General features: G+C 31.1%; 39 protein-coding genes and 1 pseudogene (1 of these 40 running past the window's edge). 31 read left to right on the top strand and 9 right to left on the bottom strand.

Translation table 11 applies throughout. The annotated features are described in order from the left end of the window. The 4 genes in view from ilvB to ilvA are tightly spaced (at most 24 nt apart) and all read left to right on the top strand, a layout consistent with a single transcriptional unit that may run on beyond the window. Positions 1-323, top strand: the end of a protein-coding gene (gene ilvB, locus C7448_RS14735) for a biosynthetic-type acetolactate synthase large subunit (protein WP_115902174.1). It extends 1,417 nt beyond the left edge of the window; only the last 323 of its 1,740 coding nucleotides appear in the window; its start codon lies beyond the left edge, outside the window; its stop codon occupies positions 321-323. Between the two features lie 6 nt (positions 324-329). Beyond that, positions 330-857, top strand: coding sequence for an acetolactate synthase small subunit (ilvN, locus tag C7448_RS14730; RefSeq protein WP_115902173.1), 528 nt, complete (start codon positions 330-332; stop codon positions 855-857). Positions 858-881: 24 nt separating this feature from the next. Next, entirely contained in the window at positions 882-2,384 is a 1,503-nt protein-coding gene (gene ilvC / locus C7448_RS14725) for a ketol-acid reductoisomerase (RefSeq protein WP_115902172.1), read from the top strand. Positions 2,385-2,390: 6 nt separating this feature from the next. Further along, the gene (ilvA, locus tag C7448_RS14720; RefSeq protein ID WP_115902171.1) at positions 2,391-3,656 is read left to right on the top strand and encodes a threonine ammonia-lyase IlvA; all 1,266 of its coding nucleotides are present in this window, start codon (positions 2,391-2,393) and stop codon (positions 3,654-3,656) included. A 165-nt stretch (positions 3,657-3,821) separates the two neighbouring features. Here the strand turns inward: ilvA and C7448_RS14715 are convergent, their stop codons facing one another. Continuing rightward, complete coding sequence (locus tag C7448_RS14715; protein ID WP_115902170.1) at positions 3,822-4,187, bottom strand: YchJ family protein; 366 nt, start codon at positions 4,185-4,187, stop codon at positions 3,822-3,824. 160 nt (positions 4,188-4,347) lie between these two features. On the opposite strand from C7448_RS14715, the gene C7448_RS14710 reads away from it, so the two are divergent. From C7448_RS14710 to C7448_RS14660, 11 genes are all read left to right on the top strand, one after another. Continuing rightward, positions 4,348-4,752 carry a response regulator gene (locus C7448_RS14710; RefSeq protein ID WP_115902169.1) on the top strand — a complete coding sequence of 135 codons (405 nt, stop codon included), beginning with the start codon at positions 4,348-4,350 and terminating at the stop codon, positions 4,750-4,752. 3 nt (positions 4,753-4,755) lie between these two features. Continuing rightward, on the top strand, positions 4,756-5,295 hold the full coding sequence (locus tag C7448_RS14705; protein WP_115902168.1) for a heme NO-binding domain-containing protein: 540 nt from the start codon (positions 4,756-4,758) through the stop codon (positions 5,293-5,295). After that, complete coding sequence (locus C7448_RS14700) at positions 5,295-7,013, top strand: GAF domain-containing sensor histidine kinase (protein ID WP_115902167.1); 1,719 nt, start codon at positions 5,295-5,297, stop codon at positions 7,011-7,013. The genes C7448_RS14705 and C7448_RS14700 overlap by 1 nt, the downstream gene beginning before the upstream one ends. Before the next feature lie 2 nt (positions 7,014-7,015). Further along, positions 7,016-7,333 (top strand): Hpt domain-containing protein, encoded by a 318-nt coding sequence (locus C7448_RS14695; RefSeq protein ID WP_115902166.1) that lies wholly within the window; start codon positions 7,016-7,018, stop codon positions 7,331-7,333. Between the two features lie 10 nt (positions 7,334-7,343). After that, entirely contained in the window at positions 7,344-8,054 is a 711-nt protein-coding gene (locus tag C7448_RS14690) for a LytR/AlgR family response regulator transcription factor (RefSeq protein WP_115902165.1), read from the top strand. A gap of 96 nt (positions 8,055-8,150) precedes the next feature. Then, positions 8,151-9,698: a hypothetical protein gene (locus C7448_RS14685; RefSeq protein WP_115902164.1), complete on the top strand. Its 1,548-nt coding sequence runs from the start codon at positions 8,151-8,153 to the stop codon at positions 9,696-9,698. Then, on the top strand, positions 9,685-10,701 hold the full coding sequence (locus tag C7448_RS14680; RefSeq protein WP_115902163.1) for an HlyD family secretion protein: 1,017 nt from the start codon (positions 9,685-9,687) through the stop codon (positions 10,699-10,701). Before C7448_RS14685 ends, C7448_RS14680 begins: the two co-directional genes overlap by 14 nt. Before the next feature lie 288 nt (positions 10,702-10,989). After that, positions 10,990-12,354, top strand: coding sequence for a nucleotide sugar dehydrogenase (locus C7448_RS14675; RefSeq protein ID WP_211321928.1), 1,365 nt, complete (start codon positions 10,990-10,992; stop codon positions 12,352-12,354). A 31-nt stretch (positions 12,355-12,385) separates the two neighbouring features. After that, positions 12,386-13,759 carry a TackOD1 domain-containing metal-binding protein gene (locus C7448_RS14670; protein WP_115902162.1) on the top strand — a complete coding sequence of 458 codons (1,374 nt, stop codon included), beginning with the start codon at positions 12,386-12,388 and terminating at the stop codon, positions 13,757-13,759. Beyond that, positions 13,756-15,078 carry a glycosyltransferase family 2 protein gene (locus C7448_RS14665; RefSeq protein ID WP_211321927.1) on the top strand — a complete coding sequence of 441 codons (1,323 nt, stop codon included), beginning with the start codon at positions 13,756-13,758 and terminating at the stop codon, positions 15,076-15,078. The genes C7448_RS14670 and C7448_RS14665 overlap by 4 nt, the downstream gene beginning before the upstream one ends. A 100-nt stretch (positions 15,079-15,178) precedes the next feature. Next, a complete protein-coding gene (locus C7448_RS14660) occupies positions 15,179-17,143 on the top strand; it encodes a DUF4114 domain-containing protein (RefSeq protein WP_115902161.1) in 1,965 nt (654 codons plus the stop codon). Positions 17,144-17,210: 67 nt separating this feature from the next. Here the strand turns inward: C7448_RS14660 and C7448_RS14655 are convergent, their stop codons facing one another. Then, the gene (locus C7448_RS14655; RefSeq protein ID WP_115902160.1) at positions 17,211-17,570 is read right to left on the bottom strand and encodes a hypothetical protein; all 360 of its coding nucleotides are present in this window, start codon (positions 17,568-17,570) and stop codon (positions 17,211-17,213) included. Positions 17,571-17,624: 54 nt separating this feature from the next. Next, the gene (locus C7448_RS14650) at positions 17,625-19,967 is read right to left on the bottom strand and encodes an FdhF/YdeP family oxidoreductase (RefSeq protein ID WP_211321926.1); all 2,343 of its coding nucleotides are present in this window, start codon (positions 19,965-19,967) and stop codon (positions 17,625-17,627) included. A 170-nt stretch (positions 19,968-20,137) separates the two neighbouring features. Between C7448_RS14650 and C7448_RS14645 the strand changes: the two genes are divergently transcribed. From C7448_RS14645 to C7448_RS14580, 14 genes are all read left to right on the top strand, one after another. Further along, complete coding sequence (locus tag C7448_RS14645; protein WP_115902158.1) at positions 20,138-24,853, top strand: hypothetical protein; 4,716 nt, start codon at positions 20,138-20,140, stop codon at positions 24,851-24,853. Beyond that, positions 24,853-26,949: a fibronectin type III domain-containing protein gene (locus C7448_RS14640; RefSeq protein ID WP_115902157.1), complete on the top strand. Its 2,097-nt coding sequence runs from the start codon at positions 24,853-24,855 to the stop codon at positions 26,947-26,949. Before C7448_RS14645 ends, C7448_RS14640 begins: the two co-directional genes overlap by 1 nt. A gap of 8 nt (positions 26,950-26,957) precedes the next feature. Continuing rightward, a complete protein-coding gene (locus C7448_RS14635) occupies positions 26,958-28,301 on the top strand; it encodes a hypothetical protein (RefSeq protein WP_147300551.1) in 1,344 nt (447 codons plus the stop codon). A gap of 17 nt (positions 28,302-28,318) precedes the next feature. Continuing rightward, on the top strand, positions 28,319-29,632 hold the full coding sequence (locus C7448_RS14630; RefSeq protein ID WP_115902155.1) for a hypothetical protein: 1,314 nt from the start codon (positions 28,319-28,321) through the stop codon (positions 29,630-29,632). A 6-nt stretch (positions 29,633-29,638) separates the two neighbouring features. After that, positions 29,639-34,591 carry a SprB repeat-containing protein gene (locus C7448_RS14625; protein WP_115902154.1) on the top strand — a complete coding sequence of 1,651 codons (4,953 nt, stop codon included), beginning with the start codon at positions 29,639-29,641 and terminating at the stop codon, positions 34,589-34,591. Next, positions 34,591-35,943 carry a PKD domain-containing protein gene (locus C7448_RS14620; RefSeq protein WP_115902153.1) on the top strand — a complete coding sequence of 451 codons (1,353 nt, stop codon included), beginning with the start codon at positions 34,591-34,593 and terminating at the stop codon, positions 35,941-35,943. Before C7448_RS14625 ends, C7448_RS14620 begins: the two co-directional genes overlap by 1 nt. Before the next feature lie 10 nt (positions 35,944-35,953). Beyond that, positions 35,954-42,430, top strand: coding sequence for a fibronectin type III domain-containing protein (locus tag C7448_RS14615; RefSeq protein ID WP_115902152.1), 6,477 nt, complete (start codon positions 35,954-35,956; stop codon positions 42,428-42,430). Between the two features lie 4 nt (positions 42,431-42,434). After that, positions 42,435-42,794 (top strand): hypothetical protein, encoded by a 360-nt coding sequence (locus tag C7448_RS14610; protein ID WP_147300550.1) that lies wholly within the window; start codon positions 42,435-42,437, stop codon positions 42,792-42,794. Positions 42,795-42,815: 21 nt separating this feature from the next. Then, positions 42,816-43,463 (top strand): hypothetical protein, encoded by a 648-nt coding sequence (locus C7448_RS14605; RefSeq protein ID WP_115902150.1) that lies wholly within the window; start codon positions 42,816-42,818, stop codon positions 43,461-43,463. Between the two features lie 82 nt (positions 43,464-43,545). Then, on the top strand, positions 43,546-44,121 hold the full coding sequence (locus C7448_RS14600) for an REP-associated tyrosine transposase (RefSeq protein WP_115902149.1): 576 nt from the start codon (positions 43,546-43,548) through the stop codon (positions 44,119-44,121). Between the two features lie 125 nt (positions 44,122-44,246). After that, positions 44,247-45,083, top strand: coding sequence for an NADAR family protein (locus C7448_RS14595; RefSeq protein WP_211321925.1), 837 nt, complete (start codon positions 44,247-44,249; stop codon positions 45,081-45,083). A gap of 124 nt (positions 45,084-45,207) precedes the next feature. Next, a complete protein-coding gene (locus C7448_RS14590; protein ID WP_115902148.1) occupies positions 45,208-45,786 on the top strand; it encodes a hypothetical protein in 579 nt (192 codons plus the stop codon). A 62-nt stretch (positions 45,787-45,848) separates the two neighbouring features. After that, on the top strand, positions 45,849-47,135 hold the full coding sequence (locus C7448_RS14585; protein ID WP_115902147.1) for a C2 domain-containing protein: 1,287 nt from the start codon (positions 45,849-45,851) through the stop codon (positions 47,133-47,135). Between the two features lie 19 nt (positions 47,136-47,154). Next, positions 47,155-49,533, top strand: a complete 2,379-nt coding sequence (locus C7448_RS14580; RefSeq protein ID WP_245939487.1) for an outer membrane beta-barrel family protein — start codon at positions 47,155-47,157, stop codon at positions 49,531-49,533. 20 nt (positions 49,534-49,553) lie between these two features. Here the strand turns inward: C7448_RS14580 and C7448_RS14575 are convergent, their stop codons facing one another. From C7448_RS14575 to mnmE, 6 genes are all read right to left on the bottom strand, one after another. Continuing rightward, positions 49,554-49,994, bottom strand: coding sequence for a hypothetical protein (locus C7448_RS14575; protein ID WP_115902146.1), 441 nt, complete (start codon positions 49,992-49,994; stop codon positions 49,554-49,556). Further along, positions 49,994-50,347 carry a hypothetical protein gene (locus tag C7448_RS15960; RefSeq protein WP_211321924.1) on the bottom strand — a complete coding sequence of 118 codons (354 nt, stop codon included), beginning with the start codon at positions 50,345-50,347 and terminating at the stop codon, positions 49,994-49,996. Before C7448_RS15960 ends, C7448_RS14575 begins: the two co-directional genes overlap by 1 nt. A gap of 260 nt (positions 50,348-50,607) precedes the next feature. Next, positions 50,608-51,603: a metal-dependent hydrolase gene (locus C7448_RS14565; protein WP_115902144.1), complete on the bottom strand. Its 996-nt coding sequence runs from the start codon at positions 51,601-51,603 to the stop codon at positions 50,608-50,610. Positions 51,604-51,627: 24 nt separating this feature from the next. Then, positions 51,628-52,425: a hypothetical protein gene (locus tag C7448_RS14560; RefSeq protein WP_115902143.1), complete on the bottom strand. Its 798-nt coding sequence runs from the start codon at positions 52,423-52,425 to the stop codon at positions 51,628-51,630. Between the two features lie 177 nt (positions 52,426-52,602). Next, positions 52,603-53,235: a hypothetical protein gene (locus C7448_RS14555; protein ID WP_115902142.1), complete on the bottom strand. Its 633-nt coding sequence runs from the start codon at positions 53,233-53,235 to the stop codon at positions 52,603-52,605. Between the two features lie 105 nt (positions 53,236-53,340). Next, positions 53,341-54,735 carry a tRNA uridine-5-carboxymethylaminomethyl(34) synthesis GTPase MnmE gene (gene mnmE / locus C7448_RS14550; RefSeq protein ID WP_115902141.1) on the bottom strand — a complete coding sequence of 465 codons (1,395 nt, stop codon included), beginning with the start codon at positions 54,733-54,735 and terminating at the stop codon, positions 53,341-53,343. A 381-nt stretch (positions 54,736-55,116) separates the two neighbouring features. On the opposite strand from mnmE, the gene C7448_RS14545 reads away from it, so the two are divergent. Further along, on the top strand, positions 55,117-55,593 hold the full coding sequence (locus C7448_RS14545) for a hypothetical protein (protein WP_115902140.1): 477 nt from the start codon (positions 55,117-55,119) through the stop codon (positions 55,591-55,593). 42 nt (positions 55,594-55,635) lie between these two features. After that, positions 55,636-57,671, top strand: a pseudogene (locus tag C7448_RS14540) (hypothetical protein); the annotation flags it as partial.

Raw genomic sequence — 57,671 nt, 5'->3', positions numbered from 1 at the left:
GAACAATTTTACAAACTAAAGCAGCTGTTAAAATTGTAGTACTAAATAATGAATTTTTGGGTATGGTACGTCAGTGGCAACAGTTGTTTTTTGACAAGCGTTATGCTTCTACGGTAATGACAAATCCTGATTTTGTAGCAATTGCCAAAGGCTATCATATGGCTGCGAATAGGGTTACAAAACGTGAAGAGTTAGCCAATGCTGTACAAGAAATGATGCAAAGTAAAGAAGCTTACTTTTTAGAGGTTTGTGTAGAAAAAGAAGGCAATGTATTTCCAATGATTCCAACAGGAGCATCGGTATCAGAAGTTCGATTAAAATAATATAATATGAGTACAAAAAACACCTATACAATCTCAATATACACAGAGAATAATATTGGATTGTTGAATAGAATATCAGCAATATTCCAACGAAGACATTTGAATATAGAAAGCGTTAATGTATCAAAGTCAGAGATTAAAAGTGTATCCAGATTTACACTTTTGGTAAAAGTAACGGAAGAACAAATCAAAAAAATAATAGGTCAGATAGAAAAACAAGTAGAAGTAATCAAAGCTTTTTATCATACCGACGAAGAAACAGTATATCAAGAATCGTGTTTGTTTAAACTGAGTACAGACTTATTGACTGATAACGACGATATTCAAACGATTATCAATCAAAGTAAATCAAGAGTTATTAACGTAAACAAAAACTTTTTTGTTCTTGAAAAGTCAGGAAGTAAAGAAGAGGTGGAAGAACTCTATCACATTTTAGATAGACATGGTATTAAGCAGTTTGTTCGCTCAGGAAGAATAGCGATTACTAAAGAAGAAATGCCAGTGTCACAATTATTACAATTAATAACAGGATAAATAAACAACACAAATACAACAGAAATGAAAAATTATTTCAACCAATTATCATTAAGAGAACAATTAGAACAGTTAGGAAAATGTAGATTTATGGGTGCTGATGAATTTTCAGAAGGAACAACAGCATTAGAAGGTAAAAAAGTGGTAATTGTAGGGTGTGGAGCACAAGGATTGAATCAAGGATTAAACATGCGCGATTCTGGATTAGATATTTCATATGCCTTGCGTGAAGCAGCAATTAAAGAACAACGCCAATCGTATAAACATGCAACAGAGCATGGTTTTCTAGTTGGAACTTACGAAGAATTGATTCCAACAGCCGACTTGGTATGTAATTTAACTCCAGATAAACAACATACGCAAGTAGTAAATGCGGTGATGCCACTAATGAAATCTGGAGCAACCTTATCGTATTCTCATGGATTTAATATTGTTGAAGAAGGGATGCAAGTACGTAAGGATTTAACGGTAATTATGGTCGCACCTAAATGCCCTGGGACAGAAGTTAGGGAAGAATACAAACGAGGGTTTGGAGTACCAACATTAATAGCAGTGCATCCTGAAAATGATCCTGAGAATAAGGGATTGACACAAGCAAAAGCCTATGCGTTTGCTACCGGAGGCCATAGAGCAGGTGTGTTGGAATCGTCGTTTGTTGCTGAGGTAAAATCAGATTTAATGGGGGAGCAAACTATTTTATGCGGTGTGTTACAAACAGGGTCAATCTTATCGTTCAACAAAATGGTAGAAAAAGGTATTGAACCAGCATATGCATCTAAGCTAATTCAATATGGATGGGAAACCATCACCGAAGCGTTAAAGCATGGAGGGATTACCAATATGATGGATCGCTTATCAAACCCCGCAAAAATTAAAGCCTACCAACTTTCCGAAGAATTAAAAGAAGTATTAGCTCCGTTGTTCAACAAACATATGGATGATATTATGTCAGGACATTTTTCAAAAACGATGATGGAAGATTGGGCAAACGACGATGTGAATTTATTGACATGGCGAGCTGCTACAGGAGAAACTCAGTTTGAAAAAACAGCGGCTACTTCTGAAGAAGTTTTAGAACAAACCTATTTTGATAAAGGAACTTTGTTAGTAGCTTTTGTAAAGGCTGGAGTTGAGTTGGCGTTTGAAACTATGGTCAAATCAGGAATTATTTCGGCATCTGCTTATTACGAATCATTACACGAGTTGCCACTAATTGCAAATACTGTTGCTCGTAAGAAATTATTCGAAATGAACAGAATTATTTCTGATACTGCCGAATATGGATGTTACCTATTCGATCATGCTGCAAAGCCATTGTTAACTGATTTCATGAAGTCGGTAAATACAGATATTATCGGAAAAGAGTACAGTACTTCTAATGAAATAGATAATCTTGAATTAATTAAAGTGAATAAAGCAATTCGCAATCATCCTATTGAAAAAGTAGGGGCAGAGTTGCGTGAGGCAATGACTGCTATGAAAGTAATCAGAACAAGTGTTGGCCAAGAAGAACCCGCTTTAGCGTAATATATTATGGAGGTTCAAAAAGAAACTTATTTTCCTAAACTAGAAGATATACAGCAAGCTGCTACGACTTTAGAAGAAGTCGTGGCAGTTACTCCGCTGCAAGAAAATTTTAATTTATCGCAACAGTTTAATGCAACTATTTTTTTAAAAAGAGAAGATCTACAACAAGTTCGTTCGTACAAAATTAGAGGAGCCTATAACAAAATTAGTTCTTTAACAGAAGAGGAGTTAGTGAATGGAATTGTGTGTGCTAGCGCAGGAAATCATGCACAGGGTGTTGCGTTAGCGTGTAGAAAAAAAGAAATCTATGGTACTATTTATATGCCAGCACCAACACCAAAACAAAAAGTAGAACAAGTAAAAATGTTTGGTGGTAATTTTGTAGATATTCAATTGATAGGTGATACGTTTGACGATGCCTATAAAGCAGCAAAACTTTTATGCGATAGTTTACAAAAAACATTTGTGCATCCGTTTGACGATGAAAAAATTATTGAAGGACAGGCAACCGTAGGCTTAGAAATTTTAGAGCAATCAGAGCAACCTATAGACTATGTTTTTGTACCTGTTGGTGGTGGTGGGTTAGCCTCTGGTTTATCAAGTGTTTTTAAGTTATTATCTCCGAGCACCAAAATTATTGGAGTAGAGCCTGCTGGAGCACCTTCTATGAAAAGATCTTTAGAAGAAAATAATAATATTAAACTTGATAGTATTGATAAGTTTGTAGATGGTGCAGCTGTTCAGCAAGTAGGGGAGTTAACCTACAAAATCTGTCGGGAAAACTTATCGGATATGCTTACTGTTCCTGAAGGAAAAGTATGTCAGATGATTTTAGAGATGTACAACAAAGAAGCTATTGTAGTGGAGCCCGCAGGGGCATTAACCTTAAGTGCATTAGATTTTTACAAGGAAGATTTAAAAGGTAAAAATGTAGTATGTGTTATAAGTGGAAGTAATAATGATATAACCCGTACTGCTGAAATTAAGGAAAGAGCCTTGTTATATGGTGGATTTAAGCACTATTTTATTGTACGTTTTCCGCAACGTGCTGGAGCTTTAAAAGAATTTGTTGCTGAGGTATTAGGAGAGAATGACGACATCACTTTTTTCGAATATTCTAAAAAGACCAATAGAGAAAATGGATCTGCAGTTGTAGGAATAGAGTTGGAGAAAAAAGAAGATTTACAACCGTTAATTCATAGAATGAAAGAACGAAGTTTTTACGGTGAATACCTGAATGATAAACCTAATTTATTTGAGTTTTTGGTGTAGTATTAATAAGGCAGTTTTAAATTATGTCATTTCGACTGAAGGGAGAAATTTTTTGAATACTTGTTTCTCATTTGTATCAGATTCCTCCTTGGTTGCTTCGCAATATACTTTCAATCAAAATATATTTTGATTTCAGTAGCGTTTGGAATGACATTTTAGACAGTCTTATTTTTTATCAAGATATACCCAATGGTCATTTTCTTTACAAAAAACAGAATTTTCATGGATTACATCGATATTTCCATTTTCCATAAAAAAAGCTTTAAACTCAACCGTGGTTTCTGTAGTATTAATGATTTCTAGCTTTAACCAATCAACAGATTTTGTCCAAGCTAAAATTTCTTTCTTTTCACGTTTAGAAGGTCTGGTACTACTATGATGGCTTTTTTGTAGATAATTGATATTAGCTAATACAAAAGCACTATATCTTGAACGCATTAAAGTTTCTGCTGAGGTTACTGAAAGAATGTTTTGATGTGCTTTTTGGCAACAATCAGTATACTTTTTATTTGGTGTACAAGGGCATTGCATGACTTAAAATATTTTTTCAAAAGTAGTTGAAAAACGTATAAAATCAATTCGTCTATAGTAAAGTGCATTTCGTCTATAGATAAATAGTTCTTTATCAAAGAAAAAAAGTATAACTTTAAATTTAAATTACTTTTATAAAGTTAGTTTATAATCTAAAGCTTTGAATAAAAAAATAAAAATATTATTAATAGAAGACGATAAGATAGAGGTACTTAAGTTTAATAGAGCGATTACTCCTATTTTAGAAAATCATATAATCACACAAGCAAATAATGGAAAAGAAGCCTTATATTTATTGGAAAAAGATTTACCAAATATAATTTTATTAGATTTGAATATGCCTGATACTAATGGAATTGAGTTTTTATCTATTCTAAAAAAGGATGAAAAATTAAAACATATTCCTACCATAATACTAACAACATCAGATAATGATAAAGATATTACAGAGTGTTATAGATTGGGAATAGCAGGATACGTTTTAAAACCATTAAAGTATCAAGATTATGAAAAAAAAATAGGGTCGATAATAGAATATTGGAGTTTTAATGAATTTAAAAGATAAAGTATGAAAGGAATTGTTTTTACGGAGTTTCTGGATTTAGTAGAAGATAAGTTTGGTATTGAAATGGTAGATAAAATTATTGAACAATCTAAGTTAAACTCTGATGGGGTGTATACAGCTATTGGTACATACAAATTTTCTGAAATGCTACAATTACTTGAGAATTTAAGTAAAAACACAGGAATTTCAACAGATGATTTATTATTAGTATATGCAGAACATTTTTTTACAGTTTTAGAAGAAAGTTACCCTGGACTTTTAGCTACTTACAAGGATCCTATAGAGATGCTGTCTTCAATTGAAGACCATATTCATGTAGAAGTAAAAAAGATATATCCAGATGCAGAGTTACCAACATTTCTAGTAGAAGAAAAAAGTGAAAATTCACTTATAATGCTGTATAAATCTAGTAGAGCAATGCATCACTTTGGATTAGGTTTAATGAATAAAACATTTGAACATTTTAATAGTTCAGCAAAAATTGTTTTAGAAAAAATAAAAAGTGACGGAACAGAAGTAAGGTTTATTATCAATAAAAACTAGTGAGTATAAAAGAAATAGAAATACTAAAAAGAGCGCTAGAAAGGCAAAAAAAAGCTAGAAAACAAGCAGAGAAAATACTAGAAGAAAAATCGTTAGAATTATTTAATATTTCTCAAGAGTTAAAAGAAGTTAATGAAAAATTAGAAGATCTTTTAGATGAAAAAAACTCACAACTAAAAGGAATTTTCGAAAATATTAATGACGCTTATCTAGTAATGGATATTCATGGCAATGTGTTAAAAATGAATGATGTTGCTGTAGACTTTTTTGGTTTTGATGTAAATGAAGAAGAAGTAAATATTGTAAGTCTTATTTATCCTGAAGACTATGAATATGCTATGAGTTCTTATGCTCAATTATTAAAAAATGGATATTTCACGAATTATATAGCTAGGGTCATAACAAAGAGAGGTGAGGTAAAATGGGTAAACATTAACTCAAGTGTAGTTTTTGATAAAAATAACACTCCCATTGCCGCTCAAGGAATTATTAGAGATATTACTAACCAAAGAAAAGAACGACAGGTAATTGAGGTTTTAAGTAACACGGCTAAATCAATTTTAGGAAAAGAGGATATCTACGAAATTGCTTGGGAAATATCAAACAACGTTGCAAATTATTTAAATACTGACGATTGTGTTGTTTATTTAATAAATGAAAAGAAAAAACAATTAGAATTAATAGCTTCTTTTGATAAAAGAGAAAGAGAAAACAAAAAAATCTATGATAAAATGCGATTACCTTTTGGAAAAGGTATTGTGGGGAGCGTAGCAAAATCAGGTGTTTCAGAAGCTATAAATAATACCAGTTTAGATGAGAGATATGTAGTTTATCACACACCAAAATTATCAGAATTAACCGTGCCTATAACTAGTGAAGGTAAAGTGATAGGAGTTATAAATGCAGAATACTCAGAGAAAAATTACTTTACAGAAGAGCACTTAAAAACGATAGAAGGTATTGCAGACTTAGTATGGCTTCAATTAAAAAGTGCAATAAATATAAGAAAGCGTAAAAAAGTAGAAAAGAAAAATGCTGATTTATTAAAAAAGGTAGCAAAAAGTAATCAAGAACTTGAGGAGTATGCACACATAGTTTCTCATGATTTAAAATCACCCATAAGAAGTATTCATGCGTTAACCAGTTGGATTAAAAGTGATAACGAAGGAGTTTTTGATGAAGCAAGTCTTCAAAACTTTGAGCATATTGAAAACACCTTGGAAAAAATGGAGCAGCTAATTACTGATGTGTTAGAGTATTCAAGTATTGCTAATGAGGCAAAGGAAGACGACAATGTAGATTTAAATTCTTTAATTGAAGAAATAAAGAAAGTAATATACTTACCCAAAAACATTTCAATAAAAGTTTTAGGGAAATTACCTATTATAAAAGGAGACAAAACAAAGTTTCAACAATTATTTCAAAATCTAATAAGTAATTCAATTAAGTTTAATGATAAGGAAAAAGGAATTATTGAAATTGATGTAAAAAACCAAAATTCATTATATAGATTTTCAATAAAAGATAACGGAATTGGTATTGAGAAGAAACATTATGATAAGATTTTTAAAATTTTTCAATCCCTTAAAAAGACCAAAGACTCTACAGGTATTGGTTTATCTATTGTAAAAAAAATTGTAAACTTTTATAAAGGAGAAATATGGTTAGAATCTGAAATAAATAAAGGAACAACTTTCTTTTTTACAATAAAAAAGTAATAATGGAACAACCAAACTTATCTTATATAAATGCACTCTCTAAAGGAGATAATGAATTTAAAAAACAAGTTATTGCGGTTTTAAAAGAAGAGCTTTCAGGAGAAATAGAAAGCTATTTTTTGTACATTGAAAATAGAGATTTAAAGAAAACAAAAGAATTTGTTCATAGAATTAAACATAAAATGAGTATTTTAGGCTTAGAAAAAAGCTATAAAATAACCAATGATTTTGAAAACAACCTTGCAGACAATAGCATAGAAAACAAAGAGTACTTTGAAAATGCACTGCCTGCAATGCTTGATTTTTTAAAAGAACTTTAAAAGATTATCTATGAACTGCATTGTTATTGATGACGAATTAATGTCAAGAATGATTCTTAAAAAAGTATGTGAACAAGTAGAGGAACTAAAGCTTGTTGGTGAATTTTCTAACGCAATACAAGCGATAAAATTTTTAAATAGTAATAAGGTAGATGCTATTTTTTTGGATATTCATATGCCTGATTTCACAGGGATTGATCTTCTACAAACATTAAAAAATCCTCCTAAAATTGTTCTAACAACTTCTGATAGAAATTTTGCTGTAGAGGCTTTCGAATACGACTTTGTTGTAGATTATATAGTAAAACCAATAGAGTTAAGCCGATTTGAAAAATCAGTAAAAAAAATTACTGCAGCAAGAGCAAAAGACAGTAGCACAATACCAGTAGTACAAGATCAAACTACTGATGTAAATACGTTGTATGTAAATATTGACAGAAGGTTAGTGAAAATAGATATACCAAGTATTTATGTAGTAGAGGCTAAAGGCGATTATATTAAAGTTAAAACAGAAGAGAAAAACTACATAGTTCATAGTCCTTTAAAAAAAATTGAAGAAAAATTACCGTCAAAATCATTCTTAAAAGTACATAGATCATATATAATAAATATCAATCAAATTGTTGATATAGAAGATAATAGTGTGCTTATAAAGCAAGACATAGTTCCTGTAAGTAGGTCTAATAGAAATGAACTAAAAAGACGATTAAACTTATTGTAATCATTTTATCGGTATAAAAAAACCGTTTATCTTTAGTAATTAGTCAGTTAGTCGATTATAAAACTCCAAGAGTATTGTTATTACTAGTTTTGAGTAATGAACACAAGGAGTTTACATACCGTTACATTAATTTTTATTCCTCTTTTTTTATTTGGACAATCGTTAGATTTTCTGATAGAAGAAGCCGAAATATTGGTAAAAAAAACGGAAACTAAATTAGAATTTCCTACCAGTGATTCTAAATTGTTATTTACTTACCAGCCACTTAATTTAAAAAAAGATAACAATCTTAACTTATTAGAGATAGACTTGAAGAAGTTAGAGGCTAATCAATCTAAAAAAGATATAGGGTTAGTATTTAAAGCAAACGCAAATCATAATTTTAGAGATGCTATAGATGAAGAAACAAATACTTCTATAATTACTAGTGTAAGAACAGAATTAGAGTGGAATATTTTAAAGTCTGGATTTTTTGATAACAGAATAAAGTCTAAAAGATTTGATAATGTAGTAGCAGGTTTAAAAGAAGAGGCTAATAGTGTACAAAAGGAATTGTGGAGAAGACAGTTTAAAGTGGATTATAATTATGTTTTAAACAATGAGCTAATTAGTTTAAATAAAACATTTTTATCTTTTGAAAACGGTTATTTTGATTTACTGAACAAGTTATATTATCAAAAGTTAATAAAAAGAGAAAAGTTAATACAGGTAAGTAATCAAATACATGTTTTAGAAGAACAAATACAAACTTTAGAAAAAGAAAACAGACTATTAAAAGACAGCGTTTCAGTAGCTTATTTAAAAGTAAAAAAATTACCATTGTTAAAAGTACAGCTAGATAGTTTTTCATTAAAAAAACAATTAAGAAAAACAAACTACAAAGAAGAAAATATACGTTTGGAACATCATCCATTAAACAATATTAATTTATCTTTTTATATAAATGAAAACTACCGTTATTCAGAAGCAGCACAACGATTTTTCCCTTCAGCAGGTATCCGTTTTAAAGCACCATTACGTTTTAACAATCGAAAAAAAATTATTAAAACAAAAATAAAAATTTTAAAAGCGCAAGAGTTAGACAAGTCATTAGGTCAGTTTAATAGTATAATTACATATATAAGTGAGTACAGTGAAAAATTAAAGGACTTACAAAATCAATATAAAAACTGGCAAGTCTTAGAGGAAAGAATAAGAATATTGAAGGTAATAAAAGAAGAATTTAAAACTCAAGATACAGGAACCTTATTGCTAGAATTGTTAGAAGAACAATTTAAAGTGTTAGAGGAAACTTTAGAGTTAAAAAAGCAATTATATAAAGTAATAACTAGACTCTTTGTATTGAACGAAGCTGATACAATAGAAACATTATTTATTCCTTATGAGTTTAAAAAAACAGCAAGTTTTGAGAAGCTTTTATTAAAAAATAATAGAAACTATACTATTGATTTCCAAATTAGTTTTATAAAAGCAAAACAACTACCGAAAGTAGAAGTATTAAAAGATGACCTTATTACCCAAAACAAGTTAAAAAAAGCGTTAATCAATTATGTTTTGGTTGATGATACTACTCAAAAAACAGTAGAGCAGTTTATAAAGGAAGAATTAAAAAGAATAAAAAGAAAAGCAAATGAAAGCATTTAATTATAAAAAAGGAAAAGCAGTAATACGCACCTTAAAAGAGCCTGTTATAAAAAAGAAAAAATTAAATTTTGATAGAGCTATATATTTTATAATCATAATAGGGCTTGTAGTTTGGTTATCAAGTTTTATTTACAATAAAACACTTTGGTTAGAAGGTAATGGACAAATGTTAATGGAAAAAGTAGATGTTAATTTTACAAATGATGTAAGACTTAAAGAAATTTTTATTAACGAAGGAGATACCGTTAGTAAAGGAAGTAAATTGTTTAATTATTTTCAAAATGATTTTGATAGTGATGCATCAATAGTGCTAAAAAATTTTGATAGAAAAGAAAAGCAGAATAATAGTTTACAGGAGTTAGAAAGGCAAATTAATAATAAAAAAATAAGATTGAGAAGTTTAAAAGAAAGACTTTCGTTTTTAAATACTCAGGAAAAGAAAATAACAAAATTAGTACTGCTAGACGTGTATACAAAACCAAAGCTAGATGATTTGTTAACACAACAAATGCTATTAAAAAATCAAATACAAATACATAGAAGTGAATTACACTTTTTATTAGAAGACAAAAAGCTAATCCAACCTGGTATACCGCTAATAAGCACTAATAGAAACTATCAAAATACATATATATCACCAATTAAAGGGGTAGTAGGTCAAATTTTGAAAAGTAGCGAAGAAGCTTGTTATAAAACAGAAAATGTATTAACAATTCATAATGTAGAAAAAGTATTTATAAAAGCATATTTTGATTTAAAAGATTTGTCTAAAATTAATAAAGGAGACATCGTTGAAGTAGAGTTTCCAGATAAAACAATATCCAAAGGAATCATCAATAAATTATATATAGCAACTTACAAAGCACCTACTGAGTTTCAAAAAAAGTATGAACCAACAGAAAGAAACATTTTAACAGAAATAGTACCCTTAAATAAAGAACAAATCCCTGATTGGGCTAAATTTTACAAATTAAACTTAAAGATTAAAGTAGGTAAATTTTAAGTTTCAAAAGAATATAAATAGTAGACAAACCTGTGAAGTTTATTTCACAGGTTTTTTTATTGCTGTTGTTTTGTTTAGGTGCTTGTAAATCAGTTGTTAGGGTGGGTTTGATGATTGAGGTATTGTAGAATAATAATAAATGTGTTTACATGAAAAACGATAAAAACCATTTATCTATAGTTATTGTTTTTTCATCTACAGAAAGTTTTTAATAAACCAATAACAGCTTTAATAACCTTAAATCCAATATAATTTAGCGGTATAATTAATTAACAAAAAATAAATAAAATGAGCACAGCATTAAAAACAAACAGATTACAAGTTGAAAATCAGTTTCCAAAATTAGCGTACAAAAAAAGTCAGTTGTTTAATAATCTTTTAGAGAAAAAAGAAAATGTAGCAGTTGTAGGGTTAGGGTATGTAGGTTTACCTTTAGCAGTTCATATGGCATCAAAATTTAAGGTAATAGGTTTTGATGTAAATGATGATAAAGTTCTACAATTAATACAACACAAAGATCCATGTGAAGAACTACCCTCAGAAGAGTTTAAAGGAAAAGATATAAGTTTTACATCAAATGATGATATTTTAAAAGAAGCTAAATTTTATATCGTGGCAGTGCCAACTCCAATAGATGATTTAAAAAAGCCAAATTTAACACCGTTAAAATCAGCAACAGCTATGATAGCTAAATATTTAAAGAAAGGAGATTGTGTAGTTTTTGAATCAACAGTATTTCCAGGATGTACAGAAGAGGTATGTGTACCAATATTAGAAAGGATTTCAAGACTAAAATTTAATGAAGATTTTACCGTAGGATATTCACCAGAAAGAATAAACCCAGGAGATACTCAACACACTTTTACAAAAATTAAAAAGATTGTATCGGCAAGTACAAATGAATCTTTGGAAACTGTAGCAAAAGTGTATGAAGAGGTAGTAACAGCAGGTGTGCATAAGGCTCCAGCAATTAAGGTAGCTGAAGCAGCAAAAGTAGTAGAGAACATTCAAAGAGATGTAAATATTGGTTTGATGAACGAGCTATCCCAAATTTTTAATGCACTAGAAATTAACACAAAAGATGTACTACAAGCTGCGGGAACTAAGTGGAATTTTCACAATTACTTTCCAGGGTTAGTAGGAGGGCACTGTATAGGGGTAGATCCGTATTATTTAATTCATAAAGCAAAAGAAGTAAGGTGTACACCTAGGCTATTAGAGCAGGTTAGAGAGGTAAATGAAAGTATGATAAATCATATTGTATTACAAGTTGAAAGAAAGTTATATGAAAAAAGGTTTTTAAAGAACGATGTTTCTGTTTTAGTGAAAGGAATAGCTTTTAAAGAAAATGTAAATGATATAAGAAATTCAAAAACAGCAGAAATGTGTTTAGAACTTCAAAAAAGAGGATATAAAGTAGTAGTGCAAGATTATATGGTAGATTCAAAAGAAGTAAAAAGAAGATATGGACTTACTATTAACAACACAACATCAGAAGAATTTGATGCAATAATCTTGGCAGTTGATCATGAAGATTACAAGCATTTAGCATACTACGATTATTTGAAAAATGGAAATAAAGAAACAATAATTTTTGATGTTAAAGGAGATAAAAAAGACAAATTTCCAAGCGAAGTGTATATGTCATTGTAACCTATAAAGCAAAACGTAAAAAGTAGAAACCATGCTAAATGTTTTAAAGAAATCAAATTCGAGAAGAATCTTACAAGATGGTTATTCATTCTTGTTGGTTTCACATACTAGTGAGTTACAAAACGAAGAGTTAGCATATTTAGATGGTTTTATTATCGATACGGATGCAGTTACGAATGCAAATGATATAATTTATAGTATAAGAACACACAAAAATATTCAAGTTGGCCTGTCACCATTGTTTGTAAATAGCATTTACAAGTTACCTAAAGAAACTACGATTCATACCGATGGTGACGTAGAGCTAAACATGATATCTTCTTATATACAAAGAGTAATAACCATAAAAAAGAGAATAAAAAACCTAACACAGCCCAAGGCAATTTCTCATGAAAAGCTTATTCAGTTAAAAACAATGGCTTTTTCTTATTCCAGAAATAAAGTTTTAACACCTATGGCAAGTAGAGAAAGTTATATAGGATATAAATTTCCTTTTATTTCATTATTCTATAAAAAAAATGAAGCAATATCATTATTAAGAAACTTAGAGAAAGCAGTAAAAGAAAATAGTTTATCTGTAAGTCTAAAAGACTATGTACACCTTTGTAAAAGTTGCTCAGGAAACTATTTAAACTTTAGAGAATGTTGCCCAAAGTGTGATTCTATAGACATAATAGCAAACGATATGGTCCACCATTTTGTTTGTGCCCATGTTGCTCCAGAAAGAGATTTTAAAGCTGAAGACGGTTTGGCATGTCCGAAATGTGATAAAAATCTTAGACATATTGGAATTGATTATGATAAACCTTCATCGATTTATTCATGTAATACTTGCAATCACGAATTTCAAAATGCAAATATGAAAGCTTTGTGTTTAGATTGTGAAACAGAAAACAATTTAGAGGAACTTCTAGAAAAAGCAATAGGAAGTTATAAAATAACAGAAATAGGAGAACAAATATTATTTGATCAAGAAAATACAAGTCAACCACAATCAGAAACTATTTCTGTAGGAAGTATGAATACTAATCTTTTTAAAATTATAGTAAATCAGGAAATAAAGAGAATAGAAGTAACACAAGGAGATAGTTATTTGACGAAAATAACATTTGAAAACAAACAACTAGAAGTGTTAAACGCCGATTTAAAATTAAACTTAACTAAAGAAATAAGTTCAATAATACAATCGTATTTAAAAACTTCAGATATGTTATCGGCAGAAAACTTTAATAGTTACTATATTTTATTGCCAGAAACTAAAGAAAGCCAATTAGAAAGATTAGAAAACATACAGTACAATTTATCTAAACTACTGTCAGATAACTTGAGTGATACGAAGCAAGAAATAAAAATAGAGATTCATAAAATTTCAGGAACCGATAACTCAAACACTTATTTCGAATGATGTTTTTAAGCCTACATAATTTAGTTCCAGAGTATGTAAACTACTGGTTTGTGGTTGGGTTGCCAAAATTTATAAGGGTCTTTTGGTATTTTGTAATCTTTGAGTTTACACGCTATATTATTATAGATTATATTATTGCATTTATCTTTTTTATAACAGGAAAAAAAAGAGCCAAAAAGTTTGAAGAAGCCAAAAGAAAACTCTTTCAAGAAAACCCCTTTGTGTCAGTAATTATTCCAGGAAAAAATGAAGGGAAACACTTATATAAATTAACCAAATCATTGGCAGAACAAACGTTTAAAAACTTCGAATTAATTATTGTTGATGATGGTTCAGATGATGATACTCCTATTATAGGTAAAAACCTTGAACGTTTAGGGCTTATTGATATGTTTATAAGAAATGAGATGCGAGGAGGGAAAGCATCAGCAGCAAATTTAGCATTGCGTTTTAGTAAGGGGAAATATATTGTGCATTTAGATGCCGATTGCTCTTTTGATAGTGATGCAATAGAACAAGTATTATTACCTTTTTTTGTAAATGATAAAATTGCTGCAGTAGGAGGAAATGTAAAAGTGAGAAACTACAAAGAAAGTTTATGTGCTAAATTACAAGCAATAGAGTATTTAAAAACAGTATCAGTAGGTAGAATAATTACTTCTTACCTAGGAATATATAAAATTATTTCAGGAGCATTCGGAGCCTTTAGAAAAGATGTAATAGATAATATTGGTGGATGGGACATAGGCCCAGGACTGGATGGAGATATTACAGTGAAGATTAGAAAATCTGGCTATAAAGTGTATTTTCAAGAAAAAGCAATTTGTTTAACCAATGCGCCTTCAAAATTTAAAGTATTAACAAAACAACGTTTACGATGGGATAAATCTATTATCCGTTTTAGAGTTCGTAAGCACAAAGACGTGTACCTTCCAACGGCAAACTTTAATTGCTCCACTTTTTTTTCACTAGCAGAAAACGTATTCTATAATGTTATTTTAGACATTATGTGGTGGGTTTACATTATAGATATCATTGTTAATTACAACAGTTCTTTAAAGTTTATTATTCCAATGAATTTCACTTTATATTTTGTAATGTCATATGTGCAAATGCTTAGTATTTACATTTTTTCAGAAAGAAGAGAAGAAGAAAAATATTTGTGGCCATATGTAATTTTAATGACTATTTATACGGGAACTTATTTAAGAATAGTAAGAACTATAGCTTATTATAAAGAATTCTTTTTCAAGCGATCTTTCGAAGATCCTTGGAATCCATATAAATCTTCAATACAAGCTAAAAGAGCTGGATTGTAGGTGGTTATCATTAACCTATAGTTACCCGCAATTAATCGAAAAAAGAGCGATAATAGGGGATGAAAAAATAAATTTACAGTATAATTAAAACAAATAAAAAATGGAAAAACTAAGAATTTTAGCAATTATACTGGTTGGCATCTTCGTTGGTTGTCAATCAAAAATAGAAGATGATATTATTGATAATGTCGAAGCAATAGAAGAAACAGTAACAGAAAACCCATATACATTAAACAATTATAGAAATTCCCTATCTTCTAGAATTAGTTATATAAATAGAACAGCAACTATTAAATCAATAGTTAGCGGTGTAACAGGTCAAAAATTTGCTAGCCGAACAGGAGGAGTTAATGGAACACAAGAAATGTATTATTGGGAGCATGTAGCAGAAGTAGCTCCGTTAGTAGTAGAAGGTAAAACGCTAAGCGCAACACACATTACGTTATTAGATACTAAAGCCTATGTGAGTTATCATAGACAAGGAAATGAGCATTTAGGAGCGGTAGAAATACTCGATTTATCCAATCCGAATTTTCCGGAAATTATGAGTCAAGCAACATTTTTAAATTCTGATATCAATGCAATTACCTCAGATTTTGAAGGAGATTCATCATCAAGAAAAGTATGGTTAGCAATGTCAGATGCAACACATGGCGCACAATTGTTTGAGTTAGAAACAAATAATGGATTATTTACAGAAAATTACCAAAGAGTAAATCTATCCAATATTTTAAAAGATGGGGTTTCAGCATCTGCAAATGGAATAGCAATTACCGATAGTTATTTATACATAACTTCAGGAAAAACTTATGGAGGTACTGTTCAGTTGAATAAAGATGACTTATTTGCAATAGATAAAGAAGTTTACAGTGATGCAAAATATATCGCTGTAAATGGTACTTCAGACAATTCAAAAATAGTAAGCCTAGTTACTGGAGATGATGCGCAATTAAGAGTTAATACAGTAAAGGAAGGGCTAAATTCTACTACATATGATATTGGAGAAATTTTTCATCAAAATGTGGCAGAAGCATACAGAGGGAAATCTACAATGGAATTTTCCCCTATAAATAGTGACCAAGTATATATTGCAAAAGGAAAAGAAGGAGTTGCACTAGTAGATGTTACAAATGGAGCAATAATCAACGAATCTAAAGGGAGTTTTTTAGTCGTAGGAAATACAAATGGAGTAAGTACAGATAATGATTATGTGTACACAGCAAATGGTTCAGATGGTATTTCAATATCACCACATCCAACAAGCATTGGTGAAGATATTCAACCAATTTTTTATTGGGATTTAGCAGAAGAAGGAGCTTCAGCGAACTATATTATTGCAGATGGAGAATGGGTTTTTGTAGCCAAAGGTAATGGAGGTTTTAAAATTTTAAGAAAAAGAATAAAAGACGAATATAAAACCATTACAACATATACCACTAATGGCAAGCCAGATGGGTTAGAAGAGGATAAAGAAGTATGTAGTTCTTTACTATCCAATATTTATGCAAATATACTCCCTGAACGTCAGAACGCCATGGAAGTCCACCCTGAGTATTTTTCAAACCGAGTAAAAAATATAGTTGTAAAAGAAGAAACAGAATTATATTTGACCTTTGTAGATGAAGGAGCAGGTTATAAAAATGTATTAGGTTATTATACCTATAAAGAAGGTGAGACACCTACAAGTGAGGATCAATTAGATAAAATAGTAATATTTCCAAATGCTTCAGCGGAAGGATCTGGAGGAGAGTTGATAAAAGGTAATACAATGCGTTTACTTGGTACTTTTGAACCAGGAACAGTAGTAGGCTTTTTTTTAATAGCAAATGGCTGGGTAAATGGTTTTATCACAGATGGTTATTATTCTCAGTATACGAATATTGATTTTAATTTAAGTGGAAGACAACAAAGTATTATTTTTTTTGATAAAACTTGTAATTCTACAGTAATAGCCTTTGAAGACATATCAGTTCCTAATGGAGATAATGATTTTAATGATGCAATATTTGAAATTTCAGCATCAAACCCAAGCGCTATCGATACTTCAGAGTTTAACCAGATATAGGTTTAAGTTATTGAAAGCCAATATATTTTTGTTTAAATTATATTGGCTCTTTTTAAAAGGTTATTAATTAATTGATTAGTTCGGTTTGATTCTGTACTCTAAAACAACGTTCTTCTCCAAGAAATAAAGGATTTCCGTGTTTTTCGGACCAAAATCCATCTAAAATATTTTTAGAAAGACAAGAGTATACAGCAACACCTTTGTAAACAGTGTTATGATCACTAGTGTAATTAAAATTAATAATAAGAATATTGCTTTTAAAGAAACCTGTTCCAAACTGTTCTTGTTCATTATTAATAAGCCATTTGGCAACAATTCTATTGTTTTTATCAAGAGTTAAAGAAAGAGTTCCTTTATAGGTGTTTTCACTTTCATCTTGATTACTACCGATAATATTGTATACTCCTACTAAATCTTCTACTGTCATTTAATCTTCAAATATGGAAGCAAAAATAAGATAGTTTATAATAAGTAACGGCTTTTATTGAGCAAGAAGAGCTGGGTTGTGTTTTTTGATTTTAATTTTAATATGCTTTGAAGCAGGCATATTACTTCCTTTTACGGTATTGTGAATTGATACCAACACATTAGTTTCAGGGAAATAGGTAACTGTATTTTTCTCAGGAATGGGATACTCAACAATAATAAATAGCGGAGCGATACGCTCTGTATCATTATCATAATTGTATAAATCTACCTTATCACCAGATGTAAGTCCTGCTTTTTTAATATCTTTTTTGTTCATAAAAATTACACGACGTTCATTATAAATTCCGCGATAGCGATCATCTAATCCATAAATAGTAGTATTGAATTGATCGTGTGTTCTGACAGTAGCCATTAGATATTCATCATCAGCTAATCTGTTTTCGGGTAATGTTGTTATAGAAAAAGGAACACGGTCTCCAAACTCTTTTGTCTTAAAGTTTCCTTCACGTGCCGCATTAGGTAAGTAAAATCCGCCTTTTTGTTTTACACGAACATTGTAGTTGTCAAAACCAGGAATACATTTTTCAATATCATCTCTCACAGCATCATAACTATTCGTATAACGATCCCAATCAACAACACTTTTGTTTCCTAAAGTAGCTTTTGCCATACGACACACAATATGTGTTTCGTTGATAAGTTTGTTAGATATAGGCTTTAATACTCCTTTAGACCACTCTACAATTCCCATTGCATTTTCAGCACTTGTATACTGATGCTCATCGTTAACCATGTCAATTTCACTTTTAGAAATAGTAGGTAAAATTAAAGCCTCTTTTCCGTGAATCAAATGGGTTCGGTTTAACTTAGTAGAAACAGAAACAGACAAATCAAGTTGTCTCATTCCGTTTGCGGTATAGGTGGTATCAGGAGTTGCAGATAAGAAGTTTCCGCCCATGCTAAAGTGTACTTTAACCTTTCCATCATTCATCGCCTTTATGGTATTTACAACATCATAACCATTATTTCTTGGCGGATTAAAGCCGAAAATTTCTTGTAATTTATCAAGCTGCTCTACGGAAGGACTGTGGTTAATAAGCATCGTTCTATTTCCTTGTACATTACTATGTCCACGTACAGGGCAAGAACCTGATCCAGGCTTACCAATACTTCCCTTTAGGAATAATAAGTTTAAGACTTCCTTTAAAATATCAACCCCGTTAGGTTGTTGTGTAAGTCCCATTCCCCAGCAAATAATAATTCGGTTTTTATGGGCTAGCATTTTAGCAGCTTTTTGAATATCTTCTTTTAAAACACCAGATGCACTTGCTAGTTTATCTATGTCATAATTTTCAATTTGCTTAATTAATTTTTCATAACCAACTGTTTTCTTTTTGATAAATTCTTGATCAAAAACTTTACCTGGGGTTTCTTTTTCAAAATGTAATAGTAAGCGTTCGATAGCTTTTAACAATGCCAAATCTCCATTAATTTTAACAGGAAGATGTAAATCGGCAAGTTGGATGCCTTTTCCTAAAATACCACTTATTTTTTGAGGATCTCGGAAACCCATTAAACCAGCTTCGGGAAGAGGGTTAACAGCAATAATTTTAGCTCCATTCTTTTTTCCTTTTTCTAAGGCACTTAACATTCGTGGAGAATTCGTTCCTGGATTTTGACCAATAATCATAATGATATCGGTATCGTAGAAGTCTTTTAAAGTAGCAGTTCCTTTTCCTATACCCGTAACTGAGGCTAGGGTAAAACCAGAGGTTTCGTGACACATATTAGAACAATCAGGAAAATTATTTGTTCCAAATTCACGTACAAAAAGTTGATAAGCAAAAGAAGCTTCATTACTTGTTCTTCCAGAAGTGTAAAATGCTGCATTATCTGGAGACTCTAACCTATTTAAGTGTTCAGCAATTTTTGTAAAAGCATTGTCCCAGTTAATAGGTTCATAATGTGTACCATTTTTAGGGAGGTACATAGGCTCAGAAAGTCTACCTAGATGTCCAATTTCATAATCAGTTAATTGAGAAAGCTCATAAATAGAATTTTGTTTAAAAAAATCAGCAGTAATTCTTTTACTAGTAGCCTCTTCAGCTATAGCTTTTGCACCATTTTCACAATACTCAGCAATGGAAGAGCGTTCATCATCGGGATCAGGCCAACCACAACTAGGGCAATCAAAACCATCAAACTGATTCATTTTAACCAAAGCTTTTCCTCCTCTAACTAAAGCTTTATCATTTATTAAACTTTTTATAGCGTTTGTAACTCCAGGAATTCCTGCAGCCCAATCTTTTGGTTTACCAGTTCTTAAGCTTAATAGTTTGTAAGGAGGCTCAGCAGAAGGTTGTTTATCAGTTTGTTTTTTGGGTTTGTTGTCCATTATTTTTTCTATAATCTTAGAGGTATAAAGTTAAGAAAAAAAGAGAACAAGTAGGGTGTGAATATTTTTGTTAAAAAAATGTGAATTTTTTTATTCTTCAACTTTGGATAACAGTAAATTACTGCATATGTTTGCACGGCTAAAATGAAATTGTTAACCCCTTATTGCTTATGAAAAAAATTACTTTTTTCTTTTTTATTGTATTTTCTCAATTAGTTTTTTCTTCAACAGATAATCCTTTAGATAGTATTTCTAGGTCGGAAAAAGCACTTCCTAAATTAATTGAGTTTTCTTCTAAAGCAAAAGGAGAGTTTGATTTTGATTATGTTAAAAATAATTACTCTGATTTTAAGGTAGATACACTTATAAGTAGAGCTACCTCTGTTTTTGAAGCTATAGAAAGAACAGGAAGTTATGTTGATGTCTTAGGCTCTGATGATATGATTAGCTTGCCTGTTGGTGTTAAAAAGAGAGTAGGAAAAAACACAGCGATATTAGGAGTTAGCAAAGCTAAATTTTATCCAGATTATACTGAGGTAACACTTTTTGCAAAACTAACAATTGGTCAACTAGGAGCTAATGGAAAGCAACAAGAGCTTTTTTTTGGAGCAGATAACATAAAAATATCTCATAATGGGGGAATTTATGGTGATACTAATATATCGTTATTTGGAGATGTTGCGATTCCGATACAAGGTAATAAAGGATTATTAGAGTTGAAGGGTGGCTTTAATATGAAAACAGGTATTGTAGAAAATAAGACCTATGTAACCATAGATTGTTCAGGGATAAAAGAGATAGGAGTCGCAGCAAATGTTTTATTTTCTAGGGATTTATTAGAACCACTAGACTCTAATAATACTGTTATTCAAGACACAAGAACACGAGTAAAAGGTTCTTTTAAAACAGTAGTGTCAGACTGGAACGATATAATTGCAGAGATAAATTTAAGTCATCCATTTCAAATTAAAGATAAAAACTCTACAACAGGTAGGGGTAAAGGAGGTTTAATTTTTGAAGTTAAAAATGCTGTTTTTGATTTTAGCGATCTTAAAAACTCTAATAATGTTAATTTTCCAAAAGGATATAAAGAAAAGTATTTAATTCCTGGTAATGAAGAATTATGGAGAGGGGTATCTATTGAAAAGGTAAAAATAACTCTACCCAAGGAGTTTATGAAAAGGAATGAAGAAAATAGATTAAGTATTACAGCTGAAAAATTTTTAATAGATGGAGAAGGTGTGACAGGAAGTTTTGCAATAGAAAATCTTTTTTCTATTGAAGAAGGAACAGCTTCTGGCTGGCCAATTTCAGTAACTGATTTACATGCTTCTTTTATAGCAAACAAGATAACAGGAGGTGGTTTTGGAGGGCATGTAGCTTTGCCAACTTCAGGAAAAGTTACAAATGAAGATGTTATTAATGAAACAGAACACATAAAAGGAATAAGAAAAGCTATTAAATATACGGCTATAATTGATGTTGGAAATGATGAGTATAGTTTGGCTTTAGAGCCTATAGCGAAAGAAGGTTTGCACTTTCCTGTTTTGATGGCACAAGCACATTTGAAGTCAAATTCTAGTGTAACACTTAAGGTTAAAGAAGGTAAATTTAGACCCAAGGCTAATTTATATGGTAGTTTAACTATTGGAGGGAAAAACAGTAATGGGAGCAAGTTGGTTGATTTTAAAGGCATCACATTTGAAAATCTTCAGTTGCAAACGGAATCTCCATATTTTTCTGTTGATTACATGGGGTATAAAGATGATGTGAAATTTGGAAACTTTCCAGTAACAATATCAGAAATAGGAGTAACAGCTAATGATGATAGAACATTGTTAAGTTTTGCATTAGATGTTAATTTGATGAGTAAAGGGTTTGCAGGGGGGACAAAATTAGGAATAAAAGGAAAGTTTGAAAATACTAATGGTAGGCATAGGTGGAAGTATGACGGAATTGATATTCAAAGAATAAATGTTGAAGCTGATTTAGGAAGTGTTAAGTTTAAAGGACTCGTTGATATCAAAGATAACGACCCAGTTTACGGTAATGGTTTTTACGGAGAGTTAGAAGCAGATTTTAATAGCATTAATGTAAAAGCAACAGCTTGGTTTGGTAAGGCAGATGTAAGATATTGGTATGTTGATGCCTATGCAGATTTATCTTCAATGAGAGCAAAACCTATGATAGGGCCCGTTGAAATTAACGGTTTTGGAGGTGGTGCTTATTACCATATGAAAAAGACATCTAATCCGCCTAAATTAGTGTACCAAGGACAACTGGATGATGAAGGAAACCCTGTGCCAGTTAAGACTCCAAAACCTCCTTCGGGGATGGACTATGTTCCTGATGCTAACTCAGGTCTAGGATTCAGAGCGATGTTAGGATTTGCTTTAGCTAATGAAGGAGCTTTTAATGGAAAGGTTGGTTTTGAAATGGCATTCAATACTCATGGAGGTTTGAATAGGATATTTTTCTTTGGAGAAGCTCATATCATGAAAGGTTATAAATTGGAGTTTGCAGATAAATTCAAAGAAAAACTAAACAACCTTGAAAATAAAATCAATGATTTAGCAGATAATAAGCTGGTTAAAAGTTTGAAAGAGACAAATTTAGTAGAGTATAGTAAAGTTTCGTTTCCTCAGGACGGATTAACTTTTGATGTAGGAATTGATGCTCATTTTTCTATGGAAATGGATTTTGTGAATAATTCTTTTCATAGCGAAATGGAAGTATATGTAAACACACCAGGGAACTTTTTTAGCGGTGTTGGAGATAGAGGTAGAGCTGGTTGGGCAGTTTTTCATACAGGTCCAGAGGGTTGGTATTTACATATGGGAACTCCAAAAGATCGTATAGGGCTTAGAGTTGGAATAGGAGGATTTAATGTAAAGGCAACAACCTATTTAATGATTGGAGATAAAATACCAGGAAGTCCACCACCACCACAAGCCGTGGCTGACATTTTAGGAGTAGACCTAAATAGTCTGGACTATATGAGAGATTTAAATGCATTAGGAGATGGTAGAGGTTTTGCTATTGGTATGGACTTTAGTCTAGATACTGGAAACATGAATTTCTTAATGTTTTATGCCCGATTTAGAGCAGGATTAGGATTTGATATCATGATTAAAGATTATGGAGAAACTGCTTGTAAAGGAAGTGGACAGATAGGAATTGATGGCTGGTATGCAAACGGACAAGCTTACGCGTATTTAGAAGGAGAGCTAGGAATACGAGTTAATTTATGGTTTTACAAGGCAAGAATACCAATAGTAAAAGCTGGAGCAGCAGTATTATTACAAGCAAAACTACCAAATCCTAGCTGGTTTAGAGGGTATGTTGGAGGTCATTTTAGTGTACTTGGAGGTATGATTAGAGGGCGTTTTAGGTTTAAAATTGAGTTAGGAGAGGAATGTGAAATTATTGGTGGCGCACCACTAGGAGGTATGAAAATTATTTCAGGAGTAACTCCCGATAATGATGCTACAGAGGTAGATGTTTTTACAGCACCACAGTCAGCATTTAACATGAAAATAAACAAATCTTTTGAGCTCGAAGATGATAAAGGAGTAAAGACTTATAGAATTTTGCTAGATGAATTTACTGTAAAGAGTGAGGGAAAGATAATTGATGGAGAATTAGAATGGAATGAATCACAAGATGTCGTGAATTTTGTTTCTTTTGATGTTTTACCTCCACAAAAGGTCATTCAGGTAAAAGTTGCGGTTAGCTTTCAAGAATTCAAATCTGGAAGTTGGATTACATTGATGTACAATGGTAAAAAAGCTCAAGAAATAGAAGAAAGAACTTTTACTACTGGAGTAGCACCAGATTATATTCCAGTTGAGAATATAGATTATACTTACCCTGTAATAGATCAGAAGTACTTTTATCAAAATGAAAGTACAACTGGTTATGTGAAATTAAAGAGAGGACAACCTTACTTGTTTGCGCCTGAAACAAATTGGAAACAAAAGGTCGTGTATAGTAACGAAGAAGGACATAATTTTGTAAATACAGTTTCTTATAATAGAGGAGATAGACAAGTAAACTTTAAGCTTGGAAGGTTTAATAATCAAAAGAAATATACATTGAAGTTGGTAAGTTCACCAGATGCAGAAGGAGGTTCGGAAAATGCTATTTCTTATACAAAACAAGATACTGGTTACGAAGATAATACGATAGAAGTCAAAAATAAAGAGGTACAGAACGTTGTTAATGATGAGGCACTGACAGAGTTATTGACTTATGACTTTTCAACAAGTGAATACAATACGTTTGCTAAGAAAATTGATGATAAACGAGTAGTAAAACACTATTTAGAGCCTATTTATTCTGATGTACACGCTATTCAAACAGATGTAAGAGAATCTGAAAGATTTGATAGAATTGAATTAGAAGGAGGTAAATACTCAGGTAAACAACCTTTAATTGAAGCAGAAGCAGTTCTTGATGATAATTATTATGAAGATAGAATTTATCAGTTAATTTATGAAAAATATCCTCTAGAACCTGAATTTACAGTAGACAGAGATGTAAAAGATTTAGGTATTCCACCTAAAAAGGGAATTGATATCTTAACTTGGTATGTACCATATTTAAGAAATAACCCTACATTTTCATTATTAAGCAAACGAATTCCTTATAGATATAATTTGCCTTATCATTATAAGAGAGACTTTATGGATATTCAATATAAAGTAGTTAATAAATACTTAAACAATCCTACTGAATATGCATCGAAAATTCAGAAGTATAATTATATTATTAATGGAGTATTCCCTGCGATATGGTCTGGTAAATACAAGGTTAAAATGCAATATGTAATGCCAGGAGGAGTATTAGGAACAAGTACAGTATTTAAATATAAAAATCCTTTTTAATGCTATTTATTAAGAAAAGAAATATAATAGTACTATTAATTTTTGTGTTCTCAACTTCAGTAGCTTTTTCACAAGCTAAAGAAGTAAACAAGAATACCATTAAAGTATTAGCAAGACCCCACAGTAGTCATAAAATTATGTTGAGATGGGGAGCAACAACTCCAATGTCGTTTAGGAAATTAGCAAAGTATGGGTATAGATTAAAACGGTATACTATAAGTATTAGTGGACAAACATTATCGAAACCAATAGAAAAAGACTTAGGAATTTTTAAGCCAGCAGAACCACAAAAGTGGATTAACATAATAGAGAAAAATAACAATGCAGCTATTATGGCTCAATCGTTATTTGGAGAAAGTTTTGATGTAGAAGGAGTTGGTTCTTTACAAGGAATTATAAATATGTCTCAAGAGCAAGAACAACGATTTACTTGGGCATTGTATGTGGCTGATCAGGATTTTGAAGTAGCAAAATTAGCAGGACTAGGATTTGAAGATGTAAAGGTAAAGTCTACAGAAAAATATGTTTATAAGGTTTTTTCTTTAGTACCGAAAGAAGAAATGAAAATTAAAGATGGAGGAGTTTTTGTAGGGCTTCAAGATTATCAAGATTTACCCAAACCGTTAGATTTAGCAGCTATTTTTGATGATCAAAAGGTAATGTTAAACTGGAACTATGCAATCCATAAAAACGAGTTTAATAGTTATTTCATAGAGCGTTCAGAAGATGGAATAAACTTTAATGAACTTAATAAGCTACCCTACACAACATTAAATAGTGGTGGTAGAGTAGATACTAAGAGAATTTACTACACAGACTCTATTCAAAATAATAAAACTTATTATTATAGGGTAAAAGGGAGAACTCCTTTTGGAGAGTTAAGCCCACCTTCAGATATTATTTCAGGAAAAGGGGTGAAAGTTTTGCCTTATGTACCCAAAATTTCAAGCAAAAAAATTGTAAATAACAATAAAAGTGTTGTTTTAGAATGGAAGTTTTTAGAGGAAGGTGTTGGTTTTATAAAAGGCTTTGAATTAAATAAAAGTAATAAAGCGAATGGACAATACGAAACTGTAGTAAGAAATATTTCCACAAAAACAAGAAAAGTTCAATATGATAAGCTAGATGCTACAAATTATTTTACGATTACCGCTATAGGTAAGCAAGGAAATAGTAGAACATCGTATCCTGTATTAGTGCAACCAGTGGATTCTATTCCTCCAGTAAAACCAGTAGGTTTAGAGGGAGAGGTAGATAGTTTAGGAGTGGTTACCCTAAAATGGAAAAAAAATATAGAACCAGATATGTTGGGGTATCGAGTTTTCAAAGGAAATAATGCTAAAGAAGAGTTTTCACAAATTACAGTTAGTCCGCATCATGCTACAACTTTTTACGATAGTGTTTCAGTAAAAAGTTTGAACAATAAAGTATATTATAAAATTGTAGCGGTAGATAAGAGATATAATATGTCTGAATATTCAGATGTTTTAATATTAAAAAAACCAGACTTTATTCCGCCAGCACCACCAGTAATAACATCATACAATGTTGAAAAAGAGACGGTAAATTTAACTTGGGCTAATAGTCAGAGTAATGATATAGCAAAACATGAGGTGTATAGACGAGTTAGAGATAGTATAAAATGGAATTTAATTGCTACGCTACCAAAAGATACCTTGCACATTGAATATACAGATTGGAAGGATACCAATGTAGAAGGAAATACAGCTTACCAGTATTTAATTAAGGCTGTTGATGAAAGTGATTTACAGTCTATAAATACAAAATACACCACTATTGAAGTGCCAAGGTTTACTTTATTAAAAGGATTGAAAAACTTAGGAAGTTATGTAGATAGAGATAACTCTTTTATAGAGCTGTTTTGGAAAACTGTAAATAAAGAAGCTATTGTAGAGGTAATGATTTACAAAGGAAAAAAAGATGAAAAAGTATCCTTGTTAAGAAATGTTTTACCAAGTACGAATAGAGTAGTGGATGAAAATGTAAAACCAAATAATATATACACTTATATATTACGTCCAGTATTTGTTGATGGTAGCTTAGGGCAGATAAAAAAAATAGAAGTAAAATATTAAAATTGCCTATGAAAAGAAAATTACTATTACTTACTTTTTTATCATTTTATTGTTTGGGGTTTTCTCAATCTGAATTGTATGTGTTATTGAAAAAACCTGTTAATAATACTCCTTCAGGTAATGACTGTAGAATTGGGGATTATAGGTCATCATATTATATATCTCATTATCAGGATAAATATGAGATAAACTCAAATAGTATTAATGTAACTGTAGATTATCGCCAAGGTTACAATGATGATCCAAGTTATGGATGTGGTGGACCTTGTGGGCATTATTCTGAATATTGTGACGGGGTAGAGTTTGGAAAAGAATTTATTCATTTTGATTCATTTTATAATAAATACGTAGGAGCAGATCCAATAGAATGTATTTCTAATTGTTTTCCTATTAGTTATTCCGTTGTTTTACTACCTAAAATAACTACTCCAGCAGATAGAAGATGTGAACGAGATAATTTATTTAAACAATATTCTGACGGACAAGATCATAATGTAACGGGCTTAATATGGGAGTATTATAGTACAACTGGATGGAAAGAAATACCCAGTTATAAAAATAGGTATCCGCTAAATGTAAGTTTATTAGATGTTTTTGGAAACAGTTGGAGAAGTAAGTTCAACGGTAATTTACAGTTGAGATTTAAGTTTACAGCTCCATTTACAAATGAGGTAGTTTATTCTATTCAAAAATATACAATAACATTAACAGAGTGTTCACCAGATTTTGAATCATATTATAACTTAAGTAATACATCATGTTCTTATAAATCAGACGGTAAGATAGGCGTAAAGCTAAGTAATAATATAAACTCTACAGAACAATTAGTTGCAACTTTATTTAAAAAAGATAGCAACGGAGATATATTAATAAATCAATACAGCACCAAGCAATTAGATTCTACAGACCCAACAGTTTTGGTATTCGAAAATTTAGGAGGAGTTTTTTTTGGTTTTAACTGGCCAGTATATATTGATGCAGGAACTTATTATTTTAGGTATCAAGTATTGAGTAAAGCAACTACACCATCTAAGCCAAAAGCAACAGATCCATTTTGGTATACATTAGTAAAAACACCAAATTTTACAATTCAAAAAGCAACAAATGTCACATTTGAAGCTGTAAGGTTTAGTGATGAAAACTGTTTTAAATCAGGTGATGGTAAAATAAGGATTTATAATGTTAGTGGAGGAACAGGAGAGGGGTATGAATATGAATTGAATGAAAGTTATAATTGGATTCCTTTTAATCCTTCTAATAAAAATGTAAAAGAAGTAGTTATAGGAGGGTTAGGAAAAGGAACGTATAAAATAAAAATAAGAGATAGTAAAAAATGTATGGCAAAAGAATAATATTACAGTTTATAATCATGGTTTTTTCTACTGTTAATGTTTTTGGGCAGACACCAGAGTATGCTTATTTAGTTACTACAGAAGTTATTAATAGTTATAATAATTATCCTATCACTGGAGAATTAGAGATGAATTCTGATGTTGGTAGAATAGAACAAGTTAAATATCCAGCAACTTCCTCAACTATAGGTAATACTTATTTTGATTTTATAACGATACCACATGGCTTTTCCGAAGTTTATGTTGATGTTAACCAAAATGATTATATGGAATGTGATTACTCACAGCCAAGTGAAACAATACTAAAGAGCGATTTTAATTATGGGATAATTGCAGCAGGCCTTTATATGTCTAATTGTAATTATGTATATAATTTATACCCTCTTCATATCGTAGGAACAAACAATGTAGATCCAATATGCCCACTAACAAAAGTAGAATTAACGGGAGGGTATGATTGGGAGTATCTTATAGGAAATAAAGATAATACTGCATTAGAATGGAAAGTTTTATCGAGTGCTACCCCTACAATAAATATTAACATAGGAGATATTTACGATAAAGAGAGCATTATTATAAATGAATTGCCTGTCGATTCGGAAAAAAGAAAAATTCACTTTAGAACAGGGCATAAAGCTAGCGGTAAATATGTAGCTCCAATAACTTATACGGTTATAGGTTGTTCACCACCATTTAAAGGATATTATAACCAAACCAATACATCATGTTCTTATTTTAAAGATGGTAATATATCTTTAAAAATAGGTAGAGATATTGATCCCTCAGAACAGTTAGCAGTCACTTTATTTAAGAAAGATAGCAACGGAGATATACTAGTAAGTCAATACAGTACAAAACAACTTAGTACTACAGATTCAAAAATAATAGTATTAGAAGATCTTGGAGGAGGAAGTCTTTATGGGTTTAAATGGCCAGTAAATATAGATGCAGGTACCTACTATTTCAGATATCAAACTTTGAATGAGACAGATACTCCACAAAAACCAGATACCTCAGATTCAGTTTTTTGGGATAAGCTTGTCAAGACCCCTAATTTTACTATCGAGAAAGCAACAAATGTCGATTTTACAGCTAAAAGGGTAAATGATGAAAGTTGTTTTAAGTCAGATGATGGTAAAATCCAAGTAGAAGTTACTAGTGGAGAAACAGGAAGATCATATTTCTACATAGTATATAAAGTAGATGGAACCACCGAGACTATAGAAAGAGATTGGACAAGTTTTTCAGGAACCACTACAGTAATAAGTGGATTAGGAAAAGGAGATTATAAAATAAAAGTAAAAGACAACGAAGGTTGTTTAGCAAAATAAAGTTGTATGAAAAAAAATAGTTTATTAAATATTGTGAAGCTAAAAAAGCTATTAGTACTAGCTGTGTTTTTATTGTTAGGTGGGTATGTATGGTCTCAAGAACCTAATGACAAAGCTTTAAGTGTTGCTATTGACGGTCCTGAAGCAGATTTAAAGTTAACTTTAGATGTAGTACAAGAAATCAAGGAACACAATACTAGTACAGGAGAAATTCAAATTATACCTTCTGGAGGGTGGTCTAATAAAAATTATACTTATTTAGTGTATAAAAATGGGACGTTAATAGATTTAACTTCAAAATCAGCAGATGGAATAATAACCATATCTGAAGGTCAGGAACTTGTAGATAAATTGAGTTTCGGTGTTTATAAAGTTGAATTAAGAGACGATAAGTATAAAGATTCAGGTAATGAATGTAATAGGGTTATAAAAACGGTTACACTAACAAACCCTAAAGCTTTAACTATAAATACATCGGCTAACCATATAAAATGTAATGGGGAAGAAGGAATGGTTTCTGCTTTTATAAAAGGAGGAGTATCTCCTACGAATGGGATGTATACTGTTGAGTTATTTAAAAAGGGAAGTAACACAGTTTTAGCATCTAAAAAGGTAACATATTCAAGTACAACAAACCAAACGGTAACATTTTCAGGCTTAAGGATTAGTACACCATCTCAAAAATATATTGTAAAAGTTAGCGATGCTTATATCAGTAAAAAGTCTGAAGTAACATTAAACCAACCAGAAACGTTACAATTACCTTCAGCTAATATTTCATCAACACCTGTAAAATGTTTTGGTAAAAACGAAGGTACAATCAGCGTTATTCCAGTTGGAGGGACACCACCATACAAGGTACGCTTAGATGGTAATTTATTAACAAGTGGATTTAATACAAGTAAAACAATAAATAATTTATCAGCAAAAACGTATACAATTCAAATAGAAGATAAAAATGGATGTAAAACGCCAGTAACTATCCAAAAAGTTATACAACCAGCAACAGGAATTAATATACAAAAAGAAAGTGATGGTAATCCAACATCTTATGGAGCAAGTAATGGTTTTATCAATATTTTAGTTTCAGGAGGAACTTTACCATACACATCTTACGAATGGTATAATGAAGGGGGAGTTAAAGTAGGAACTTCTCAAAATATTTCAAATTTAAGAGCAGGAACTTATAATGTAATTGTAACCGATACCAATGGATGTACAAATGATCTTGATATCACATTAACAGAGCCTGACCAATTAAAAATTGATCCTATTATAACAGATGTAAAGTGTTTTGGTGATGCAACAGGAAGCGTTGACGCTAATGTTTCAGGTGGAGCTAGTTCAACTTATACTTATAAATGGGAAAAAAAAGCGGGCACTTCATGGGTTCCAATATCAGGAACAGCTTCTATAATAGATAATTTACCAGCAGGAGAATACAGAGTAAATGTGTCAGTAATTTATAATAGTAGTCCTGTAGAAACTAAAGATTCAGAAAGCATAATCATTTCACAGCCAGCAGCACCATTGTCAGTAGGGAAAACAATAAAAAATGTTTCCTGTAAAGGAGGTAATGATGGGGCCATAGTTTTAGCAGTCAATGGAGGAACATCACCTTATACGTATGGATGGTCAAACGGAGCTACTACAAGAGATTTGTCAGGGTTGTCAATAGGTTCATATATGGTAACTGTAACGGATGCAAATGACTGTACTTTAGAAAAAACATATAATGTAACTGAACCTTCGGAAAGTTTGAGTGTTTCTTATGTAAGTCACCAAGAGCCATTAGCTTTTGGAAGTGAGGATGGAAGTATCAATATTTCTACATCAGGAGGAACTTTACCTTATTCATATCAATGGTTTAATGAAGCTGATAATAAAGTAGGAGCTTCTCAAAATATTTCAAATTTAGGAGATGGTACATACAGAGTATTGGTAACGGATGCAAACGGATGTACAGATGAATTATATCAAATACTTACACAACCTGGTGAACTTATAGGAACTATAACTATTCCAAGTGATGGAGAGTTGTATTGTAATGGAGATACCGATGGTAAATTGGAAGTTGCTGTTAAGGGAGGAATTTCTCCTTATACATATCACTGGTATGAAGTAGATAGTAGTGGAGAAAAAGTATTTATTTCGGGGGCTACTAATAATACTATTGGAAGTTTACCAGCAGGAGATTATGGTGTAGAAATAACAGATAGTAATAATATAAAATCGTATAGTGAAGGTATTGTAGTAGATCCAGCCAAAGTTGAAATTAATAAGGTAACTGTAAATCACGTTTCTTGTTACGGAGAATCAACAGGAAGTATAGATGTAGATGTAATTGGAGGTACAGATACTTACATTTATAAATGGTATAAAGTTGGAAATAGTACTGTAATAGGAACAGAAAAAAGCATATTAAATCTTAGTGCCGGAGAGTATAAAGTGGTAATTACAGATACCAATAACTGTCCAAATCCACCAATAGAAAGAACAATTACAATAAATCAACCAGCTGCACCTTTAACTATAGTTACAGATTCTCAAAAAAACTTGACTGGTTTTGAAACGGCAAACGGAGAAATTAACATTGAAGAAGTGTCAGGAGGAACTGCCCCTTATACCTATGAATTAAGAGTAAAAGGAAATACAACAGTTATCAGTAATCTAAGTAATCCAACAGGATTGGACGCAGCTACTTATGTTATGACCATTCTTGACGCTAATAACTGTTCAGTAGAAAAAGAATTTACACTTATTCAACCTGACAAATTAGAACTAAACTTAGCAGTTACAAAACCAATAGCTTGTAATGGAGAAACAGGAACGATTGGTTCAACAGTAATTGGAGGATATGTATTATCAGGTGAAGACTATAACTATCAATGGTATAGTAGTAGTGATTTAACCAAAGTTATAGCTACAGAAACTTCTTTAACAGCTTTAGTGGGAACATATAGATTGGTAGTTACCGACTCTAATGGAAATACAACTTACAAAGAACAAGAGTTAACAGAAAATCCACCTCTTGCAATCACTTTCACAAAAACAGAAGTAACCTGTTACAATGGTAATGATGGAAGCATTGATATTTCTGTTACTGGAGGTACAGGAGTGTATACTTACGAATGGAGTAATGGTGAAACAATTGAAGATGTTACTACTTTATCAGCAGGAGTTTATACTGTAACTGTAAAAGATGGAAATGGATGTGAATTACAAGAAGTAATTACCATAAGGCAACCGAGTATATACAGAGTATTAGTAACAACTTTTGAAGAACCTAGCGGAGCAGGGTTGTCAGATGGAAGTATATCAGTAGATATTGAAGGTGGAGTAGCACCGTTTACATATGAATGGAAAGATGAAGCGACCAATAGTGTAAGTAATACTACATCAATAAATAATATACCTACAGGAAAATATTATTTAACAGTAGTAGATGCCAAGGGCTGTGAGTTAAATGAAGTTTATAACTTGGATGAACCAGATCCATTAATAGTTGCAATTGAACAAGTTGAAACGATTAAATGTAATGGAGACATATCGGCAGTGTTAAAAGCAGTAGCTACAGGAGGTGTGGGTGGAAATAGTTATGTATGGTTTAATGCTGTAACAGGAAATAGTATCGGAAACTCTCAAGTTATTTATAATTTACCCACAGGAAAGTATTTTGTAAAAGTAACCGATTTAAAAGGGATAGAGGATACTAGTGAAATTTTCACAGTAGTACAGCCTGATGTACTAGAAGTTACAGGTGATGTTTCAAATGTAGCTTGTTCTGGTAATGATGACGGAGTAATAAGTTTAAATGTTGAAGGAGGAACACCACCATATTCTTATTCATGGAGTTCAGGTGAAACAACAGCAGAAATTACTGTAGTAGCAGGAAGTTATTTCGTTTTAGTTACTGATGCAAATGGTTGTCAAACTACAGGAAGTTTTACAGTAGATAAAGCGAGTTCGTTAACTATTACAGAAACTGTAAAAGATGTTGTTTGTTATGATAGTTGTACAGGAGAAATAGACTTAAGTATTGAAGGAGGTATGGCTCCATATAATGTAACATGGAATACTGGACAAACAGGAAGTAACGTAACTGGATTATGTGCTGGGACGTATATAGTTACAGTTACTGACCAAAAGGGCTGTCAAACAAAGAAAGAAGTTTCAGTTAAAAATGCAGAAGAAGTCATGTTTGATGTAGTTCCTAGTGAAGTAACTCTTTGCTACGGTGAAACAATAGAATATGATGTAACTATGATTGGAGTATCAGAATATATGTGGACTTCAACAAATGGTTTTACAAGCAATGAAAGTGTGGTATTACTATCTGAAGAAGGAACTTATACATTAACTATTACGACTAATGATGGTTGTAAGGTATCTAAAGAAATCGCAATACATAAATCAAATACACTTATAGATGCACAATTGATAATGACCTCGCAAGCTTTTGTGGGTGAGGATATTATATTAATTAATGTGTCTAATCCTATAAGCGAAAAAGTTGAGTGGAGTATTCCTTCAAATGTAACCATAGTACAAAAAACTGATGAAGGTTTGGTTTTACGTTTTCCAGCTCCAGGAAATTATGATATATCTCTAATTTCAAATGAAGGAAATTGCAAAAAAGTAGCAACTAAAACAGTAAATGTTTTAAAGGCAAGAGATTTAACAGACATTGGAGAGACTATAAATCCATTTGTAAAAGAGTTTACAGTGTATTCAAATCCTAACAAAGGTAAGTTTACAGTAGATATAGAATTAGAAAAAGAGTCAGAAATTTCTTTACGTCTTTTTAGTTTAGGAGCAAATTCAGTTGTAGCAGATAAACTACTAAAAGGGCAAAAAGAATATGAAGTATTGTACGATATGAATGTATCAGCAGGGGTATATGTATTGTTATTAGAAACTCCAAAAGCAAAGAGAATACAAAAAGTAATTGTTGAGTAATGAGAAAGAGTTTATTTTTTATAATAACGCTATTAGGTATATGTGCTTGTGTAAATGAAGTAGCCTTACCTGTAATTGTTGATTTCAGTACAGAAATAGTTAATCAAGATTATACTGTGCCTGTAAAAGTAAAAATCTTCAATGATACAGAGGGTGCAGATACTTATAACTGGACATTTGAAGGAGGAGAACCTAGTAGTTCGTCAAGTAAGAATCCAGGAATAATAAGGTATAAAAAAGAAGGAGAATATACAATTACTCTAGAAGCATCTAACAGAGATGGTAGTATAGATGTGAAAACTCAAAAAGTAACAGTTAAACCAACAGTTCTTATTGATTTTGATGTAGAAGTGTTAGAAAATAATTACTCACCAGTTGAAGTAAATATTACCAATCAAACCAAAGGAGCGACTTCTTTTGAGTGGTTTTTTGAAGGCGGTATCCCCGAAACATCAACAGAAGAGCATCCACAAAATGTAGTTTTTACTACTTCAGGAGAACATACAATAAGGTTAAAAGTTGGTAATGGAGAGGAAAGTTATACTCAGGAAAAAACAATAGAAGTTGCACCTTATCTAACAGCTGATTTTAAATATGCAGTAGCTTTTGAAGATGATGACTATCAAGTTCCGGTAAAAGTTACATTAATTAATAAAAGTGTAAGTGCAACCAGTTATAATTGGACTTTTAAAGGAGTCAATATAACAAATAGTTCAGCAGTAAATCCAGAAATAGAAATTCAAACACCAGGAACTCATACATTACAGCTAAAAGCAAGTAATGGAAAACAAGAGAAAGTATTTTCAAAAGCAATAACTGTATATGAAAACACCAACTTAAGAAGTTTAGAAAATGTAAAATTAGGAATTAACACAGCTCATAAAGAGAATGCTATTGGAGCTTTTTTTTCAACCAAAACAAGAAAAGTATATACGAAGAGCGAAGTTACTAATGAGACAGGAAAGGATATAGATCTTGTTTTTTTCGGATTAAATGAATCTTTTTCATACAATAAATTTGTAAGCCCAGATCAAGCTTCAACCGTAGCTTTTTCTTCTATTCCTACTGCACAAACAACCCAATTGATAAATAAACAGGAATCGTGTAGTTGTAGTACTTCATTGTCGGTAGCAGATTTTAATAGTATGACTAATGACGAGTTACTAGCAGGATTAACAATGGATGAAACCAATGAAGGATTAAAAGAGTTTGACAATAGGATAACACCAAGAGTTATACCTTTTAAAACGTCAGATAACCGAAAAGGAGCGATAAAAATAAAGCAGTTTGTAAAAGACGGTACAAACTCACACGTAGTAGTTGATATAAAAGTTCAAAAAGAAGCTAAATAAGAAAAAGCAGATGAAAATCAAGCCAAACGATAGCAATATATTTAAGAAGATAGCGGTACTTTTTACTGTATTTGTAAGTACAGTAGTATACTCGCAAACCTATCCCGTACAAGTTACTCCACAGTTAATACCTCCGTATAGTTTAAAAATGTCAGACTATGCTACAACGACGAGTGAAAAATTATACACAAACATCTTATTAACCGATGTAAACGAAGTAGGGCGTAGGATACGTTTAAAAATGTATATAGAAGGACAAGGACTTTCTATTACTACACGTGATGTAATTACAGGAGAAACCGCTATATATTTAGATGGAGGAATAAATTTAAGGTTATCGAATGTAGATTTACAAGCTTATTTTCAATTAAATAATTTAGTAGGAATCACACCTGGGCAGTATAATGCACCGTTGCCAAACGGGGGATATGATTTTTGTTTTGAAGTGTACGACTATTTTACAAACAGAAAACTCTCAAGTAAAAGTTGTACCACAGTATATTTATTACAAAACGATCCACCAATCTTAAACTTACCGTTTAAAGATAATATTGTAAATGCAACGAATCCTCAAAATGTATTATTTACTTGGACACCTCGTCATAGTAATGCAAGTAACGTACAATATGAATTTACACTAAAAGAATTATGGGATGTACAAAATCCACAAGCCAACTTTTTAGCATCAGTTCCTTTTTATCAAACAAATACCTATAGTACAACACTATTAGTAGGACCAGAAGCACCACAGTTACTTTCAGGTAAAATATACGGTTGGCAGGTACGTGCTTTTGTAAGTGATGGAATTAGTGAAACCTCTGTATTTAAAAACGATGGTAATAGTGAAATTTTTTGGTTTAAATACTTAGAAGATTGTCAACCACCAAGCTTTGTCATTTCACAAGCGTTAACAGCAGAATCTGTACAGGTAAATTGGCAAAGTTCAGAACATGTACGTTATAGAATTCAGTATCGTAAAAAAGGATTTGGAGATGATGATTGGTTTGAGGTAAATGGTTATACCAATGAAGGTAAAATACGTAATCTAGAGCCTGCTACCGTATACGAATTTCGTGTAGGAGGTGAGTGTACCCAGTTATCAGGGTTTGCCTATTCTAATATTCAAGAGTTTACCACGCCAAGTAACGATGAAGCTGCATATTACAATTGTGGATTAACACCACAAATTAATATTACAAACAAAGAACCGTTACCAAAATTAGGTATCAATGAAACTTTCACTGCAGGAGATTTTCCTGTAACCACACGTGAAGTAACAGGAAGTAATGGTAGGTTTAGTGGTTGGGGATATATTACGCTACCTTTTTTAGAGAACCTCAAAGAAATTATTGATGCGGCAAACATCGCTACAGGAGGAAAAGTTAACATAGGTAAGTATACGCGTATAAAGGTCGTATTTGACAATGTTCAAATAAATAATAGTTATGAACTTATTGATGGAGTAGTAGAGACAGATTACGACCCAGACTGGAAAGGAATTATAGATACTGATGAAATTATTGATGATATAGGTGGCGATAGAGGAAATATAGAAAATTTTGATGCGACCAATACAGATATAAAGGATGTAAAAGTTGATGAAAACGGAAACGTAGTAATTATACCTGAAGTAGGAGAGCCAATACCAATTGAAACAGGAAAACCGGTTACGATTACCGATAAAAATGGAGATCAGTGGACAGTGCATGAAGATGGTAAAGTAACTGAAGGTAAAGTAGCTGAAGGAGGCACACCTACAGTAGATAATACAGAAGGAATTTCAAGTTCAGGAAATGTAAAACAAATTTCTTCTAAAGATGTTCGAGTAACTTTTAATCCTTCTGGATATTACGGAACGGATACTTATCAAGACCATATTAAGTCAGATAAATATAAGAGTGAATATGAATTTATCAAGACACATGATAATGAAGACTATTCAGTTTTATATAAGTTGTTGAGTGACTTACCAGAGCATAAAACAGATATTATAAAAGCGACTGTACACTTTAGTAATGGAAAAACTAAAGATGATATTGTTTTTAAAACTAAAGAAGGAACAGCAATAAGTCCAACTTGGTCGGGTAACGAGGCTACTTTACCATTACAAAGAAAATTTGAGTTTGCCAAAGAAGAAATTTTAGCTACGGTAAAACCTAAAGATTCTACAGGAAAATATACCGTTGCAGGAAAACTGAATGTATGGCATGCCCAACAACAAACAATTAATTTAACCTTAGTTTCTGTAGATGGGGCTTCAGTTAGTAATGTAGGAGATAGAATTAACGAAATATATAATAAAGCAGGGATACATTTTAATATTAAGATAGAAATTATCAATCTTGGTTTAGGTAATTTGGATGTTGGTGATAGCGATATGCTATCTAACTATACTGAAGGAGAAAAAAGTATTATAAGTACTTTTAAAAATGGAAGAACCATAGCCAAGAACCAATACTATATGTTCTTTTTAGATGATAAAAAAGTAACCTTAACTAAAGATTTAGATGGCTTTATGCCATTAAAGCGTCAGTTTGGTTTTGTATTTACTAAACAAGACGCAGGTCGTGTTGCAGCACACGAATTAGGGCATGGGATTTTTGGGTTAAAGCATCCGTTTGATCAGTACGATGCTGAAAGCGCTAAAAACGAAAATCATTATTTAATGAGTTATGGTACGGGTACCGCTTTTAGTCATATGGATTGGCAAAAACTACATGCACCCGGTATTCAGTTATACTGGTTCCAAGGAGATGAAATAGGACAGCATGAAAGTTATGAGTATTATGCCAGTAAGGTTGTAGTCCCTAATGTATTTATTTCTAATTTAAATAATTATAATAAAAATACAGTTTCATTTGTTTCTTCTAGTGGTAAGTTAATAACACTTCCAAGTACGGTAATGGACGTTACTTTTCATAAAAAAGGTGATGGAACATTATTTGCTTTTACATTAGAAGAGAACGGTAAAAAAGTAAGATATGTTTCTGCAGTAAGATATAGAGGGACTGAAAAAGAAAATTTTGCAGGTTATTTAAAAAGTTTTAATGTCTCTACTTATAAGGAATGGGAAGAAAATGTTTACCAAGATAACTTCTCCGTTATGTCTTCTTTCCCAAAATCGAATGTAGATGTTTATTTAGGTAAGTTAAATAATGAACCTTGTGGAATTAATTTATATAAAGCAACATTAAACAATACAACATCTGGGAAATGGAATAGTGGAGGAAATGAAGAGTCATTAACATCAAAAAATTATACTGAAGGAGCGACAAAAATTACTAAAAACGTAATAGAATCTCCTACAGCTTGTAATTTTTGTGATAAAGGAAAAGAATTTTTCGAACTACACGCTAGTGTTAATGACGAAGAAATATTGCAAGTAGTTAGAGATATATCAGATTTAATTTGTGACCCAGAGGCAGATACAAGTTTTTTTGATGAATTTTCTGAAAAAGGATATGATAATCTTTTAGCATGGCAAAAAAAGTTTTATGACGAGGGAACTTGGAAAAATGATTTAGAGGCTTATAAAGCTTTTTATGAAGCATATAAAAGATATTTAGATTACTATTTTGCAGCTAAGGCGATAATTACTACAAGCTCAGATAAAGAAGCTCTTTTAAGAGTAGCTTATAACTTATCTTTAACTCAATTAGAAAACCTAACAGCACAAGAAAAACTTTCAATGTTAGCAATAATGACAAAAGGTTTTGTAGGAGGTTATTGGTTTGGGGGAAATTATAACATTGAAGCATTAGCTTTAAAGGTTATTAAATCTGTAAATAATAAAAAAGAGAAAAAGCAAATTCAAAAGTTTTTAGAAGGCTTAGTTAGTGATACTTATAAAGTAGATAATAAATTTTTATATGAAAATTTATTTAAGAAAATAGATGATTATTTTGGGAAAGATAATTTCACAGAATTAATTTTAAGATTCACAAATTTTGCACTTGAAACAAATTCAGAAACGAATTCTTTATTACCTATAAAATGGGGAGTTAAGAATAGTAGCTTCTTATTAAACTATATGGTTTCAGGTAGTGATTTTGAATTTGATTATAAGGGTGATAAAGTATATGTTACAGGAGAGTGTCTAGAAAAGCAATACACAGTAAATAGACATGGAGAAAGAGTAGAGACAGGATGTGAAAAATATAAATATGAAAATCTTGAATTACATCCATTTAATGATTTTGTCACATTAACAATAATTGAAAATACAAACATTCTACCTACTTTTATGTGTGGCTCACCAGATGTACAATGGTGTGGTAAAGCGATTAAGGTTCCAGCGGTATTTTTACCGTATTTGCAAGAAAAGAAGAGTACTCAATCATTTGAAAATTGGGGTATCAATACCATTACTATTGTAGGTACTGTAATGAGCTTTGGCGAGGTGGCTGCAGCAAGAGCGGCAGGCCAAATGGGTGTAGCTTATTGGGCTATATCAGACTTAGGTTATACTTTTTCCACACCTGTAGTTAATCTCATATATGAGAAGATTGATGATAAAACGGATAATAAAGAGTTTAAAGATTATTTTAAGTCAGGATGGGATGCTATCGGTTATGTATTTTTAGCTAAATCGGCAGCTGATATAACAGGGCTAACAGCTATAACCACAAAGAGACAGATAGCAAGAGGATATGCAGCTATAAAAACATATGGAGAAGATGAGTTTTTTGAAATTTTCGAAAAATCATTAAAAGAGGCATCAGCTGAATTAGCTGAAGAACAGATAAAAGCTATATCCAAAGATGTGAAGAACTCTATTAAGAAATTAGAAGAAGAAATCCCAGACTTGATAAATGAAGAGTTGCAAACTGCTCAAAAGATTTTATCTAAAAAAGAAAGTTTCACAGATTTGTTAAAAAAGAGTTTAATAGAAAAGTTAGGAACTAATTCTGAATACGCTAATTTTAAAAACTGGATAAATAAATTAGAAGAAGGTGATATTCTTAATAAGTTAGATAAAATATCAGCAAGAGTTGATAGTGAAGGAATAAATGATTTAAATCGCTTAAGGGGTGACTTTGATAACTTACTTAATAAAGGAATAGATTTTAATGATATAGAATTGTTATCAGCTTGGTCTTCATTAAGTAAATCACCAATAATAAGATCGAAACCAGAAAACTTAATAATACTTAAAAAAGTTCATTCAAGATTTGAATATTTGAGTCTATCTTCATTCGATGGTTTAAATAAATTATTAAATGAGGGAAGTTCTGCAAGTAAGCAAAAACTAATAAATGGGCTAAAAGAAGTAGATGGAATTTTTCCTAAAGATTTACCAATTAAATTTAGTGGAATTAAAGCAGGTGATGTAAAAGTAATTAATAGTATTGATGATAAAGGAGATGAAGTAGCACGATATGTAGATGGTATTTTACAAAAGAAAAAAGTAATACCTGATGGAGACGATGTAAAATTAGTGAAGAAAGGAGAAACTCCTGATGAAGATTTATTAAAGAAAAATGAGGAGCTTGGTTATAGAAGAATAGCACAAGAGGCTAATTTGGCTAGCTATACAAAATTAAGAAGTCATTTAGGGAGTTCAAGAGTTAAGCAATATCTGAATAATGAGGAGTTAAGAATCTTTGAAAAAACAATAAAAAGAAGTAACCCAGAAGTACTTGAGTTTATGAATAAATTAGATGAGTTTGACTTTGCGGAAGTTGTTCGAGGGTATAGAGATTTAAAGAGAAACGAAAAGTTAGGTACTTTTGATAAGGCAATAAGTAGTATTGAGGATTTTTCAGGTAAGTATGGATGGTATAATTATTGGAAAGTAACACCAGGTATGAAGTATTCCTTGACTACTATTGAAGATCTAAAAAGTGCAGGTCTTATACTCCCAACTGGAAAAGCAACAGATATCCAATTAGCTTCTATACAAGCTTTCACAAGAAAAGGAGATTTTATTAATGTGCCTATGCGTTATAATAAATCCTTCTTGGGAGAATACGCTGAGAAAGGATTTATACACGTGAAAGAATGCTTAGAAGAATTGAGAAAAATTTCATCGAGAGACTTTAAAGGAAAGACAGTAGTAAGTGGAAAAACTTTTACTAAATCTGATTTTGAAAGTAAATTTGTAAATGGCGTAGGAAAGAATATAGAATATGATAGTTTTATATCAACAACAACGAAACAGACTGTTGCAGAAGGATTTACAAAATTGACTGTTAAGTGGGCTGGAGATGGAGAAAAAGTGGCTGTTATTCAACGCATTGTTAGTAAAGATGGAGTTTATATAGATGATTTGTCTGACTGGGGAGCAAATTTAGGACCAAGCAGACATGCTAATGAGCCTGTAAGCATTCAAGTTCAAGACGAGGTGTTGTTAAGTCCAAGTAGGCTTGAACAGACAGGAGAACCAATTCCTGTTATGGAAAATGGTCAACATAAGTTGATTTATTATAATGAAAACGGGGTTGAAAAGGCAATGAAAGTTTATTATGTTGATTTTAAACAAATTTAAAAGAATGAAACGTATCAAACCTAATGAGATTTCAGAAAATTTAAGTGAGGAACAGTTAGAAACTTTAGCGAAAATGGCTAATGAAATCCCAGTTTCAAATGACTGGATTGAATGCTCTAAAAAACTAAATGAAAGACAAAAGTGTCTAATTTATAATAAACGGAGAGAGTTGAGAGATGAAAAGGAGAAAAAGAGGTCGATGGAAATGACGAAAGAACAAAGAGCAGAAGAGGATAAAAAATGGCAATTATGGTATAGTAATATTGATGCTGATAGTTTTTATGGAAACATGGGGCAACCTGAAACTCCTGAAGAATTTAGGAGGAGATATGGGGTTTGGCCACCAGGATACAAGGAAGAATGAATTAATTAATGAGATCCAGATATGAAATTTATAGATTACATATTAAAGTTTAGTTTTGGAATAGCTTTAGGGGTGGTGCTTGTCTTTAAAGGGAGTCCAAAACTTTTTAAACAGGCAAAAGAGTTAAAAAATGAGACGTTAAAAGAAGAGAAACTAGATTTTTTTACTTTGGAATGCTTAACCCCTAATGATTACAGCTATTTAAGACTTAGAATTGGTTTTTCAAATGGTATAGATATTAAACAAATCTATGACGTCTCGGAGAACACCTCTTACTCTAATCTAATTAATTTATTGGAAACAAAAAATATAGTAAATAGTAGGGATTTAGAAATGGAGTTACCTATTAATTTGACTGTGAATGATTTAAGGAAGTTGGAAAAAGTTGAAGTAAAATTCAATAAAAAAAATGACGATATAGAAAAATTAGTAATTGATAGTATATATATAATTGGTTCAGAGCCTTCAATTATAAGAATATGTTTGATTTACTTTTTAGGGGGAGTGATTTTTATTTTAGGCTTGTCAAGCCTAATTGTAACATTAATTATGTTGTTCAAAAATCTAAATATTTATAATAAAACAGATAAGTTACCAGAGTTACCTAATACTATAGAAAGTAAAATTAAAGGATTAAAATTTTTAGCCAAATGGTTTAGAAAAAAATAATAAAAAGAAATCCCCCGCTGCCGCACGAATCTTTTCGTGTGGTTTCGGTAAGTAAGCATTAAAAATTAGGAAAAAGTAAAAAATGAGTAGAAACTATAAATTTCATAATCCAGAAGGCTTATACTTTGTAAGCTTTGCGGTAGTAAATTGGTTAGATGTATTCACAAGAAATGAATATAAAGACATTTTACTTGAAAGTTTATCGTTTTGCCAAGCAAATAAGGGAATGGAAATTATTTCTTGGTGTATTATGACTAATCATGTTCATTTAGTTTTTAGAAGTATAAAAGGAGAAAAACCAGCGAAATTGTTAGGAGATTTTAAAAGGTATACAAGTAATAAATTGGTAAAAGTAATTCAAGAGAATCCGAGAGAGAGTCGTAAAGAATTTTTATTAGAACAATTTAAAAAATCAGCACTAAAGTCATCAAATGTTAAACATCATCAGTTTTGGAGACATGATAATAAACCGATAGAACTATGGAGTAATGCAGTTATAAGAGAGAAAATTAATTATATACATCAAAATCCAGTTGAAGTAGGATTAGTATATAAAGCAGAAGAATATGTGTACAGTAGCGCAAAAGATTATGCAGGAGAAGAAGGGATACTAGAAAATATAGTGATTTTTGAAATGGTAAAAAATAAGATAGTATGAAAAACATATTTATACTACAACCAGACGAAAGGATTCGTGCAGGAGCGGGGGGAGAGATCCAGGAACAACACTTTGTCAGGCAAGTAATCAATATGATATATTTATGAAATTCAAACTATTAAAAAATGAAAGTAACTTTAAAATTAATAGAAGAAAAAGGGCTATCAGATGATATAGTAAAAGAGATGATTGAGATGTCAAAGACTCAATCTAAAGAGTGGAAAAACTTTTATAAAAGGTTACCAGATTATATAGCTTTTGAGTATGCAAGAATTAAAGGACGTATTCAAAAGGAAGAAATAAAGAGTGAATATTCGAAATTGTCACAACGAGATAGAGAAATAAAGCATTTAAGAGGTTTTCAGTATGCAGCCCATCATACGGAAGGCTTAAATTTTGAAGAAGAGTTAATTAGAAATGCAAAAAAACGTAAAGATGAAGAGTTTACTTTTTTTGGGGCTACTAAATCTCCTTTTTCACAATGGTATAAATGTAATTTTAAAGCAGAACGAATTTATAGAACACCAAATTATTTAATGGAGTTTAATGAAGAAATCAAGTTTAGTTCAGCTGAACAATATATGATGTATAATAAATGTTTGTTAGCTCTAGATTTTGATGCCGCTGATAAAGTTCTCAGAACAAAGGATCCCAGAAAACAAAAAGAGATAGGACGTAAGGTAAAAATGACAAAAGAAATGTTGGAAACTTGGGAGTTTTTTAAGGTACAGATAGTTTATGAAGGTAATAAAAAAAAGTTTTTGCAGAATAAAGAGTTTAAAAAGTTATTGTTGGAAACCAAAGGAAGCACATTAGTTGAAGCCGCTCCTGATGATAAAATATGGGGAATAGGTTTGTCGGAAGATAACCCAAAAGCAAAAGATAGATTAAGTTGGGAAGGAAAAAACATTTTAGGTGAAGTACTAACTTTAATTAGAACTGAAATTTTGGGGGAATATTAAAGAATAAAATGTCAAAAAACTATCTTATTGTATATCTAGGAGAAGATTCTCTTGATCAGATTTCTGGACAAGGTGCTAAATAATGAATAATTTATCTCTCAATAATGACTAAAATATAATAAAAATGTTAAAACCTATATTTTACTATCAAAGAAGATTATTCTTAACTGTATTATATATAATAGGAGGTTTATTGTTTTTAAGCTTCCCGATAATGGGAGTATTAGAACCTTCATCTAAACAAGAGTTAGAATATATAAATGATGAACCTGATGAGTTTTCTGTAGATTACGAAAAGCGATCTAATGATGAGTACATAAAATTACTTGTAATAAAGGTTGATAATAAAGTTTTAAGAGCTGTAATAGATAATAATCAATATAAATTACTAGTAAAAAGTCTAGGAGAAGTTAGGTTAGAGTATAAAGAGAAAGGAATAATTATAAAAACTCCTGTGAAAGAAATAGAGCTAAAAAACACCTATATACAACAACAAAATTTAAAAAATATAAGCGTTGAGGCATACCATGCAAATGGAACAGTAAGAGATCTTAAAATTAATAAAGTTAACATTATAATTTTTAAAGAAACTTCCAAATTTCTTTATATACTATTAATAGTTTTCGGAATATTGTGGTTGCTATGGCAAGTAAGAATATTGTTTTATATCATAAAAAATAAACCTGAAAATTTATATAAATAAGTATGTGTAAAAAAGCATATAAAGTAAAAGATAAAATAAGGTATTTTACTATGTAGAAAAAAATGAAAAAGAGATTATTTATATTACTATTATTTTATAGTTTTTTAGGGTTTGGACAAGGTTTTATTGTCGATTATGTTACTAAAAGTCAAAGTAATTATCGCAGTTGTGAGAATGATGGAGATGCTTTTTGGGCAAGAGTACTTACAAATGGTAATATACCAATAGGATATAGACTTTATGAAGATGGTTATATTGAAGGGAGAGATCCAGGAACAACACTTTGTCAGGTAAGTAATCAATATGATACTTCTTTAACTCCAGAAAATGCCCTTTGTAATGTGTTTAATTATTCTTTAAAAGGTTGTTGTACAAAAGAACAAGGGAGTTTTAGAATAATACCAGATAATGATTTTAAAATTCTAACACCTAATCCAGGAATAGATAATACAGTTACCTCAATTACCTTAGAAGCTTCTTCTGGTTATCATGAACTAGTATATAATTGGATGTACTACGACTCTATGGCTAATAAATGGCAGAAGTTTCCTCAAGAGTACTTGGGAAAAAGTTCGATTACGTTTACAGCAACAGACTTGTTTGGTAGCGAAGCCCATTTATACATGAGTAAAAGCATTCAATACAAATTAGAATTATGTAATGGATGGAGACCAAAAGAACCTTACACTTACGTGTTTATTTCTGAATCTCCTCAATTACTAAAACCAGTAGTAACTAAAAACACAACTTGTAATTATAAAGCAAATGGAGGTTTTACTTTAAATTTTAATAGAAAGTTGAACTCAGGAGAAGAGTTGGTAATGACGTTATATGATGGCACAGATGATAGTGTATTGTTTGGGCAAGAATATACGTCAACTTTAACCAACAATTCTGGAGTATATAGTTATACTTGGACACAACCTTTAGATGCAGGAAGCTATAGAGTCAAGTTCCAAACACATACTGGTACAGGAGGAATAGATGATGCAGACGATACATGGAAAAATCTTGAGTTTTCTGATACGTTTACAATTGATCCAGCACCACTCGTTGATTTCAAAGTAACAGGTTCAGCTGATCAAAATTGCTTTACGGTTAATGATGGGTATATAGATATTAGTGCAACAGGAGAAAGTGGCAGAGCGTTTTCGTATCAACTAAAAAAAGATGATGTAATACAAGTTTTTAATGGTACCAATTGGGTTAATTATACAGGAAATAATGCTGATAATGAAACATGGTTTCCGTTTACTAATGCAAAGACAACAAGAATAAGTAAGTTAAACAAAGGGGCATACAGCGTAAAAGTTAGAGACTCAGAAGAGTGTTTAGCAAAACAGTTATAAAAAAGAAAAGAATATTTTAATGATTACAATGAGGGGACAAACACTAAAAGTAGTAGTGTTTATTTTAAGCATGTTTTTTGCTGAAAGTATAGTAGGACAACAATTAGATTTTGAGAATATAGGAAGAGGAAAACCATTTAAAGTTAGCGGAAACATCGCTGCTAATTCTGTGTTTTATTCATCAAACCAAAATAGCGCGAGAGCACCATTTACCTATTTTTTACAAGGAAGCTTAAATTTTAATATTTATGAATTTTCAATTCCTGTGAGCTATAGCTTTTCTAATCAAGGAGATGATTTAGAATACCAATTACCGTTTAGTTTTAACCGATTGAGTTTACATCCTAAATACAGGTGGATACAAGCGCATATAGGAGATGTGAGTATGAGTTTTTCTCCATATACCTTAGCAGGACATCAATTTACAGGAGGAGGGGTAGATTTAACTCCAAAAGGAAGTTTTACGTTTTCTGCAATGTATGGTCGATTATTAAAAGCCACAGAAAATTCTGATGATAATAGAACACAACCTGCTTTTAAACGTATGGGGTATGGTGCCAAAGTAGGATTTAAAAAAGAAAAATATAGTCTAGAATTGATAGGTTTTTATGCAAAAGACAACATAAACTCCATAAGTGCGGTTCCAGAAGAAAAAAAGGTATTACCTAAAGAAAATTTAGTATTAAGTATGTCGGGGGCTGTAACGGTAATGGACGGACTTCGGTTTAAAGGAGAATATGCTTCAACAGCTATAACACAAGATTTAAGAGCCGAAAAAGTAAATCATAGTAGCGGTATCGCTGGTTTACTATTTAACAATAGAGCTTCAACGGAGCATTACAAAGCGTTTAAAACAGAAATGGAGTATAGCTTTGATAAATTTCGATTTGGGTTAGGGTATGAGCGTATCGATCCAGGATATCAAACATTAGGAGCTTATTATTTTAACAATGATTTTGAAAACATTACCTTAAACGGAAATACCTCTTTATTCAATAATAAAATAAGTTTAGGGTTTAATATAGGGTATCAGCGAGATGATTTAGCGAACCAAAAAGAAACAAATACTAATAGAACTGTAGGAAGCATAAATGCTACTTACGCAATGAGTAAAAAAGTAAACATAACAGGAAGTTATTCTAACTTTTCTACTTTTACGAATAACAAACTTGATCAATTTGAGGTTATAAATGATGATAACTTATTAGATGACCAAGCTGAGCGATTTAATTACAAACAATTATCTCAAAACGCCAATGTTAATGTAAGTTATATTTTAGAAAATAGTAAAACAAGAAGGCAAAACCTAAATACAAATTATTCATTAGCAACGGTTGCAAATGCTGAAAATGGAATTGTGCGTTTAGGAAACGGTTCTACATTTCATAATTTTAATACTTCCTATACATTAGGATTACCACAAAGAAAAATAAATATAACTTCTGCTTTAAATACTACGTATAATACTATTGGAAGAGATGAATCGTATACATGGGGACCAACACTAGCAGTTAATAAAAAGTTTCTAAAAGATAAATTAAACACAACTCTGAGTACTTCTTATAATCAAAATAATAACAAAACAAATAAGGCAAGTGCCACAAACTTAAGGTTAAACACAAATTATGTATATAAAGAGAAACATAATTTTAACTTAAGTGCTATTCAATTATTTAGAAATACCCCTTTAAAGAATACTCAAGACTTAACAGTTACTTTCGGTTACAATTATGCCTTTGACTTATCTGCAAAAAAGAAAGCAAAAGTAGAGAGAGCTAGAGGGGTGTTTAACTTTTCTTATAAAGAACATACATTTACGGGAGAACCTCACGAAATAACTCCAGAGATATTAATCATAGGAGAAGCAAATAGATTTGAGGAGACAAAAAAAATAAATAAAATAGCAGATAAACTTTTGGTATTAGAACAAGAGTTAAAAGATGCTGAACTAAAATCTAAAAATAAGTATAAGAAAAAGGCAATTGAGTACTTAAGTCATTTGCATAAGAATCAAGATTATATAAATACATATAATGATTTAGTATTTAATGGACTTAAGAAATTATATAGAGACGCCAAAAGGGTAGAATGGTCGGTAGAGCAGAAGTATAAAACAGCGGTATCTATGTATAATAAATCAAGTAGAAAAGAGAGTAAAAAGATGCAACTGTTTTTAAAGAAAAGAACATCTGCCTACAAGGCAAATAAAAATATGTTAGAGCAGCTAGAAAACTTAAAGAAAGAAGATTTATATAAAGAAGACGGTGAATTTTATAATTTCAAACATAGACACCTTAATACTATCTTAAGTATGTTAGAAGAAGGTAGAACTAAAATGGAAGTTTCTATTTTCATTGAAATAGCTTTTGCTAAAATGTTTCACACATTAAGTGAATAAAAAGAGAAGAAAAGAATCAATTAACTATTTTTTAGAGCCTTTTTAAGTAGATTCTTTTTCTTTTTTAAAGCTTTTGAAAGTCTGATAAGGTTGTTTATTCCAATAACAACTAAGATAGAAATACAAGCGGCAGTTCCTAATGCTCCTCCATAACCATTGAAGAAAGTAGGGCTAACCGTATAAATAAAACCAAAAACAATTCCAGCGAAAATAATTGAAGTATAGTTGCGGGTAAGCTTGCTAGAGGTCATACCAACAAAAGAAGCTCCAAAAAATACCCAAGGGGTTTGTTGTGTTAAGTTTTGAGGAAATATTTCAGGAAAAAGATAGAGTAAACCAGAAACTACAAGAGTTAGTAAGGCAGAAGCTCTTACAGGTCCTTGTTTGTACTTTGTGCTGACTATAAAAGTTAAAAAAGCTCCAAATATGCTCGTTAAGTAAATTGGTAAAACAGTAATCATTACGAGAGAATTAAAAGTAATAGAGATGATATAACTACACTACCAAAAGCTACAGTACCTAATTTGCCACCAACTCCTAGAAAAAGATTTTTAGAAAACATATAAAAAATACCCGCTATACTACCTGCAATAATTATAAAGCTATAATCAATTGCAATATGTTTTTGAGACATTCCTACAAAGCAACCACAATACATTGCGTTAGGAATATTTTGTAAAACCTTTGATTTTTTATTTAAATTAGGTAAGAATGAAGCGAGAGTTCCTATTAAAGTAGCAACCAAAACAGAACTCAAATTAGTAAAGAGATGTAAATAACTAGTAAGTAGCGCACCAATTATAACAAATACCATGACATAAAAAGGTTCAAAGTCAATCTCTTTAACTTTAAAGAATTTTATATAATTATAAACTATAAGTATGGTAAAAAGTGTTGTTAATGACAGTACTGTAAAAACGTTTTTATGTTCTAGCAGCAATGCAGTAATAAATGCTAATTGAGTAAAAACTAAAAAAATGATTGAAAAAAAGTGAAAATATTTTTGTCTCAAACCTGAGTAATTCTGCTTTATAATAGAGCTACAAATTTACGACATATACAGCGATTACTCAATTAATTTCCTTGAATTCTAATCCAAAGATCTTTTAATAATTGTTTTGCTTCTTCACGATTTCTAGGTACTTCATTTATAACAATTTTATTATGCTTTTCAGCTATTTCAAAACTAAAAGCAAATTGTTGAAAATTAGGAGCTACGCTTAACAACCCAAAACGAAGGTCATTTAAGTATATAGCATTATTTTTTTCTGAAACAGTATACCATCCTTTAGTTATTTTGATAAGTCGCTTCACTAAAATATCATTTTTATAATCACCTAACAAATGATGATTCTTAGGGTAGGAATAAAACTTAATAGGTTTAGTATCAAAAAAAGAATAATAGCCTATTAAGTATGCATCTTCTGTCTCTACATTTGCTGACCATAAAACGGTATTAAAAGCAGTGGGCTTTGTTTCAATTTCTTTATAAACTATTTTTTGTTCTTTTAAGGCATGTGTAAATTTAGTATAGGTAATTCCTTTAATAATGATAGTAATTGCCATATAAGAACTACTCACAATAAGTCCTAAGTTATTGTACTTTCTTCTTTTTTTTGATCCTTTTTGCTGAAACATTGCCATCAACAGAAATATTAAAAAAGGAAGTGTATATAAAGGGTCAATTACAAAAATATTTTTAAATGCTAACCGTATATCAAGAGGCCAAAAAAGCTGAGTTCCCCAAGTAGTATGTGCATCGAGAATAGGATGTGTTAAAAATCCCCAAAACATAAGTTGCGCCCATTCTTTAGTGGAGGCATTTTTTTCATATAAAGAGATCAGCCAACCAAAAATCCACCCGAAAACAATTGCAAAAAATATAGAGTGTGTAAAACCTCTGTGTATTTCAAGTGCCGTAACTGTATCAAATAATTTACCAATGTACACATCTAAATCAGGTATAGTGCCTGCGATAGCTCCATAAAGCATTGCTTTGTTTCCGACTTTTTTACCTAATACAGCTTCTCCAACGGCTGCCCCAAGAACAATTTGTGTGAGTGAATCCATCTAGCAAAAATACTTATAAAACGATTAGTAAACAGCGTTATAATATTCGTCAATCCATTCCGTAGAATATTTATTATATAAATCTTTAAGGAGTAGTTTGTTTGCTTCGGAAGTTTTAAAATCTTTATAAAAACTACCAAGAATCCAGACTGTTTCTCTAGGTAAGTTTTTGTTCTGATATTCAAAAAGAACTTGTTTAGAGGTTTCAGAAGAATCGACTAATAATAAAACCAATGCTCCAGCAGTTTCAAAATTAAACTGATTAAAGAAAGGAGTCATTTTTTGAGCTCTTTTTAAAAGCACAGGGTTTTCCAAGAATTTTATTGCTTTTAACCTTTTACGTAAGCTAGGGTAGCTGGTATAAGAGTTAACCTTGGTTGCAAATTTTAAAGTTTCTAAAAACTCAGTATACTTTGTATTGTATAGATTTTCTATATTATTAGGAGAGCTAACACCAAAAAGTAAAAATACTTTACTAGGTTTTAAAACATTAATATTATATCCTTTTCCAATTGATGATAATGCTTTTTCAACTCCTTTTAAAAAAAGAGGATAGTTGTTTTCCTTTACTTTTATAATATTACCTAATCTAGATGAGTGAAAACAGGCATCAATTATTTTTTGTTTTTCAATTCCTTTTAAAGCTTTTGTTAAGGTAGCGTTGATATCATAGTGACGAGCTGGATAAAATTTACCTTGAAACTCATGTCGTAAAGCTTCATTTTCACTTTCAACAAAAAGGTCTATAATTTTACTAGCCGTAAGTTTCCCTATAATTTGATATTTTTTTTCTTGTGATTGTATTCTTATATCTCTTCCCATGCATGAGATGTATTTATAATTGTTTGAATATTAGACAAGCAGACTACACCATATGGCCTTTTAAGATAAAGACCAATCTTTATTTTTTTCAGAATAAAGATAATTATATTATGTGGGCTTGTAAATTGTTTTTAAAAGATTATTTTTCTAATTACCTCTTAAGTTGTTGAAGTTTTTTTAATGAAAAATAATAGCAGATTTGTTGCGAATACTATGGTTTGCTGCCTCAAATAATTCACACCAAACTAACTTTTCTCTCCAAAAATCATTTTCCTCGTTAATTGATTTATTAACTTCATTAATATTTACAATTTTATCATTTTTGTCTAGCTGAATGTTAAGCTTGTTAGCTATATACTTTAATTCATTAAGCAGTGAATAAGAAGAGCCAATCATTGTGCCTTGAACAGGAATATCATCTGTAGCAAAAACAATATCAACAAATTTTACAGGAACATAAAATCCATCAGAGTCTGAATGACATAAAAGATGACAGGTTAATAATGATGTATAATCTTCTACAAGCGAATCTTCAGAAGGGTAGGCGTCAGGACTAAATGGAGTAGGAGTCCAGTCTTCATATTCTGCACAATAAGCATAGAAACGTCTTAGGTGGTGAATATATTCATAAGGAAATCCGCCTATTTCAAGAGGTTTAGATTCTAATTCTTCTGGTTCTTTATAAGGTGTAATACCATCTAACTCAAGTAACTTATTAATGTTTTTGAAAACAGAAGTGTAATGTTCAAAAGCTTCTTCATCCATCTCTTTAAAGCTAGCAAGTGCCCCACTAGTAACGTATAGTCCCATTTTTAGTTATAGTTTATAATTCGTTGTAAAATTATAAACCTGTGTAAGTAGATAGAAATCTGTTTTATAAACGTAGTAAACCGTTATAAATTCGAAAAAATATGCTTACTTCCCGATACAGAAATTTCCAAAAATATGCCCCAAAATATCTTTATCTACATCATATTCTCCAGTAATGTTTCCTAAATGACGTAAACATTCACGAATGTCAATAGCAAATAAATCAGAAGAAATATCTAGTTCTATACCATTTTTAACTGAATTGATACTCTCTAAAGCTAAAGTTAGAGCTTCGAAGTGGCGAGAGTTCGTTACAATGGTTTCATTATTACTCAAAGCACCAGTATTTACTAATGAAATAAGTTCTTGCTTTAATTCATCAACACCAATATTTTGTTTAGCAGAAAGTAAAATTAAGTTTTCGATTTCTGATTGTAAAATAGAGGAGTCATGACAAGACAATGTATCAATTTTATTAGCAATAACTAATAAACGTTTGTTTGGGAAACGCTTTTTTATAGTTTCAATTTCCTCTAAAAACAACTCTTTTGAATGTATATATTTATTAGAGTCGATCAAGAAAATAATTAGTTGTGCGTTCTCCGCTTTTTCATATGCCTTTTTTATACCAATACTTTCAACAACATCTTCAGTTTCTCTAATTCCAGCAGTATCAATAAAACGGAAAACAACACCATCAATAATTAGCTCGTCTTCAATAGCATCTCGAGTTGTACCAGCAATATCAGATACAATAGCCTTTTCTTCGTTAAGTAAAGCATTTAATAAAGTAGACTTTCCAACGTTTGGTTCACCAATAATAGCAACAGGAATTCCATTTTTCATAGCATTCCCAAAGGCAAAAGAATCTATTAAACGCTTTAAAACCGCTGATATTTTGGCTACCAATTCTTTAAACTTGGTTCTATCAGCAAACTCAACATCTTCACCAGAAAAGTCGAGCTCTAATTCAATTAGTGCTGCGAAGTCCAACAATTGAGCACGTAATTCTTTCAGTTCATTAGTAATTCCTCCACGCATTTGTTGAATAGCCATTTGATGGGAAGCTGCAGAATTAGAAGCAATTACATCGGCAACAGCCTCCGCTTGCGATAAGTCCATCTTTCCATTTAAAAAAGCACGCATTGTAAATTCACCATTATCAGCCATTCGACAACCGTTTTGCAAGAAAAGTTGAATAATTTCTTGTTGAATAAAGCTAGAACCATGACACGAGATTTCTACAACATCCTCGCCTGTGTAAGAATGTGGGTTTTTAAATATAGATACTAAAACTTGATCAATGATGATCCCATTATTAACAATATGACCTAAATGTAAGGTGTGAGATTTTTGATTTAATAATGATTTACTTTTCTTTATTGAGTTGAAAAATGAATCTACAATTTTTATCGATTTTTCTCCAGAAAGTCTAATAACAGCAATAGCACCAACCCCTGCTGGTGTTGCTAAAGCAATAATTGTATCGTTTTGTATCATACTGCAAAATTACCTAATTAAAAAAGAAGTATTATAAAATACAATGAAGATATTTTTCTTAATAAGAGTGTAGGGGAAAAACCCCTTTTTTAACATTTTATTTTTTAAAACTAAAAATAAGTACTAAATTTGGTGTAAGAGCTTTTAGAATTTAAAAGCGTTAATCCCTCAAAATAATACTATTCCCAATCAGTATTATTTTAGTTTCCTCAAATTTTTTTATTGTATACCCATTGTGTATTATTGATGTATTACATTCTTGTAATACTCAGAAATGCGTACCTCTTAATTACCCCCCCCCCATAATTACCCCCACTTTAGATTAGATATACAACCTTTGATTGTTTGTATTAGTAACATAATAATTATAAAACAAATAATATGGAAAAAAATACTATTCAAAAACTATTGTATTTATTCTTTTTATTTAGTGGTTTAAGTCTTTGGTCACAAGGATTAACCGAGCTATCGGTAATTTCCTATAGTGAAAAACCAGATTATGAAAAGGTACACATGCATAAGCTAAAAATTAGTAATAATAGCACAGTAGAAAAAGGGTATCGTTTTTCTATAAACAGTATACCATGCAAAAATCAAGAAAATATAGAAACTGTATTAGAGTATTCATTACTAGATGAAAAAAAGAAACCTATTATAGGAGCAATTAAAGTACTACCTAAAAGAAGTAAAGCACTTTATCTAAAAATTACTAAACCTTATAATATCAAATTAGGAAGTTGGAATTGTATAGAGTTCCTAGTAAATGACCTTCAAGAGCAAATGTCAATACAAAAAGCAGCTGTCTCTGGCAAGATTACTATAAAAACATACACACCAAATCAGAGTAATGACAATTAGACTATTTAGATAAGATTGTTATTATTAAAAAACTTAGAGGACATGAAAAAAATTACTAGTTTTATTTTACTTTTTATAGTGGTTTTTCTCGTTGCTGGGGGAAGATTAGAAGCCCAAATAAAAAAGGGGTTTCAACCAAGATTTTCAGAAGCAGTTAAAGGAAATGTAACATTAATAGCTAATAATGTTTTATCAAGAAATAAAACAACAAGCTATACAGGAAACGACGGAAACCATGATTTTAGTAATAACGTTTTTGTTGATATAGATAATGATGCAAGCACATTCAATTCAAGTAGTGCAAATTTATCTAATCCAGAGCCAACAGTTAGTTGTTTAAGTATTAAAAAAGCTTATTTATACTGGGCAGCAGCAGATAAAGAAGAGGACGACCCCTCTGATGAACCAAATTGGGATTACAATAAAGTAAAATTGCAATTACCAGGAAATTTAGGTTATACAACTATAACAGCTGATAATGTTATTTATAGAGGAAGAGACGAGGTAGGACACTTTGTTAATGACCCATATATTTGCTTTAAGGATATTACAAATGAAGTAAAAGCTTTAGCAACACCTTATGGAACGTATCAAGTAGCTAATATTAGGGCAAAGGAAGGAAGTTTGACTTCACATGGAGGAGGAAATACAGGAACTTCTGGAGGTTGGCAAATAGTATTTGTATATGAGAGTCCTACTTTACCAGCAAAAAATATATCGCTTTTTGATGGTTATGCTCATGTTACAAGTAGTGTTAATAATTTTGAAATTGGATTTAGTGGTTTTCAAACAGTGCCAACAGGAAATGTAGATGTAGATGTTGTAATAGGTGCTTTAGAAGGAGATAGAGATTTATCAGGAGACAAATTACAAATAAAAAACACCAGTAATAATTGGGTAGATTTATCATATAGCTTAAGGGATGCAAACAATTTTTTTAATAGTAGAATAGCTAAAAATGGGAGTAATTTTATAGATAGAAATCCAGCTAGTACTAATACTTTAGGGTTTGATGCCGATGTGTTTGCTCTTAGTAACCCAGGAAACAGTATAATAGCTAACAATCAAACTTCTGCGACAATAAGGTTAACATCAAACCAAGAAACATATGGGCTCTTTTTAATAGGTTTATCTGTTGATGTTTGGAAACCGGATTTAGCGCCATTAATATTATCAAGCTCAACAAATACAAGTAGTGTAGAAGATACTGTTAGTTTCTCGGTTAATATAGAGAACAATGGTAATGACAATGTAAAAGATTTAAAAATAGAAACAACAATACCTCAAGAAGTAGATTTAGTAGAGCCAATAACAGGGTTGCCTTTCGGAGTTACTTATAGTTACAATACGACAACTAGATTATTAACCTTTAACGCTATTGATGGAATTACAGATGTAGGAGATACACCATATAGTTTAAGTTTTCAGGTGAAAGTAAAAGAACAATGTTACTTTTTAGAAGAAATGTGTTCTGATAAATTTCAAATGCAATTAATAGCAACCTATGCAGGAGAAGAAAATAATAGTACACAAACTACTTTAAGCTCTAAATCAGTTGATTCTTGTGGAATAGGAGATAATTTACCTAATGAAATAAGTATTAACCAACCTGGCGAGGCTAATTGGACAACTACAGTTGGTTCATTAGATAGAACAGTGTCTTGTGACGATAGTAATGCCCTAGCAGCGGCACAATTACTTACGCCAGAGGCTAGTTGTGATTTAACAATAATCAAAATATCAGGAAGCTTTGAGGCTTCAACAACTAATTGTCCTGTTATAGGAACATATACAAATACTTGGACATTTACAGATGCTTGTGGAAGAACAAGTGGGCAATTTATTCAAACCATCACAGTAACCGATACGACTGCACCAACTTTATCAGCAGAACCAACGGATATTTCAGTAGACTGTGAAGCCATACCATCAGTACCAACGATTACGGCAACCGATAATTGTGATACTGTAGTAGACGTAGTGTTTACCGAAGTAAGCAATACTGTAGTAGACGGATGTGGAGAAATCGTACGTCAATGGGAATCAACTGACAACTGTGGCAATACAGTAAGTCATAC

Source organism: Tenacibaculum gallaicum (assembly GCF_003387615.1).
Classification (GTDB): domain Bacteria; phylum Bacteroidota; class Bacteroidia; order Flavobacteriales; family Flavobacteriaceae; genus Polaribacter; species Polaribacter gallaicus.
The sequence above is the reverse complement of the archived record's forward strand: the minus strand, read 5'-3'. Positions and strand labels throughout refer to the sequence as shown.

Bases quoted from the DNA above. Each gene is read 5' to 3' on its own strand.
- ilvN (WP_115902173.1), top strand. From the start codon at position 330: ATGAGTACAAAAAACACCTATACAATCTCAATATACACAGAGAATAAT.
- ilvC (WP_115902172.1), top strand. From the start codon at position 882: ATGAAAAATTATTTCAACCAATTATCATTAAGAGAACAATTAGAACAG.
- ilvA (WP_115902171.1), top strand. From the start codon at position 2,391: ATGGAGGTTCAAAAAGAAACTTATTTTCCTAAACTAGAAGATATACAG.
- C7448_RS14715 (WP_115902170.1), bottom strand. From the start codon at position 4,187: ATGCAATGCCCTTGTACACCAAATAAAAAGTATACTGATTGTTGCCAA.
- C7448_RS14705 (WP_115902168.1), top strand. From the start codon at position 4,756: ATGAAAGGAATTGTTTTTACGGAGTTTCTGGATTTAGTAGAAGATAAG.
- C7448_RS14695 (WP_115902166.1), top strand. From the start codon at position 7,016: ATGGAACAACCAAACTTATCTTATATAAATGCACTCTCTAAAGGAGAT.
- C7448_RS14690 (WP_115902165.1), top strand. From the start codon at position 7,344: ATGAACTGCATTGTTATTGATGACGAATTAATGTCAAGAATGATTCTT.
- C7448_RS14685 (WP_115902164.1), top strand. From the start codon at position 8,151: ATGAACACAAGGAGTTTACATACCGTTACATTAATTTTTATTCCTCTT.
- C7448_RS14680 (WP_115902163.1), top strand. From the start codon at position 9,685: ATGAAAGCATTTAATTATAAAAAAGGAAAAGCAGTAATACGCACCTTA.
- C7448_RS14675 (WP_211321928.1), top strand. From the start codon at position 10,990: ATGAGCACAGCATTAAAAACAAACAGATTACAAGTTGAAAATCAGTTT.
- C7448_RS14670 (WP_115902162.1), top strand. From the start codon at position 12,386: ATGCTAAATGTTTTAAAGAAATCAAATTCGAGAAGAATCTTACAAGAT.
- C7448_RS14665 (WP_211321927.1), top strand. From the start codon at position 13,756: ATGATGTTTTTAAGCCTACATAATTTAGTTCCAGAGTATGTAAACTAC.
- C7448_RS14660 (WP_115902161.1), top strand. From the start codon at position 15,179: ATGGAAAAACTAAGAATTTTAGCAATTATACTGGTTGGCATCTTCGTT.
- C7448_RS14655 (WP_115902160.1), bottom strand. From the start codon at position 17,570: ATGACAGTAGAAGATTTAGTAGGAGTATACAATATTATCGGTAGTAAT.
- C7448_RS14650 (WP_211321926.1), bottom strand. From the start codon at position 19,967: ATGGACAACAAACCCAAAAAACAAACTGATAAACAACCTTCTGCTGAG.
- C7448_RS14645 (WP_115902158.1), top strand. From the start codon at position 20,138: ATGAAAAAAATTACTTTTTTCTTTTTTATTGTATTTTCTCAATTAGTT.
- C7448_RS14640 (WP_115902157.1), top strand. From the start codon at position 24,853: ATGCTATTTATTAAGAAAAGAAATATAATAGTACTATTAATTTTTGTG.
- C7448_RS14635 (WP_147300551.1), top strand. From the start codon at position 26,958: ATGAAAAGAAAATTACTATTACTTACTTTTTTATCATTTTATTGTTTG.
- C7448_RS14630 (WP_115902155.1), top strand. From the start codon at position 28,319: ATGGTTTTTTCTACTGTTAATGTTTTTGGGCAGACACCAGAGTATGCT.
- C7448_RS14625 (WP_115902154.1), top strand. From the start codon at position 29,639: ATGAAAAAAAATAGTTTATTAAATATTGTGAAGCTAAAAAAGCTATTA.
- C7448_RS14620 (WP_115902153.1), top strand. From the start codon at position 34,591: ATGAGAAAGAGTTTATTTTTTATAATAACGCTATTAGGTATATGTGCT.
- C7448_RS14615 (WP_115902152.1), top strand. From the start codon at position 35,954: ATGAAAATCAAGCCAAACGATAGCAATATATTTAAGAAGATAGCGGTA.
- C7448_RS14610 (WP_147300550.1), top strand. From the start codon at position 42,435: ATGAAACGTATCAAACCTAATGAGATTTCAGAAAATTTAAGTGAGGAA.
- C7448_RS14605 (WP_115902150.1), top strand. From the start codon at position 42,816: ATGAAATTTATAGATTACATATTAAAGTTTAGTTTTGGAATAGCTTTA.
- C7448_RS14600 (WP_115902149.1), top strand. From the start codon at position 43,546: ATGAGTAGAAACTATAAATTTCATAATCCAGAAGGCTTATACTTTGTA.
- C7448_RS14595 (WP_211321925.1), top strand. From the start codon at position 44,247: ATGAAAGTAACTTTAAAATTAATAGAAGAAAAAGGGCTATCAGATGAT.
- C7448_RS14590 (WP_115902148.1), top strand. From the start codon at position 45,208: ATGTTAAAACCTATATTTTACTATCAAAGAAGATTATTCTTAACTGTA.
- C7448_RS14585 (WP_115902147.1), top strand. From the start codon at position 45,849: ATGAAAAAGAGATTATTTATATTACTATTATTTTATAGTTTTTTAGGG.
- C7448_RS14580 (WP_245939487.1), top strand. From the start codon at position 47,155: ATGATTACAATGAGGGGACAAACACTAAAAGTAGTAGTGTTTATTTTA.
- C7448_RS14575 (WP_115902146.1), bottom strand. From the start codon at position 49,994: ATGATTACTGTTTTACCAATTTACTTAACGAGCATATTTGGAGCTTTT.
- C7448_RS15960 (WP_211321924.1), bottom strand. From the start codon at position 50,347: ATGGTATTTGTTATAATTGGTGCGCTACTTACTAGTTATTTACATCTC.
- C7448_RS14565 (WP_115902144.1), bottom strand. From the start codon at position 51,603: ATGGATTCACTCACACAAATTGTTCTTGGGGCAGCCGTTGGAGAAGCT.
- C7448_RS14560 (WP_115902143.1), bottom strand. From the start codon at position 52,425: ATGGGAAGAGATATAAGAATACAATCACAAGAAAAAAAATATCAAATT.
- C7448_RS14555 (WP_115902142.1), bottom strand. From the start codon at position 53,235: ATGGGACTATACGTTACTAGTGGGGCACTTGCTAGCTTTAAAGAGATG.
- mnmE (WP_115902141.1), bottom strand. From the start codon at position 54,735: ATGATACAAAACGATACAATTATTGCTTTAGCAACACCAGCAGGGGTT.
- C7448_RS14545 (WP_115902140.1), top strand. From the start codon at position 55,117: ATGGAAAAAAATACTATTCAAAAACTATTGTATTTATTCTTTTTATTT.